The 57,124-nt window shown below is 74.7% G+C and carries 49 protein-coding genes and 1 tRNA gene (2 of these 50 only partly in view); 22 read left to right on the top strand and 28 right to left on the bottom strand.

The features are described from left to right. The 5 genes in view from ahcY to AOM07_RS06690 are tightly spaced (at most 57 nt apart) and all read right to left on the bottom strand, a layout consistent with a single transcriptional unit that may run on beyond the window. On the bottom strand, window positions 1-1,005 hold the 5' portion of the coding sequence (ahcY, locus tag AOM07_RS06710) for an adenosylhomocysteinase (RefSeq protein ID WP_062312036.1). It extends 435 nt beyond the left edge of the window; only the first 1,005 of its 1,440 coding nucleotides appear in the window; its start codon is at window positions 1,003-1,005; its stop codon lies off the left edge, out of view. Between the two features lie 10 nt (window positions 1,006-1,015). Beyond that, window positions 1,016-1,462, bottom strand: a complete 447-nt coding sequence (locus AOM07_RS06705) for a hypothetical protein (protein ID WP_062312035.1) — start codon at window positions 1,460-1,462, stop codon at window positions 1,016-1,018. A 14-nt stretch (window positions 1,463-1,476) separates the two neighbouring features. Then, on the bottom strand, window positions 1,477-2,421 hold the full coding sequence (locus AOM07_RS06700) for a cation diffusion facilitator family transporter (RefSeq protein WP_062312034.1): 945 nt from the start codon (window positions 2,419-2,421) through the stop codon (window positions 1,477-1,479). Then, complete coding sequence (locus AOM07_RS06695) at window positions 2,422-3,855, bottom strand: phosphomannomutase/phosphoglucomutase (protein WP_062312033.1); 1,434 nt, start codon at window positions 3,853-3,855, stop codon at window positions 2,422-2,424. 57 nt (window positions 3,856-3,912) lie between these two features. Next, window positions 3,913-4,272: a DUF3499 domain-containing protein gene (locus tag AOM07_RS06690; protein WP_062312032.1), complete on the bottom strand. Its 360-nt coding sequence runs from the start codon at window positions 4,270-4,272 to the stop codon at window positions 3,913-3,915. Between the two features lie 89 nt (window positions 4,273-4,361). Here AOM07_RS06690 and AOM07_RS06685 point away from each other — a divergent pair, with 89 nt between their 5' ends. Then, window positions 4,362-4,763, top strand: a complete 402-nt coding sequence (locus AOM07_RS06685) for a metallopeptidase family protein (RefSeq protein WP_062312031.1) — start codon at window positions 4,362-4,364, stop codon at window positions 4,761-4,763. Window positions 4,764-4,775: 12 nt separating this feature from the next. Here the strand turns inward: AOM07_RS06685 and AOM07_RS06680 are convergent, their stop codons facing one another. Genes AOM07_RS06680 through AOM07_RS06670 form a run of 3 tightly spaced genes read right to left on the bottom strand, consistent with a single transcriptional unit; the run spans window position 4,776 to window position 9,565 of the window. Continuing rightward, complete coding sequence (locus AOM07_RS06680; RefSeq protein WP_062312030.1) at window positions 4,776-6,098, bottom strand: DUF5719 family protein; 1,323 nt, start codon at window positions 6,096-6,098, stop codon at window positions 4,776-4,778. Continuing rightward, window positions 6,095-9,220: a glycosyltransferase family 2 protein gene (locus AOM07_RS15165; RefSeq protein WP_062312029.1), complete on the bottom strand. Its 3,126-nt coding sequence runs from the start codon at window positions 9,218-9,220 to the stop codon at window positions 6,095-6,097. Before AOM07_RS15165 ends, AOM07_RS06680 begins: the two co-directional genes overlap by 4 nt. 24 nt (window positions 9,221-9,244) lie before the next feature. Beyond that, window positions 9,245-9,565, bottom strand: a complete 321-nt coding sequence (locus tag AOM07_RS06670; RefSeq protein ID WP_062312028.1) for a WhiB family transcriptional regulator — start codon at window positions 9,563-9,565, stop codon at window positions 9,245-9,247. A gap of 252 nt (window positions 9,566-9,817) precedes the next feature. On the opposite strand from AOM07_RS06670, the gene AOM07_RS06665 reads away from it, so the two are divergent. Together AOM07_RS06665 and AOM07_RS06660 are read left to right on the top strand one after the other, a co-directional pair. Continuing rightward, window positions 9,818-11,032, top strand: a complete 1,215-nt coding sequence (locus AOM07_RS06665; protein ID WP_062312027.1) for an LCP family protein — start codon at window positions 9,818-9,820, stop codon at window positions 11,030-11,032. A gap of 91 nt (window positions 11,033-11,123) precedes the next feature. Beyond that, window positions 11,124-12,401 (top strand): LCP family protein, encoded by a 1,278-nt coding sequence (locus tag AOM07_RS06660; RefSeq protein ID WP_062312026.1) that lies wholly within the window; start codon window positions 11,124-11,126, stop codon window positions 12,399-12,401. A gap of 151 nt (window positions 12,402-12,552) precedes the next feature. Here AOM07_RS06660 and purE read toward each other — a convergent pair whose 3' ends face one another. Together purE and AOM07_RS06650 are read right to left on the bottom strand one after the other, a co-directional pair. Next, window positions 12,553-13,053, bottom strand: coding sequence for a 5-(carboxyamino)imidazole ribonucleotide mutase (purE, locus tag AOM07_RS06655; protein ID WP_062312025.1), 501 nt, complete (start codon window positions 13,051-13,053; stop codon window positions 12,553-12,555). Next, window positions 13,050-14,192 carry a 5-(carboxyamino)imidazole ribonucleotide synthase gene (locus tag AOM07_RS06650; protein ID WP_062312024.1) on the bottom strand — a complete coding sequence of 381 codons (1,143 nt, stop codon included), beginning with the start codon at window positions 14,190-14,192 and terminating at the stop codon, window positions 13,050-13,052. The genes purE and AOM07_RS06650 overlap by 4 nt, the downstream gene beginning before the upstream one ends. A 34-nt stretch (window positions 14,193-14,226) precedes the next feature. Between AOM07_RS06650 and AOM07_RS06645 the strand changes: the two genes are divergently transcribed. Further along, window positions 14,227-14,730, top strand: a complete 504-nt coding sequence (locus AOM07_RS06645; RefSeq protein WP_062312023.1) for a GtrA family protein — start codon at window positions 14,227-14,229, stop codon at window positions 14,728-14,730. Window position 14,731: 1 nt separating this feature from the next. Here the strand turns inward: AOM07_RS06645 and AOM07_RS06640 are convergent, their stop codons facing one another. Together AOM07_RS06640 and AOM07_RS06635 are read right to left on the bottom strand one after the other, a co-directional pair. Continuing rightward, window positions 14,732-16,045 (bottom strand): sensor histidine kinase, encoded by a 1,314-nt coding sequence (locus tag AOM07_RS06640; protein ID WP_062312022.1) that lies wholly within the window; start codon window positions 16,043-16,045, stop codon window positions 14,732-14,734. Window positions 16,046-16,053: 8 nt separating this feature from the next. Further along, window positions 16,054-16,731 carry a response regulator transcription factor gene (locus tag AOM07_RS06635; protein ID WP_062312021.1) on the bottom strand — a complete coding sequence of 226 codons (678 nt, stop codon included), beginning with the start codon at window positions 16,729-16,731 and terminating at the stop codon, window positions 16,054-16,056. 93 nt (window positions 16,732-16,824) lie between these two features. Between AOM07_RS06635 and AOM07_RS06630 the strand changes: the two genes are divergently transcribed. Next, window positions 16,825-18,942: a glycosyltransferase family 39 protein gene (locus AOM07_RS06630; protein ID WP_156171843.1), complete on the top strand. Its 2,118-nt coding sequence runs from the start codon at window positions 16,825-16,827 to the stop codon at window positions 18,940-18,942. Between the two features lie 72 nt (window positions 18,943-19,014). Next, on the top strand, window positions 19,015-21,891 hold the full coding sequence (locus tag AOM07_RS06625; RefSeq protein ID WP_062312019.1) for an FtsK/SpoIIIE domain-containing protein: 2,877 nt from the start codon (window positions 19,015-19,017) through the stop codon (window positions 21,889-21,891). Here the strand turns inward: AOM07_RS06625 and AOM07_RS06620 are convergent. Continuing rightward, window positions 21,880-22,233: a hypothetical protein gene (locus AOM07_RS06620; protein WP_062312018.1), complete on the bottom strand. Its 354-nt coding sequence runs from the start codon at window positions 22,231-22,233 to the stop codon at window positions 21,880-21,882. The genes AOM07_RS06625 and AOM07_RS06620 overlap by 12 nt on opposite strands. 224 nt (window positions 22,234-22,457) lie before the next feature. On the opposite strand from AOM07_RS06620, the gene AOM07_RS06615 reads away from it, so the two are divergent. Further along, entirely contained in the window at window positions 22,458-22,712 is a 255-nt protein-coding gene (locus tag AOM07_RS06615; RefSeq protein ID WP_062312017.1) for a WhiB family transcriptional regulator, read from the top strand. An 82-nt stretch (window positions 22,713-22,794) separates the two neighbouring features. Here AOM07_RS06615 and AOM07_RS06610 read toward each other — a convergent pair whose 3' ends face one another. Beyond that, window positions 22,795-24,258, bottom strand: coding sequence for a sensor histidine kinase (locus AOM07_RS06610; RefSeq protein ID WP_062524709.1), 1,464 nt, complete (start codon window positions 24,256-24,258; stop codon window positions 22,795-22,797). 59 nt (window positions 24,259-24,317) lie between these two features. On the opposite strand from AOM07_RS06610, the gene AOM07_RS14940 reads away from it, so the two are divergent. From AOM07_RS14940 to AOM07_RS06595, 3 genes are read left to right on the top strand one after another with little or no spacing between them, the layout of a single operon-like run. Continuing rightward, window positions 24,318-24,812, top strand: coding sequence for a DUF2505 domain-containing protein (locus tag AOM07_RS14940; protein ID WP_062312016.1), 495 nt, complete (start codon window positions 24,318-24,320; stop codon window positions 24,810-24,812). Next, window positions 24,809-25,222, top strand: coding sequence for a FluC/FEX family fluoride channel (locus tag AOM07_RS14935; RefSeq protein WP_062312015.1), 414 nt, complete (start codon window positions 24,809-24,811; stop codon window positions 25,220-25,222). Before AOM07_RS14940 ends, AOM07_RS14935 begins: the two co-directional genes overlap by 4 nt. Beyond that, window positions 25,219-25,590 carry a FluC/FEX family fluoride channel gene (locus tag AOM07_RS06595; protein WP_062312014.1) on the top strand — a complete coding sequence of 124 codons (372 nt, stop codon included), beginning with the start codon at window positions 25,219-25,221 and terminating at the stop codon, window positions 25,588-25,590. The genes AOM07_RS14935 and AOM07_RS06595 overlap by 4 nt, the downstream gene beginning before the upstream one ends. A gap of 7 nt (window positions 25,591-25,597) precedes the next feature. Here AOM07_RS06595 and AOM07_RS06590 read toward each other — a convergent pair whose 3' ends face one another. The 3 genes from AOM07_RS06590 to AOM07_RS06580 all read right to left on the bottom strand — a co-directional run bounded on the left by AOM07_RS06590 (window position 25,598) and on the right by AOM07_RS06580 (window position 29,356). Further along, on the bottom strand, window positions 25,598-26,809 hold the full coding sequence (locus AOM07_RS06590; RefSeq protein ID WP_228374398.1) for an APC family permease: 1,212 nt from the start codon (window positions 26,807-26,809) through the stop codon (window positions 25,598-25,600). A 1-nt stretch (window position 26,810) separates the two neighbouring features. Next, window positions 26,811-28,274 (bottom strand): amino acid permease, encoded by a 1,464-nt coding sequence (locus tag AOM07_RS06585; protein ID WP_228374397.1) that lies wholly within the window; start codon window positions 28,272-28,274, stop codon window positions 26,811-26,813. A 95-nt stretch (window positions 28,275-28,369) separates the two neighbouring features. Continuing rightward, complete coding sequence (locus AOM07_RS06580; protein WP_062312013.1) at window positions 28,370-29,356, bottom strand: patatin-like phospholipase family protein; 987 nt, start codon at window positions 29,354-29,356, stop codon at window positions 28,370-28,372. A 231-nt stretch (window positions 29,357-29,587) separates the two neighbouring features. Between AOM07_RS06580 and AOM07_RS06575 the strand changes: the two genes are divergently transcribed. Then, entirely contained in the window at window positions 29,588-31,192 is a 1,605-nt protein-coding gene (locus tag AOM07_RS06575; protein WP_062312594.1) for a xylulokinase, read from the top strand. 343 nt (window positions 31,193-31,535) lie between these two features. Here the strand turns inward: AOM07_RS06575 and AOM07_RS06570 are convergent. After that, window positions 31,536-31,609: transfer RNA gene (locus AOM07_RS06570), tRNA-Met, on the bottom strand. A 68-nt stretch (window positions 31,610-31,677) separates the two neighbouring features. Between AOM07_RS06570 and AOM07_RS06565 the strand changes: the two genes are divergently transcribed. Continuing rightward, complete coding sequence (locus AOM07_RS06565; RefSeq protein ID WP_062312012.1) at window positions 31,678-32,457, top strand: hypothetical protein; 780 nt, start codon at window positions 31,678-31,680, stop codon at window positions 32,455-32,457. A gap of 72 nt (window positions 32,458-32,529) precedes the next feature. Here AOM07_RS06565 and AOM07_RS06560 read toward each other — a convergent pair whose 3' ends face one another. Together AOM07_RS06560 and AOM07_RS06555 are read right to left on the bottom strand one after the other, a co-directional pair. Further along, on the bottom strand, window positions 32,530-35,565 hold the full coding sequence (locus tag AOM07_RS06560; protein WP_062312011.1) for a UPF0182 family membrane protein: 3,036 nt from the start codon (window positions 35,563-35,565) through the stop codon (window positions 32,530-32,532). Between the two features lie 41 nt (window positions 35,566-35,606). Beyond that, on the bottom strand, window positions 35,607-36,695 hold the full coding sequence (locus tag AOM07_RS06555) for a YlbL family protein (protein WP_228374396.1): 1,089 nt from the start codon (window positions 36,693-36,695) through the stop codon (window positions 35,607-35,609). Between the two features lie 129 nt (window positions 36,696-36,824). Between AOM07_RS06555 and AOM07_RS06550 the strand changes: the two genes are divergently transcribed. The 3 genes from AOM07_RS06550 to AOM07_RS06545 all read left to right on the top strand — a co-directional run bounded on the left by AOM07_RS06550 (window position 36,825) and on the right by AOM07_RS06545 (window position 39,235). Further along, window positions 36,825-38,159 carry a zinc-dependent metalloprotease gene (locus AOM07_RS06550; RefSeq protein ID WP_228374395.1) on the top strand — a complete coding sequence of 445 codons (1,335 nt, stop codon included), beginning with the start codon at window positions 36,825-36,827 and terminating at the stop codon, window positions 38,157-38,159. A gap of 143 nt (window positions 38,160-38,302) precedes the next feature. Continuing rightward, window positions 38,303-38,461 (top strand): DUF5679 domain-containing protein, encoded by a 159-nt coding sequence (locus AOM07_RS14930; RefSeq protein WP_169746536.1) that lies wholly within the window; start codon window positions 38,303-38,305, stop codon window positions 38,459-38,461. A 111-nt stretch (window positions 38,462-38,572) separates the two neighbouring features. Then, window positions 38,573-39,235: a hypothetical protein gene (locus AOM07_RS06545; protein ID WP_156171840.1), complete on the top strand. Its 663-nt coding sequence runs from the start codon at window positions 38,573-38,575 to the stop codon at window positions 39,233-39,235. Window position 39,236: 1 nt separating this feature from the next. On the opposite strand, the gene AOM07_RS06540 is transcribed toward AOM07_RS06545, so the two are convergent. The 3 genes from AOM07_RS06540 to nudC all read right to left on the bottom strand — a co-directional run bounded on the left by AOM07_RS06540 (window position 39,237) and on the right by nudC (window position 42,710). Then, window positions 39,237-41,219 (bottom strand): ATP-dependent DNA helicase UvrD2, encoded by a 1,983-nt coding sequence (locus AOM07_RS06540; protein WP_062312590.1) that lies wholly within the window; start codon window positions 41,217-41,219, stop codon window positions 39,237-39,239. Between the two features lie 72 nt (window positions 41,220-41,291). Continuing rightward, window positions 41,292-41,690, bottom strand: coding sequence for a hypothetical protein (locus tag AOM07_RS06535; protein ID WP_062312008.1), 399 nt, complete (start codon window positions 41,688-41,690; stop codon window positions 41,292-41,294). A gap of 93 nt (window positions 41,691-41,783) precedes the next feature. After that, a complete protein-coding gene (nudC, locus tag AOM07_RS06530) occupies window positions 41,784-42,710 on the bottom strand; it encodes an NAD(+) diphosphatase (RefSeq protein WP_062312007.1) in 927 nt (308 codons plus the stop codon). A gap of 219 nt (window positions 42,711-42,929) precedes the next feature. Between nudC and AOM07_RS06525 the strand changes: the two genes are divergently transcribed. Further along, window positions 42,930-43,850 carry a phosphotransferase gene (locus AOM07_RS06525; protein WP_062312006.1) on the top strand — a complete coding sequence of 307 codons (921 nt, stop codon included), beginning with the start codon at window positions 42,930-42,932 and terminating at the stop codon, window positions 43,848-43,850. Window positions 43,851-43,866: 16 nt separating this feature from the next. On the opposite strand, the gene AOM07_RS06520 is transcribed toward AOM07_RS06525, so the two are convergent. From AOM07_RS06520 to AOM07_RS06510, 3 genes are read right to left on the bottom strand one after another with little or no spacing between them, the layout of a single operon-like run. Beyond that, entirely contained in the window at window positions 43,867-47,130 is a 3,264-nt protein-coding gene (locus AOM07_RS06520) for an ATP-dependent helicase (RefSeq protein WP_062312005.1), read from the bottom strand. Then, entirely contained in the window at window positions 47,127-50,294 is a 3,168-nt protein-coding gene (locus AOM07_RS06515) for a UrvD/REP family ATP-dependent DNA helicase (RefSeq protein WP_062312004.1), read from the bottom strand. The genes AOM07_RS06520 and AOM07_RS06515 overlap by 4 nt, the downstream gene beginning before the upstream one ends. 49 nt (window positions 50,295-50,343) lie before the next feature. Then, on the bottom strand, window positions 50,344-51,210 hold the full coding sequence (locus tag AOM07_RS06510) for a DUF3152 domain-containing protein (protein ID WP_169748134.1): 867 nt from the start codon (window positions 51,208-51,210) through the stop codon (window positions 50,344-50,346). A gap of 50 nt (window positions 51,211-51,260) precedes the next feature. Between AOM07_RS06510 and AOM07_RS06505 the strand changes: the two genes are divergently transcribed. Together AOM07_RS06505 and AOM07_RS06500 are read left to right on the top strand one after the other, a co-directional pair. After that, window positions 51,261-51,479: a DUF3107 domain-containing protein gene (locus tag AOM07_RS06505; RefSeq protein ID WP_062298558.1), complete on the top strand. Its 219-nt coding sequence runs from the start codon at window positions 51,261-51,263 to the stop codon at window positions 51,477-51,479. Between the two features lie 249 nt (window positions 51,480-51,728). Next, window positions 51,729-53,387, top strand: coding sequence for a DEAD/DEAH box helicase (locus tag AOM07_RS06500; RefSeq protein ID WP_084830153.1), 1,659 nt, complete (start codon window positions 51,729-51,731; stop codon window positions 53,385-53,387). 80 nt (window positions 53,388-53,467) lie between these two features. Here the strand turns inward: AOM07_RS06500 and AOM07_RS06495 are convergent, their stop codons facing one another. Together AOM07_RS06495 and AOM07_RS06490 are read right to left on the bottom strand one after the other, a co-directional pair. Further along, on the bottom strand, window positions 53,468-53,695 hold the full coding sequence (locus AOM07_RS06495; RefSeq protein ID WP_062312001.1) for an RNA-binding S4 domain-containing protein: 228 nt from the start codon (window positions 53,693-53,695) through the stop codon (window positions 53,468-53,470). A 42-nt stretch (window positions 53,696-53,737) separates the two neighbouring features. Next, window positions 53,738-54,562 carry a PHP domain-containing protein gene (locus AOM07_RS06490; protein ID WP_062312000.1) on the bottom strand — a complete coding sequence of 275 codons (825 nt, stop codon included), beginning with the start codon at window positions 54,560-54,562 and terminating at the stop codon, window positions 53,738-53,740. A gap of 103 nt (window positions 54,563-54,665) precedes the next feature. Here AOM07_RS06490 and AOM07_RS06485 point away from each other — a divergent pair, with 103 nt between their 5' ends. The 4 genes from AOM07_RS06485 to AOM07_RS06475 all read left to right on the top strand — a co-directional run. After that, window positions 54,666-55,055 (top strand): hypothetical protein, encoded by a 390-nt coding sequence (locus AOM07_RS06485; RefSeq protein WP_156171836.1) that lies wholly within the window; start codon window positions 54,666-54,668, stop codon window positions 55,053-55,055. Between the two features lie 110 nt (window positions 55,056-55,165). After that, a complete protein-coding gene (locus AOM07_RS06480; protein WP_062311999.1) occupies window positions 55,166-56,536 on the top strand; it encodes an aminopeptidase P family protein in 1,371 nt (456 codons plus the stop codon). 91 nt (window positions 56,537-56,627) lie between these two features. Then, on the top strand, window positions 56,628-56,822 hold the full coding sequence (locus tag AOM07_RS14670; protein ID WP_156165483.1) for a hypothetical protein: 195 nt from the start codon (window positions 56,628-56,630) through the stop codon (window positions 56,820-56,822). A gap of 73 nt (window positions 56,823-56,895) precedes the next feature. After that, window positions 56,896-57,124 carry the 5' end (the start) of an LLM class flavin-dependent oxidoreductase gene (locus AOM07_RS06475; protein WP_062311998.1) on the top strand. 749 nt of this gene lie beyond the right edge of the window, so the window shows 229 of its 978 coding nt (coding positions 1-229); its start codon is at window positions 56,896-56,898; its stop codon lies beyond the right edge, outside the window.

Genomic DNA, 57,124 nt, shown 5'->3' with positions numbered 1-57,124 from the left:
GGCCATGTGCTCGACGCGGAGGATGTCCTTGTTGCCGGTCGTCGTGATGAAGAAGTCGGCCCGGTCGACGTAGTCCTCGACCCGCGCGACCTCGTAGCCGTCCATCGCCGCCTGCAGCGCGCAGATGGGGTCGACCTCGGACACCACGACGCGCGCGCCCTGGCCGCGCAGCGCCTCGGCCGCGCCCTTGCCGACGTCGCCGTAGCCGCACACGAACGCGACCTTGCCGCCCATGAGGACGTCGGTGGCGCGGTTGATGCCGTCCGGCAGCGAGTGACGGATGCCGTACTTGTTGTCGAACTTCGACTTGGTGACGGAGTCGTTGACGTTGATCGCGGGGAACAGCAGCTCGCCGCGGCGGTGCATCGCCTCGAGGCGGTGGACGCCCGTGGTGGTCTCCTCGGACACGCCGACGATCACCTCGGCCATGCGCGTGAAGCGCGTGGGGTCGGCGGCCATCGAGCGGCGGATGACCGCGCGCATGCCCTCGACCTCGGCGTTGTAGTCCGGGTCCTCCTCCTCGAGCGGCGCGGGCACCTCGCCGAGCGCCTCGAAGCGCGCGCCCTCGTGCACGAGCAGGGTCGCGTCGCCGCCGTCGTCGAGGATGATCGTGGGGCCGTCGTGGCCCTCCCAGCGCAGGATGCTGTCCGTGTACTGCCAGTACTCGGGGATGGTCTCGCCCTTGATCGCGAATACCGGCACGCCCGCGGGCGCCGAGTACGTGCCCGCGCCCACGACGATCGCGGCCGCCGCCTCGTCCTGCGTGGAGAAGATGTTGCACGACGCCCAGCGCACGTCGGCGCCCAGCGCGGTGAGGGTCTCGATGAGGACGGCCGTCTGCACGGTCATGTGGAGCGAGCCGGCGATGCGGGCGCCCGCGAGCGGCTGCGCCTCGCCGAACTCCTCGCGGAGGGCCATGAGGCCCGGCATCTCCTGCTCGGCCAGCCGGATCTGGTTGCGGCCGGCCTCGGCCAGCGCCAGGTCCGCGACGACGTGGTCGATCATGAGGGCTCTCCTAGGCTCGGGACGCCCGCCTCCGCAGCTCCTCGGCCGCCCTGCGCTCGAGCGCGAGGACGGCGACGGGGCCCTGGGCGGGCACGATCGTCATTTCTACCATCCCCGGGTCGCCCGCGCCCGACGCCGTCGCGACGGGCTCGTGCCCCAGGCCCGCGACGGGCACCCGCACCAGGTTGCGGCCGTCCTCGATGCCGACCGCCAGGTTGCCGTCGGTGGTCACGGTGGCCCAGGCCGCGGTGCCGGAGGACGATGCGCGCCACACGTCGGTGGGCCGCTCCCCGGGCGCCAGGGCGAAGGCGCTCATCACCCACGACCCCATGACCGGGGACGGCGCCCGCGACGCCCGCGCCGCACGCCGCCGGGCGACGAGGGCCCGCACGAGCACCCCGCGGAACATCCAGGCCGCCACCAGGGGCAGCCCGACGAGCAGCGCGAACCAGTCCATCGCGGCCCCTCGGCTCAGAGCGCGGGCCCCTCGCCCTCGCTGCTGGCAGCATCGTGCCTGATATCGGGCTCGATGAAGATGAGGCGCACCGCAGGGACGGCCTCGCGGATGAGCGCCTCCGCGGTGTTCGTGCGCGCCGCGATGGCCTCGAGCGTCTCGTGCGCGCCGGCGCCGACCTTGACGGCGACGAGGATGTCCTCGGGGCCCAGGTGCGAGGTGCGGAGGTGGATGACGTCGGGGTAGCCGCCCTCGGCGAGCGCCGCGCGGATCTTGGCGAGGTCCTCCTCGGTGGCGGACTCGCCCAGCAGCATCTCGCGCGTCTCGCGCGCGAGCACGAGCGCGATGCAGACCAGCAGCACGCCGATCATCGCGGTGCCGCCCGCGTCCCACCGCCCGTTGTCGGTGAGCAGCGTCATGACGACGCCGAAGAACGCGAACACCAGGCCGATGAGCGCGCCGAAGTCCTCGAGCAGGATCACGGGCAGCTCGGGCGAGCGCGAGCGCTGGATGAACCGGCCCCACCCCACGTTGCCGCGGATCTTGTTCGACTCGATGATCGCGGTGCGGAAGGACATCCCCTCGAGCGCCATCGCGATGAGCAGGACCACGACCGGGACCCACTGCCACGACTCGATCGGCTCCGGGTGCTGCCACTTGTGCCACGCCTCGTACAGCGCGAACAGGCCGCCGACGCTGAACAGCACGACCGCGACGATGAACGCGTAGAAGTAGCGGTAGCGCGCGTAGCCGAACGGGTGCTCGGGGGTGGCCTCCCGGCGCGCCTTGCGGGCGCCGAGGAGCAGCAGGAGCTGGTTGCCGGAGTCCGCGACCGAGTGGATCGCCTCCGCGAGCATGGACGAGGCGCCGGTGAGCGCCCACGCCCCGAACTTGGTGACGCCGATGCCGAGGTTGGCGCTGAGCGCCGCGATGACCGCCTTGGTGCCGCCCTCGGTCGACATTCAGCCCTCCCGGATGACGGCGAGGACCCGGTCCCGCATGCGCTCCATCAGCTCGGTGCCGTCGGCCTCCGAGTTGAGGCGCAGCAGGGGCTCGGTGTTCGACGGGCGCACGTTGAACCACCAGCGCTCGCCCTCGCCGGGCGCGGGCCAGTGCTCGACGGTGAGGCCGTCGAACTCGTCGGAGTAGACGTCGTCCGTGACGAAGGCCGCCTTGACGCGGGCCAGGGCGTCCGGGACGGAGTCGACCGTCGAGTTGATCTCGCCGGAGGCGACGTAGGGCTCGTGGGCCGCGATCATCCCGGACAGCGGGCCGTCCTGCGAGCCGAGCGCCGCGAGCACGTGCATCGCCGCGAGCATGCCCGAGTCCGCGTAGAAGAAGTCACGGAAGTAGAAGTGCGCGCTGTGCTCGCCGCCGAACACGGCGTTGAGGCGCGCCATCTCCGCCTTGATGAAGCTGTGGCCCACGCGCGAGCGCACGGGCGTGGCGCCCGCCTCCGCGAGCTGCTCGCGCACGGCGCGCGAGGAGATGAGGTTGTGGATGACGGTCGGCCGGGCGGACGGGTCCGCCGCGAGCTCGCGCGCGGTCTCGCGCAGTCCCACCAGGCACGTGATCGCCGAGGGGGTGACCACCTCGCCGCGCTCGTCGATGACGAAGCAGCGGTCCGCGTCGCCGTCGAAGGCGAGGCCGATGTCCGCGCCGTGCTCCCGCACCGCGGCCTGGAGGTCGCGCAGGTTCGCGGTCTCGAGCGGGTTGGCCTCGTGGTTGGGGAACGTGCCGTCGAGCTCGAAGTACAGCGGGATGATCTCGAGCGGCAGCTCGGGCAGGCCGGCCGCGGTGCCGAGCACCGCGGGGACGGTGTAGCCGGCCATCGCGTTCGCGGCGTCGACCACGACCTTGAGCGGGCGGATGCCGTCGAGCGGGACGAGCGAGCGCAGGAACGCGCCGTACTCGCCGACCATGTCGCGGGTCGTCTCGGTGCCGCGGGTCTCGGCCGCGGCGGGCGGCTCGACCAGGTAGCGGGACGCGAGCGACCGCACGTCGGCGAGGCCCGAGTTCTCGCCCACCGCGCGGGCGCGGCTGCGGCACAGCTTCATGCCGTTGTACGCGGCCGGGTTGTGGCTCGCGGTGATCATCACGCCGGGGATGTCGAGCGCGCCGGACGCGTGGTACAGCCCGTCCGTCGAGCACAGCCCGATCCGCACGACGTCGACGCCGCGCGACGTGAGGCCCTCGGCGACCGCGTCCGCGAGCCACGGCCCGCTGTCGCGCATGTCGTGGCCGATCGCGACGGTGGTCTCGCCGTCGGGGAGGACGATCGCGTCCGCGAAGGCGGCGCCGATGGCGGTCGCGACCTCGACGGTGAGCGTCTCGCCCACGATGCCGCGGACGTCGTAGGACTTGATGAGCTGGGACAGGTCAGGTGCGGTCGTCACGCGGTCAGACTAGCGGCCTGCGGCACCTGCGTCCTTAGCCGAAGGTTCATTTGTCCTTTAGGCGTCGTTGGAGATCACGCGCAGGTGCCCGCGGCGCGGCTCGGAGGCCACGGGCGCGGGCGGCACGAAGGCCGGCGCGGGGCGCGGACGCCCCGCCTCGCGGACCGCGCGCGCGAGCGCCTCGAGGTCGTCTGTCGACGGCTCGGGCTCCGCGAACTCGGTCTGGATGTGCACCACGTCCCACCCGCGGGGCGCCGTGAAGCGGTCCGCGTGGTGCGCGCAGAGGTCGTAGCTGTGCGGCTCGGCGGAGGCGGACAGCTGTCCGACGACCACGGTCGAGTCCGCGTACACATAGGTGAGCGTCGCCGCGGCGGGACGCGAGCACGACGAGCGCGAGCACTGACGGGTGGCGATCACGCAAGCGACGGTACCCCCGTGCGCCGGGCTCGCCGTGCTGCCACGCCGGGTCGCTGCCCGGGCGGCGCCGCGGGCGGTAGCCTCGCCGTATGTCCCGGCGCGATCGTCACGGCCGCGGCCTCCGCAGGCCCCTCCTCCCCTTCGGCGCACCCGGCTACCGCACGCGTGCCGAGCGCTTCGACGACCTCGTCGCGGACGCGGTCGAGCGCCTCGAGCCGCGCTGGGGCGACGAGTGGGGGCGGATCGAGTTCGGCACCGAGGACGTCCCGCCGTCGGATCCGACGCCGTGGGAGGAGGGCGTCCCGCTCGGCCGCCTGTTCCCGGCGGACCTGGGCCAGCCGACGCGCGTGGTGCTCTACCGGCGCCCCCTCGAGCAGCGCTCGGATCCGGCGGACCTGCCCGCGCTCGTGAGGGACGTCGTGGCGGAGCACGTCGCACACGTCGTCGGGCGCCCGCCCGAGGAGGTCGACCCGGAGTACGGCACGGGCTGAGCCCGCGCGACGTCAGGAGCCGGGGCCGAGGTAGGGCCGCAGCCCGACGGTGACGGGCGTCGACTCGACGTCGGTGCGCCGCGGCACGAGGGTCGCGACGAAGCCGGGCTCGTCCTCGAGCGCGAGGCTCCACGTGAACCGCGCCGGGCCGGTGAGGACGGTCCCGGCGGTCGCCTCGAGCGGGATCGTCGCGGTCGACCGCGCCGCCATCTGCTGGGACACGATCACCTCGCCGTCGGCGTCGGTGAGCGTGAACTCGCCCGCGACCGCGGCGTGGACGGTGACCGCTGAGACGTGGTCCGTGACCATGACGCTGCGCCGCTTGCGGTCCGTGGTGTCCTGCGCGGGCAGCCACGCGAGGTCGCGCTCGACCGCGTCCGCGGGCCCGTCGACCACCGGCCGGGTCACGCTGATCATCGCGCCCGCGACGACCGGGGCGTCGGCGCGGATCTCGACGGCGCCCGAGGCGAGCGCGGGCACCTCGACCTCCGTCACGACGCCGGGCTCGAGCGCGAGACCGGAGACGCCTCCCCACTCGACGAGCCCCTCGTCCCCGGCGAGCATGAGATCCGCGGTCGCGCCGTCGGGCGCCATCAGGCGGAGCGTCGTGGCGGCGTCCTCGGCCTCGGCGCCGACGCCGGGCACGACGAGGCGCGTGGACGGAGCCGAGCCGCGCCCGACCCAGTCCGTGCCGGCCGGCTGGAAGCCGTCGAGCCGCGAGTCCTGGAGGTGCGCGACCACTCCTGCGCCGGTCGCGACCACGCGGACCGCGAGCGCCGGCACCTCCGCCACCACGGACTCGAGCAGGAGGTCCTGCTGGCCGCCGGGGGCGATGGACACGACCGCGTGCTCCTCGAGCTCGCCGAGCCCGCCGTAGAGGGTAACGGTCGCCTCGGTGGACGCGTCGGAGGGGTTGGTGAGCACGAGCCGCGCGCTCGAGCCGAGCGCGGTCGACCCGCCCACGAGCCACTGGTCGCGCACGGGCGCGACGCACGACGCCGCGGACAGGCCGGCGACGTCGCCCCCGCCGATGCGCTCGACGGAGGCGGCGACGTCGCCCTCCGCGAGGAAGCCGGCGCCGGTGGGCTCGGTGCCGTCGCCGAGCGCCTGGTACGTGCGGTCGTCGCTGCCGGAACCGAGGTCGGGGTCGCCCGAGTCGATGTCGCCGACCGGGATCTCGACCGGGCCGGGGCACGCGACCGGCTGCGCCGCAGGCGTCACCTCGCCCTCGTACGGGGCCGCGACGACGGGCTCCTCGGGCGCGACGCGGCCCGCGACGACGACCGCGAGCACCGCGACGGTCGCCGCGCCGAGCACCACCAGCCGCCGGATCATGAGCGCACCGCCCGGTGGCGGCGGTCGTGCAGCGGGACCATGCCGATCATCGCCCAGACGACGAGCACGACGGAGGCCCACCACCACCAGCGGTACTCCTCGTCCTCGTAGCGGTACTCGACGACGTCCGCGCCGGCCGGGACCGTGAAGGCCGCCCGCCCCAGCGCATCGTCCGTCGCCGCGAGCGGCGCGCCGTCGGCCAGCGCGATCCATCCCTCGTCGGCCGCGGCGGCGACGACGAGCGTGCCGCCGCCGGCGCCGTCGACGGAGCCGGACCACGAGTCGGAGTCGAGCACGGTCACCTCGCCCTCGTCGCCCTCGATCCATGCGCGCGACACCGCGGCGTCGGAGCCGGGCCGTGCGACGCGGTAGCTGGTGCCGACGTCGCTCGCGCCGATGAGGCGGAGCTCGGCGAGCTGGCTCAGCGAGCTCGCGATCATGTCGGAGCCGGGCGTGGCGACGATGACGCCGATCCCCCAGGCCGCGAGCGTCTCGTCGGCGCCCGACGCGGCTCCCGCGAGGGTCGCGACGGTCGCGGCCAGCGAGGCCGGGGTGGCGGCCTCGGTGCCGGGACGGGCGAGCGGGGCGCCCGCGCCGGAGGACTGCGCGCGGCCGGTGAGGATCGTCGTGCCGTCGCCGTCGAGGACGGTGTAGTCGACACCGTCCTCCGCGTCGCTCAGCACGAGCACGCGCTGATGGGTCGCGAGGCGCTGCTCGAGCGTCGCCACCAACGGGAGCGCCTCGGTCGATGCCGGCTGGACGTCGCCGCGCTCGGCGCGGCCGGGCCACGCCTCGACCACGACGGAGGCGACGAGCACGCCGGCCATGAGGGTGACGGCGACGGAGGCGAGAAGGCGGATCGCGGCGCGCCCGCGCCCCTCGCCGGCGATCCAGAGGCGGGACGATGCGGCGGCCGCGGCGCCGATGAGGCCCGCCGCGACGAGGGTCGAGCCGGGACCGGCGAACCCGTTCGCGGCGGCCTCGCCGGAGCCGTCCGCGTGGACGACGACGGTGGCCTGCGCGGCGGCCGCGGTGCCGACGCCGAGCGCCGCGACGAGCAGCCCGCCCGCGACGCCCCAGGGGGCCCGGCCGGATGCGACGGCGAGGATGACGGCGCCGACGACGCCGAGCCCGATCGCGCCGACCACGAGGGTGCCGGGCAGGTCGGGCAGCCCCGGCGCGCCGCGCGAGTGGTCGGTGAGCCCCAGCACGAGGCGCCATGGCTCGACGACGCCGGACGTGAGCGCAGGGCCGTTCTCGCGGGCGAGGATCGCCCACCCGTCCCGGGTGAGCGGGCCGGCGGCCCAGGCGGCGACGAGGCCCGGCCCGGACACCACGAGCGCGGGGATCGCGGCGGTCCACACGCGCCAGCGGGCCCGGCCGGCGAACACGCCGGCGACGAGGACCACCGCGACGAGCGGCACGAGCAGGACCGGAGCGGCCGCGACGATGACGGCGAGGGAGAAGGCCGCGCCCATGGCGGCGCTCGGGGACGGGAGGCGACGCGCGGGGAACTCCTCGCCGCCGCCGACGGCCTCGCCGCGGTGCCAGCCGGCGGCGCGGGCGAGGCCCATCGCGAACCACGGCACCATGAGGTGGGCGATCACCGGACCGACGCGGCCGTCGGAGATCGCTTGGAGGTGCAGCGGCCACAGGCCGTACGCGAGGGCGCCGAGGCCGCGGGCCCAGACCGAGCGGGTCGCCGCGCCGAGCGCGAACCACGCGGACACGGCCGCGAGCGCGACGCCGAGCGCGAGGAGGAGGCCGATCCACACCCGCAGGCCGCCGGGCAGCGCCGCGGCCGGCAGCAGCAGCGCGCTGAACGCGCCGTCGAGCGCGGGCAGGCCGAAGCCCGTCGCGCTCCATCCGGACCACGTGCGCTCCCACATCTCGTCGAGGGGCACGTCCGTGACGCCGAGCGCGGTGCCGGTGAGCATGCGTCCCGACACGAGCGCGGTGAGCCACGTCCCGTGCAGCGCGATCGACGCCGCGACCGCGAGCACCGTCACGAGGACCGCGGCGCCGCGCCTCCGCACGGCGGCGTCGGCGAGCTCGCCCCGGACGACGTCCGAGGGTGCAGCCTGGGCGCGCCAGCGGTCGTAGGCCCGCATCTCGCGCGAGCGGATGGTCGAGAGGACCGCGCGGGTGCCGACGAGGAAGGGGGCGACCGCGGAGGCGGGCCGCGTGGAGCCGCGCCGGATGCGCGCCCTCACGCCCGGCACGCGCGGCAGCCGCGCGAGCAGGCGCCACGGCACCGCGAGGTCGGCACCCACCATGCGGGACTCGTTCTGCGCGATCCGCAGCACGGCGCGCGTGGCGGCGGACAGGAAGGCCCACACCAGCAGCAGGGGCGTGGCCAGCACGGGCGACCAGGCGAGGGCGTGGACCCACTCGCCGGTGCGCCGCAGGCCGTACGTGGAGTTGCGTCCGCGGGAGGACCCCGCGCGCACGCCGGTGAGCCCGTCCTGCGCGTGGCGCACCTTCGCGACCGGCACGATGACGACGTCGTGGCCCGCGCGCCACGCGCGACGGCAGAAGTGGAGGCTGTCGCCGTAGCCGCGGTACGCGGGCTCGAGCCCTCCGAGCTCCTCCCACACGTCGCGACGCACGAGGGCGCCGGCGAGCGAGGCGGCGAGCACGTCCTCGCGCTCGTCGTACTGGCCCTGGTTGATGTCGTCCTCGTCGACCAGGTCGATGCGCCGCGCTCCCACGCGGGTGGTGGTGACGCCGAGGCTCACGAGCCGCGACACGTCGTCCCAGCGCACGTGGGCGGGGGCGACGACCGCGGCGGCGGTGCGCTTCTTCGCGGTCGCGACGAGCTGCGCGAGCACGGTGGGCAGCGGCGCGGTGTCGTCGTGGAGGAGCCACAGCAGCTCGGCGGGATGGGCCGGGTGCGAGGCGAGGACCGCGTCCACGCCCTGGCTGTACGTGCGGGAGCCGTCGCTCCACTCGACGGCCAGGCCGTCAGGGACCTCCGGGCGCTCCGCGCCCTCGGGGAGCACCACGTGGAGGACGTCGGGACGGAGGCTCTGCTCGGCGACCGCCGCGAGCACGTCCGGAAGGCGCGCCGAGCGGCCGTCCGAGACGACGATCGCGCGCACCAGCAGGCGCGCAGGGCTCATCGTGCTCCCACGCAGGCTGACCGACTAGACCGCGCGCCGCTTGAGCTTGCGACGCTCTCGCTCCGAGAGCCCACCCCAGATGCCGAAACGCTCGTCGTTCTCCAGCGCGTAGTCGAGGCACTCGGAGCGCACGTCGCAGGACGCGCACACCTTCTTCGCCTCACGCGTGGAGCCGCCCTTCTCAGGGAAGAACGCCTCGGGATCCGTCTGGGCGCACAGAGCGCGCTCCTGCCAAGACAGCGGCCCGTCATCCTCGGTTCCGTCGAAGATGTCCACCACCGACGCCAGCGTCGATGCGGGCCTACCTGCGTCCGAGGGAACTGAGCCGTCGTAGATATTCCACACGGGCCCCACCTCCGTTCGCGACGGGGATCCATCGCGCCCCCGTCCCATGAATTACAGCCGTGTAATCACCCCTGAGTCAAGTCGAATGCTCCATTTCGCACGAAGCAATTTCCGCGGGCCGTCCGCGACGATGTCGCTGGTCGGCGCGCACGCGCCCGGGCGTGTCGCGATCGCGCCGCCGCCGCGGTCCTCCGCGGGGGCCGCGACCTCGCCTGCCTACAATGCGGCCCATCACGACGAGCAGGGAGCCGGATGGTCGACACGGGGGTGGTGCAGCCGCGTCACGCGCACGCCCGCCGGTGGCGACGGCCGCTCCGCTACGCGGTGCTCGTGCTGTGCGCGGCCGTCGGCTTCGTGCTCGTCTTCGCGGCCACCGTGGTCGGCGAGGTCGACCGCACGCTCGGGTCGAACGCCCGGGACGTCGACGACCTCATCGGCGACCGCCCCGACCAGCCCACCGACGAGGACGCGGGCGAGGCGCTCACCATCCTCCTCATGGGATCCGACGTGCGGACCGGCACGAACGGCACCGTCGGCGGTGGCGCGGACATCGGCGGCATGCGCAACGACACGACGATGCTCATGCACATCTCCGCCGACCGCACCCGCATCGAGGTGGTGTCGATCCCGCGGGACGCCCAGGTGGAGATCCCCGAGTGCACCTACTCGGACGGCTCGACGATCGCGGGCGGCTACGGCGACTTCAACGTCGCGTTCTCCAACGGCGGCGCCCGCGGCGACGCCGGCGAGGCGGCCGCGTGCACCATCAAGACCGTCGAGCAGATGTCGGACGTCCGCATCGACCACTACGCCGTCGTCGACTTCCAGGGCTTCATCGACATGGTCGACGCGCTGGGCGGCGTCCCCATGTGCATCCCCGAGCGCATCGTCTCCGACAAGGCCCACCTCGAGCTCGACGCCGGGCCCCAGGTCCTCGACGGCGAGACGGCGCTCGCGTACGCGCGCCTGCGCACCGCCGAGGAGGGCGACGTGTCGGGCTCGGACCTCCAGCGCATCACGCGCCAGCAGCAGCTGCTCGAGCAGGTCGCGGCGACCGTGTTCTCGAAGAACCTCCTGACCGACACCGACGAGCTCACGCGCTTCCTGCGGGCCGCCGCCGAGTCCCTCACGATGGACCCCGGGCTCGCGGACACGTCCTACCTCGTCGGTCTCGCCTACAGTGTGCGCAATCTCACGACGGACGACATCCAGTTCGTGACGGTGCCCTGGGCGTACACCGACGACCTTCTCAACGTCGAGATTCAGCCCGAGGCCGACGACTTGTGGGACGATATTCGGAACGACCGAGCAATCTCCGTGACCACGACCGGTGACGCGAGCTCCGCCTGGGATGACGGCAAGAAGAAGGACACGGACTCGTCCTCCCCTGTTCCCTCGTCCTCGGCGAAGTCCAGCGACTCCACCTCCGACACCACGACCGAGGATCTTCTGCAGGAATGCAGGTGACCAGGGGTGCCGGAACCCGTGGCTCGGGGCGCGCGTTGAGTCGCCAGCAGAACCGTCCACGCGTGCGCGCACGCCGAGCCCAGGAGCATGAATGACCGTCGAGGTCTCGGACCATCGCCGTCGTCGGCGCCTTCGCCATGCGACGCGCCTGCCCCAGCACCGCATCCTCGCGGCCGTGCTGGGAGTGTTCGCTGCCGTCTTCGGCTTCGGCCTGGTCTTCGTCGAGACGAGCCTCAACCTCGCGGACGACGGGTTCACGACCCAGGACATCTCGGCGCTGCTGCCCTCGGTGACGCCGTCCGCGGAGCCCTCCGCGACAGCCGACGCCGACCCCGAGGACCTGTCCGCCGGCAAGGCGCTCAACATCCTGCTCATGGGCTCGGACACGCGCGACGGCGAGGACAACCAGGAGCTCGGCAAGGGCGACGTCGGCGGCATGCGCAACGACACGACGATGATCATGCACATCTCCGCGGACCGCGAGCGCGTCGAGCTGCTGTCGATCCCCCGCGACTCCCGCGTCGCGATCTCCGACTGCAAGATGCTCGACGGCAGCACCGTCTACGGCTGGACCGGCAAGTTCAACATCGCGTTCTCCAACGGCGGCCAGAACGGCAACATCGCGGAGGCCGCGGCGTGCGTCGCGACCACGATCTACGACCTCACGGGCCTGCTCGTCGACCACTACGCGGTGGTCGACTTCTCCGGCTTCGTCGACATGGTCGACGCCCTCGACGGCGTGCCGATGTGCATCACCGAGGACGTCTACTCCCCCAAGGCGCACCTCGAGCTCGAGGCCGGCGCGCAGGTCCTCGACGGCACCACCGCGCTCGCGTGGGCCCGCGCCCGCACCGGCACCGGCCTCGGCGACGGCACGGACCTCATGCGCATCGAGCGTCAGCAGGAGCTGCTCACCAACATGGCGCGCAAGGCGCTCGGCCTCAACGTCCTCACCGACGCCAAGAAGGGCACGAAGTTCATCAACGCGCTCGCGAAGTCCATGACGATGGACCCCGAGCTGGGCGACTCGCGCTACCTGCTGGGCCTCGCGTGGAGCCTGCGCAACTTCGACACGAGCAACCTCTACATGGCGACCGTGCCGTGGCAGTACGCGGGCGACTCGAGCGGCGACGTGCTGTGGACGCAGCCCGACGCGCAGGCGGCCTTCGACGCGCTCATCGCGGACGAGTCGCTCGAGAGCCTGCTCGAGCCCGAGACCGAGACGACCACGGACGACACCACCACGGACGGCTCGACCAAGAAGAACAACGACAAGAAGAGCTCCTCCGCGAGCGCCTCGCCGAGCGCGTCGCCGTCGCCGCTGCGCGAGACCGAGGACGAGATCCTCGCGGACTGCGTGATCGACTGATCCGGCCTTCTCGCGCCTCCCACGGCCCGATGCGCCTCGGGAGGTGCTCAGTGCCCGAATACGCGGATCCTGGGCACCCGGCACCTCATGGGGCGCGGGCGAGCGGCGCGGGACGCGCTGAGCGCGGGAACCGCCGGCCGGACGATGCGCGTCAGGCGTTGCGGAGCGCCTCGCCCTTCGCGTAGGCGAGGTCGCGCAGCTCCTCCTGGAACACGCGCATGCGCTCGCGCAGGCGCGCCGCCTCCTCGCCCTCGCCCGAGCCGAGGATGCGCGCCGCGAGCAGGCCCGCGTTGCGCGCGCCGCCGATCGACACCGTCGCGACCGGCACGCCGGCCGGCATCTGCACGATGGACAGCAGCGAGTCCATGCCGTCGAGGTGCTTGAGCGGCACGGGCACCCCGATGACCGGCAGCGTCGTCACCGACGCGAGCATGCCGGGCAGGTGCGCGGCGCCGCCTGCGCCCGCGATGATGACCGACAGGCCGCGCGACTCGGCCTCGCGGCCGTACGCGATCATCTGCTCGGGCATGCGGTGCGCGGACACGACGTCCTTCTCGTACGCGATGCCGAACTCGTCGAGCGCCTCGCCCGCGGCCTTCATCGTCGGCCAGTCGGAGTCGGACCCCATGACGATGCCCACCCGGATGCTCATGCCTGTCCCCCGTCCCTGACGATGGCCGCCGCCTTGACGGCCCTCGAGTACGCCTCGTCGCGGCTGCCCGCGGACACGTTGACGTGGCCGACCTTGCGGCCCGCGCGCACGCCCTTGCCGTACAGCTGGATCCTGGCCCCCGCATCGTCCACCTCGGCGAGCGCGTCGGTGAGGCGTGTGCGGGCGCCGCCCAGCACGTTGGCCATCACGGTCCACGGCGCGGTGGGCTCGGTCGCCCCGAGCGGCAGGTCGAGGACCGCGCGCAGGTGCTGCTCGAACTGGCTGGTGACGGCGCCGTCGATGGTCCAGTGGCCCGAGTTGTGCGGGCGCATCGCGAGCTCGTTGACGAGGATCCGGTCGCCCGCGAGGAACAGCTCCACGGCGAGCACGCCGGTGACGTCGAGCCCCTGCGCGACGGCCTCCGCGATCTCCGCGGCCTCGTCGTCGAGCGCCTCGGACAGTCCGGGTGCGGGCGCGATCACCTCGGAGCACACGCCGGCCCGCTGGATCGACTCGACCGTGGGCCAGGCCCGCATCTCGCCGGACGGGCGACGCGCCACGAGCACCGCGAGCTCGCGGTCGAACGGCACCTTCTCCTCGAGCAGGACCCGCGGGCCGCCGTCGGCGGCGGCGCGCAGCCAGTCGGCGGCCTCGTGCGGCGCGGAGATCACCCGGACGCCCTTGCCGTCGTAGCCGCCGCGCGCGGTCTTGAGCACGCCCGCGCCGCCGTGGACCGCGAGGAAGTCCTCGACGTCGGCCTCGGTCTCGACGTGGCGCCACGCGGGGTTGGGCAGCCCGAGCGCGTCCATGCGGGTGCGCATCTCGATCTTGTCCTGCGCGAACAGGAGAGCGTGGAGACCGGGGCGGGCGGGCACGCCCGCCGTCTCGGCCGCCGCGAACACGTCCGCGGGGATGTGCTCGTGCTCCCAGGTGAGCGCGTCGGGCCGCGGGTGCGCGAGCAGCCGCGCGACGGCGTCGGGATCCGTGGGCAGCCCCACGACGGTCTGGTGGGCGGGCAGGGCGGCGGCGGCCTCGTGCGACTCGACGAGCACGCGCAGGGTGATGCCAAGAGCGGTGGCGGGCCCGGCCATCATGCGCGCGAGCTGGCCACCGCCGACGACGGCGACGATGGGGGTCATGGGACAAAACTACCGGGGGCTAGGCTCGTGCCTCGTGACCGTCCTCCTGCGCTGGGTGCGCGAGCGCGCCGGCGAGCTCGCGCGGTTCGGCCTCGTCGGGGTCGCGGGCATCGTCGTCAACCTCGGCGTGTTCAACCTCCTGCGCCTCGGACCGCTCGGCCCGGACGCCGAGTTCGCGGGCGACGACGACCGCGTGGTGACCGCGAAGGTCATCGCGACGCTGGTGTCGATCCTGTTCGCCTGGGTCGCGCATCGCGAGTGGACGTACCGCGGCCGCCGGCGGCATCGGCCCGCCCGCGAGCTCGTGCTGTTCGGCCTCGTCAACGCCGCGGCGCTGGCGGTCGAGGCCGCCACGCTGTTCGTGTCCCACCACTGGTGGGGGTTCACGAGCCTTCTCGCGGACAACTTCGCGTCGCTCGTCGGCATCGGCCTGGGCACCATCACCCGCTACATCGGGTACGCGCTGTTCGTCTTCGAGGCGCCCGCCGGGGACGATGCGGCGGTCACCCGGGCACCGGACGCGCGCGACGACCCCTGAGTCAGCGGCGGCGCCGACGGCGCCGGTCGATCTGGCGCGAGTGCGGCACGATCTCCTCGATGTCGACCATGTGCGGCACGCCCTGGAGGAAGACCGCGAAGGTCGCCGGCACGCGCTGGGCGAGCTCGAGGCGACCGCCGTCGGCGGTCACGAGGTCGCGCGCGAGCGCGAGGCCCAGGCCCGTGCCGCGGCCCGAGGTCACCTCGCGCTCGAAGATCCGCGGGGCAAGCTCCTCGGGCACGCCCGCGCCCTCGTCCGCGACCTCGATGACCACGGCGTGGTTCTGGCCGGACTGGCGCGCGGCGACGCGCGTGGTGCCGCCGCCGTGCTTGAGCGAGTTCTCGATGAGCGTCGCGAGCACCTGCGCGAGGCCGCCCGGGGTCGCGAACACCGTCGAGCGGGTGGGCGTGACGACGAGCCGCCGGCCGGCCTGCTCGAAGGCCGCCGCCCACTCCTCGCGCTGCTGGTCGAACACCTCGTCGAGCTGCACGAGCTCCGTGCCCGAGCCCAGCGCGCGCCGCGACCGGCCCAGAAGCTCGTCGACGACGCCGACGAGCCGCTCGACCTGCTCGAGCGAGCGCTCGGCCTCCTCGCGCACCTCCTCCTGCTCGGTCAGCACCGCGATCTCCTCGAGCCGCATCGTCAGCGCGGTGAGCGGGGTGCGGAGCTGGTGCGACGCGTCGGCGGCGAACTGGCGCTCGGTGGCCAGGCGCGCGGCCATCCGGTCGGACGAGCGCGACAGCTCGTCCGCGACGAGGTCGATCTCCTCGATGCCGGTCTTCTCGAGCCGGGGCCGGACCTGGCCCGAGCCCAGCTGCTCCGCCGAGGCGGCGAGGTAGACGAGCGGCGCGGACAGGCGGTTCGCCTGCCAGATCGCCATCGCCGCGCCCGCGACGATCGCGACCGTGCCGCTCGCCAGGACCAGGCCGACGATGCGCGCGGCCTGCCAGAACACGTCCCACTTCGACAGGTACGCGAGGACCACGAGCCCCGAGTCCGTCGTGTGGCCCTCGGAGTACGCGGGCTTGGGCTCCTCGCCGGCCGACAGCGTGGTGCCGTCGGGCAGCCGCACGTACATGTACTCGGGCGCGCCGGGGCTGGTCGACACGAACGAGGCGACGTTGTTCTCGGTGATGGACTCGCCCGAGAGGTAGCGCACCTCGAGCGCGCGCGCCGCGACCGTCGCGCGCTGGTCGAGGGTGCGCAGCGCATCGTCGCGCATGATCTGCGCGGCCGCCACGGCGAGCGGGATGCCCAGCATGATGACCGCGACCGCGAGCGCGGAGAAGGTCGCGGCGAGGACGCGCCGGCGCACGGCTCCCCTCAGGCGCTGTTCTCGAAGCGGAAGCCCATGCCCCGCACCGTCGTGATGAAGTGCGGCTGCGAGGCGTCGTCGCCGAGCTTGCGGCGGAGCCAGGACACGTGCATGTCGAGCGTCTTGGACGGCGCGCCCGGGTCCGCGGACCACACCTCGCGCATGAGGGTGTCGCGCGACACGACCGAGCCCGCGTTCGAGACGAGCACCTGGAGCAGGTCGAACTCCTTGCCGCTCAGCTGCAGTTCGGCGCCGTCGAGGTACGCGCGGTGGCCGGCCACGTCGATGCGGACGCCGCCGGCCTCGATGTCGACGCCCGACTCGGTGCCGGTGCGGCGGCGCAGCAGCGCGCGCACGCGGGCGAGCAGCTCGGCGAGGCGGAACGGCTTGGTGACGTAGTCGTCGGCGCCGGCGTCGAGCCCGACCACGAGGTCGACCTCGTCGGCGCGCGCCGTGAGCATGAGGATCGGCACCTGGAGACCCTTGTCGCGGATGCGTCGCGCGACGTCCACCCCGTCGATGTCGGGCAGGCCCAGGTCAAGGATCACCAGGTCCGCGTCATCGGATGCCCCGACCCCTCCCGCGCCGGTGCCATGCCACTCGACGTCGTACCCCTCCCTGCCCAAAGCACGGGTCAAGGGTTCTGAAATGGTCGGGTCATCTTCGACCAAAACAATTCGAGTCATGCAGTTACAGTACCCGTGCGGGCGGAGTTTGCAACGACCGCCTCCGGCCGCGCCCGCGGGCGGCGCCCGGCGGCACGGATACGCTGGGTGGCCGTGACGCGACCCGCCCTCCGCCATGCCTCGGCCGAGACCTCGACGCGCGCGGCGGCGGCGCTCGTGGCCGCTCCCGAGCGCATCGTCCTCGCGCTCGTGGTGCTCGCGCTCGCCGCCGGCCTGTGGGCGGCGGCGGGGCTGCACGAGCCCTGGACGGTGCTGCCCACCGCCGCCGTCGGGCTCGCGCTGGCCTGGCGCATCGTCCCCGCTCCCGCGCGGATCGCCGCCGCGGACCGGCGCGGCGCCCTCCTCGCCCTCGCGGGCACGGGCGGATGGGCCGTGGTCAACGCGGTCATGCACGCCGAGTACCTCATCGTGGTCCGCGACCCGGGCTTCCTCTCCCTCGCCGGCCTGTGGCTCGTCGACCACCCCGACTCCGACATCCCGACGCTCGGCGCGATCGAGGCCGCCGACGTCGACGGCACGGTGCTGGCCGACGCGTCGCAGGCGTGGAACCTGCGCGGCGACGCCGTGCAGCCGCAGGGCGCGCGCATGCTCTCCGCGCTCATCGCGGTCGGCGGGTGGGTCGGTGGCGACCGCGGCGTGCTCGTCGCGAACACGCTCGTCGGCGCCGTCGGCATCCTCGCGGTCTACGTGCTGGCCCGGCGGATGCTCGGGCCGGTCGCGTCGCTCGCGCCCGCCGCGGCGGTGGCGCTGTCGGTCTCGCACATCGGCCTGTCGCGCGCCGCGTACACCGAGCCGCTCACGCTCGTGCTCGTGATCGCGGCGGCGTTGTGGCTGTGGCGCGGCGTGGAGGACCGCCGCATCGGCGCACTGCTCCTGGGCGCGGCGGCGTCGGGCGCGACCACGTTCATCCGCATCGACGGGGCGGCCTTCGCCGCCGGCCTCATCGCCGCCACGGTGCTCGCGCTGGCCCTCGTGGAGGGGCCGCGGCCGCGTCGCGCCGGGGCCGCGCTGGCCGCCCTCGGGCTCCAGGCCGTCGCGGTCTACGCCGGCTACGCCGCGCTGTGGCGGTGGAGCGAGGGCTACGCCGACCGGCTCGCCGACCAGGCCGTCACGCTCATGGTCGGGTACGGCGCGCTCGTCGTCGTGCTCGCGCTGTGGGCGCTCGCGTGGCTGGGCGGCGCGGACCGCGTCGCCACGGGCGCGCGCGACCGGCTCGGCGCGCGCGGCGCGCGGGTCGCGGGCGCGGCCGTGTCAGGGCTGCTGCTCGTCCTGGCGTCGCGGCCGCTGTGGATGACCGCGCATCGCGGCACCGAGACCAGCGTCGACCGCTTCACCAACTCCGTCGTGGAGTCGTTCCAGGCCTCCCAGGGGCTCGAGAGCGACCCGACGCGCACGTACGCGGAGCACACGGTCGCGTGGGTGAGCTACTACCTCACGTGGCCGCTGGTCCTGCTGGGGATCGTCGGGTTCGGGCTGGCCACCACGTGGATGATCCGCCGCCGCCCCGGCTGGGCGCTGCTGCTCGGCGCGACGCTGCCGACATCGCTGCTGTACTTCTGGAACCCCGAGGTCGTGCCGGACCAGCTGTGGGCCTTCCGCCGCTTCGAGCCGGCGACGCTGCCCGGCTTCGCGATCGCCGCGGCCGTCGCCTCCTGGTGGATCGTCGACCGGCTGCGGCCCGCGTGGCGCCTCGCCGGCAGGCGCGTCGCCGCGGGCGCCTTCGTGGTGCTGCCACTCTCCACCTGGGTGTCCCTCGCGCCCGGCTCCGACCTCCCCGTATCCGCCGCGACGCCCGTGTTCGTGCGCGAGATGGGCGGCGCGTACGCGCAGCTCGAGGGGCTGTGCGCGGTCGCGCCCGACCGCCCGATCATCCTCGCGGGCACGTCCTCGCATTTCGGCTCGCTGCGCGTGATGTGCGACGAGCCGACCGTGCTGGTGCTCGCCGAGACCGAGCCGGAGCAGGTGGCGGCGATGGCGGAGGCGTGGGACACCGCGCCCGTCGTGCTCACCCGCAACCCCGAGTGGTTCGAGTGGGCCGAGGAGCCCGCGGTCGTGCTCCAGTCGACGGTGCGCCAGGCGAGCTACGAGCTCCAGGGCATCCCGCGCACCTACTTCGACCGCCGCTACTCCTGGTACGCGGGCCTCGTGGCCGAGGACGGCACGCTCGAGCCCGTCTCACCCACCGCGCGAGCCGAGGTCACCAACCCCTGACGGACCTCCATCCGTCCACCGCCGCGCCGCCGGCGCTGGCGGCCGCGCCCGGCTCCGCGATGCGATGGCCGGGTGATCGTGACGATCGAGGGGGCGGGCGACGTCGAGGTGGACCCGGGCGTGCCGCTCGAGGCGATGCTCGCCGCGGCGCGCGCCCCGGCCGCGGTGTGGTGCGGGGGCACGCGGCTCGACGGCGCGCACCGCGCCGGCCGTCCCCCGCTCGTCGAGGGCGCGGTGCTCGGCTCCGCGCCCGGCCCGCCGTCGCTGCCGCCCGCGGGGCCGCACCTGCGGATCGTCGCGGGCCCCGACGCGGGCGCGGTCGTCGAGGCCACCGGCGCCGAGATCGTCATCGGGCGCGCGGGCGGCGCGCCGATCGCCGACCCCGCCCTCAGCCGCCGACACCTCGGGCTCGACCCGGCGGGGCGGGTTCGCGACCTCGGCTCGCGCAACGGCACCGCCCGGCTGCGCGACGGCCGGGCCCGCCGCGTGGGGCGCCTCCGACGGCGCCTTCGCCCGGACGACCTGCTCATGGCGGGAGGCACCGCGCTGCGGTGGGTGGATCCCGCGGGCAGGGACGATGCGGCGGCCGCCCCCGCGCCGCCGTCGCCCCGTCCCGTCGCACTGCTCGCGGGTCTCGCGGGCGCCGCTGCCGGCGCCGTCGCGATCGGGGCCGCGACCGGGCGGTGGGCGATCGCGGCGGCGATGGCGGCCGCGCCGCTCGCCGTCGCGGCGGCCTCGCTCGTGCGCCGCCGGCGCGCCCGGCACGGAACCTCGCCGGTCGGGCTCGAGGCGCTCGGCGCGCTGCCCCTGCCGATCGCGGTCGTGGGTCCGCCCGCGCGTGCGCGGGGCGTGGTCCGGGCGGTCGCGCTGGCCCGCGGCGCGGCGGTGCCGGGCCCGCTGCGGGAGGACTGGATGCGCTGGCTCGACGGCGCCCTGCAGGACGGCGACGTCCGGCTGGTGCCGCCCGGAGACCCGCCGCCCTCGGAGGCGGCGACGGTCCTCGACGCGGACGCCGGCGCCGTGGGGCGCGACGGCCGCACCGTGCCGTGGCGGGTCGCCGCGATCGCGGAGCCCACGGCGGACCGCCTGGCGCGGGCGCTCGCCTCGCGCCGGCCCGCGCAGCTCCCGACGGCGCTGCGGTGGGCCGACCTGCCACCTCCCGTGCCTGCGCCCCGCCGCACGCGCCGGCTCGTCGCATGCGTGGGCCTCGACGCCGACGGCCCGGTCGAGCTCGACCTCGACGGGGACGGCCCTCACCTGCTCGTGGCCGGCACGACGGGCTCCGGCAAGTCCGCGTTGCTCGAGACTCTCGTCGCGGGGCTCGCGCACGCGCACGATCCCGCCGACCTGGGCGTCGCGCTCGTCGACCTCAAGGGCGGCGCCGGGCTGGGCGGCTGCGCCTCCCTCCCGCACGTGCGCGGGCTGCTCACCGACCTGGACCCGTCGTCCGCGCGGCGGGCGCTGCTGGGCCTCGCCCACGAGCTGCGCGAGCGCAAGCGCGCGCTGGCCGCCGCGGGCGTGCCGTCGTGGGGCGCGTGGGAGGCAGGCGCCCCCGACGCGGCTCCCGCGCGGCTCCTCGTGGTGGTCGACGAGTTCCAGGAGCTCGGGGCGCTCGATCCGGGGTTCCTGCCGGAGCTCGCGCGCCTCGCCGCGCAGGGCCGCGCCCTCGGGATGCACCTCGTGCTCGCGACGCAGCGCCCGGCCGGCGCCGTGAGCCCCGCGATCCGGGCCAACGTGTCCACGGTGATCGCGCTGCGCGCGGCCACGCCCGCCGAGTCCCACGACCTGCTCGGGGACGCGGCGGCCGCGGCCCTGCCCGCCACGGCGCCGGGACGCGCGGTCGTGGTCTCTCCCCACGGTCGGACGACGATGCAGGCGGCGCTGCCGCTCGCGGACCCGCGCCCGCCGGTGCGGCTCCTCGGGTCGCCCCTGCCGCCGTCGCGTCCGCTCGCGCGCGCGGCGGCCGCGCGGTGGGGACGGTCCGACGCGGCGCCGCCGCTGTGGCTCGCGCCCGACCCTCCCGCGGGCGCGGTCCCCGCGGGCGCGCTCGGCTGGGTCGACCTGCCGGAGCGGCGCTCCCGCGTCCCGCTCGCGTGGGAGCCGCGCGCGGGTCCGCTCGTCGTCGTGGGGCCGCGCGGGTCGGGCCGGTCGGCGACGCTCGACGCGGTCGCGGCGGCGATGCCGGGCGTCGTGCGGCTGCCGGCCGACCCGCGGGAGGCGGCACGCACGCTCGCACTGGTGCCGGCGGCGCGGCCGTCGGCGCTGCTCGTCGACGACGCGGAGGTCGCGTGCGCGGCCCTCGAGCCGCTCGTGCGCGGCGCCGCGCAGGCACTCGAGGAGGTCGCGCGGCTCGTGCCCGTCGCGCTCGCGTGCGGGCCCGGCTGGGGGACGCGCTGGGCCACGCGCGCGGGCATGACGATCGTGCTGGGCGGTCTCGATCGCGTCGAGCAGGCGCTGTGGGGCGTGCCGCCGCCGCTCGCGGGGCTCGAGCCGGAGCCCGGACGCGGGGTCGCGGTGCGGCCCGGCGGGGCGGGCGAGTGCCGCATCGTGCCGGTCGGACGCGTCGAGGGCCGCGTGCTCGTGCGCGCGCTCGCCTGCCCCGCGGACCTCCCCGCCGGCGCGGTCGGCGTGGCGGGCGACGAGGCGCGGCCGCTCGTGCTGCCGCCCACCGGGGTCGTCGTGGTGGGGTCCCCGGGACCCGCGCGGGACCGCGCGCTGCGGGCGGCCGCGGCCGCGGGGGTCGCGGCGCAGGCGACGGAGCGGCTGCCGCCCGCACCCGGCATCGTGCTCGTCGTCGATCCCACGCCGGCGCGGCTGCGCGAGCTCGGGATCGTCGCCCCTCCGGGGCTCGCGGAGCAGGCTCCCCCGCCGGGACGGGTGCTCGTCGGACGCGACGGCGCCTACGAGGCCGCGCAGCTGCGCGGGCCGGCGGGCCCGTCAGTCCTCTGAGGGGCGCAGCGCGGGACGTCCCGCGACGAGCACGGCGACGCCGACCACGACGCCGAGGATCGCGACCGGGACGCCGAGCGCGGGGCGGATGCCGGTGAGGTTGATGCCGGCGAGCGTCTGGAGCGCCTGCCAGGTGAGCGCGGCGGACACGGCCCAGCGCGCGCCGCGGTCGAGCGCGCGCGCGACCATGATCAGGCCCGCGGCGGTGAGGCCGAAGAAGGCCGCGAGCCCCACGGCGAAGGCCGGCTCCGGCAGCGCGGTCGCGTGGATCGCGTAGGCGACGGCGGCGACCGCCATGCCGAGCGCCTCGAGCCCGACGCCGATCGCGGCGAGGCGGGTCATCCTGCCGTGCGGACTCGCATCCGACCGGGACCTCCGTCGCTTGCGGTCCTCCTCCACGGGGCCCCCTCCCGACCTTGTGAGAGAACCCACAGGAAACAACTCTTGAAACATGTTCGTTACTTGTGCGAACCTTAACGAAGTCGAAACGTAACGGTGCGACGAACCCCCTTGAGATCCATGGGCTCCGTCGCGCCATGCTACCCCCCGAGCACCAAGGAGATCCCATGGATTGGCGCACCAACGCTGCCTGCCTCGAAGTCGATGACCCGGAGCTGTTCTTCCCCGTCGGCAACACGGGCCCGGCCCTCGTCCAGATCGAGAAGGCCAAGTCCGTGTGCCAGCGCTGCGATGTGCGCGACACGTGCCTGCAGTGGGCGATGGAGCACAACCAGGACTCCGGCGTGTGGGGCGGCCTGTCCGAGGACGAGCGCCGCTCGCTCAAGCGTCGCGCGGCCCGCGCCCGTCGCGCCGCCAAGTAGCCCTCCGGCGGCACCGCCGCCACGCACGAGGCCCCGTCCGGCGATGCCGGACGGGGCCTCGTGCTGTACCCGGGCGGTGCGCCTACAGGCGCGGATCCGACACGCGCTCCTCGACGCTCGCGCGCAGGTCGACCACCGAGCCGTGCTCGACGTTGGTCCACTCGATCGAGCCGGACAGCTCGTTCTGGACGAGCGTGCGGACGATCTGGGAGCCCAGGCCCGACGGCTCGGCCGCGATGCCGACGCCGTCGTCCGAGACCGTGGCGTGGAGGCGACGGCCGTCGCGGTCCGCGGCGACCGTGATGGTGCCCTGCGCGCGCCCCGCGAAACCGTGCTCGACCGCGTTGGTGACGAGCTCGGTGATGACGAGCGCGAGCGACGACGCGTACTGCGCGGGGATGAGCCCGAACTCGCCCGTGTTGACGATGCGCACCTGGGTGTCCGGCGACGCGACCTCCGCGGCCATCCGGATCGACCGCGACACCAGCTCGTCGAAGTTGACGAGCTCGTCGAGCGTGCCCGACAGCGTCTCGTGCACGAGCGCGATCGTCGCGACGCGGCGCATCGCCTCGGCTAGCGCCTCCTTGGCCTCGGGCGCCTCGACACGGCGCGACTGCAGGCGCAGCAGCGCCGCGACCGTCTGGAGGTTGTTCTTCACGCGGTGGTGGATCTCGCGGATCGTCGCGTCCTTGGTGACGAGCTCGCGCTCGCGACGGCGCAGGTCCGACACGTCGCGGCACAGCAGCACCGCGCCCACGCGCGCGCCGTGCTCCGCCACGGGGATGGCGCGCAGCGAAAGCGCGGCGCCGTTGGCCTCGAGGTCCGTGCGCCACGCGGCGCGGCCGGCGACCACCATCGCGAGCGTCTCGTCGACGACGCCCTGGTCCTCGAGCAGCTCGCTCGTCACGCGCGGCAGCGACTTGTTCATGAGCGAGCCGTGCACGCCGAGGCGATGGAAGCAGGACAGCGCGTTCGGCGACGCGTAGGTGACGTGACCCACCGCGTCGAGCCGCAGCACGCCGTCGCCCACGCGCGGCGCCCCGCGGCGCGGGCCGGTGATCGAGGTGTGCACCGGGAACTCGCCGCGGGTGACCATGCGCAGCAAGTCGTCGGCGGCGCCCTTGTAGTTGAGCTCGAGGCGGCTCGACGAGCGCGACACGGCCTGCGACACCTCGCGCGTCATCACGGCGATCGCGCGGCCGTTCAGCACCACGGGCAGCGCGTCCTCGCGCACCGCGTACGTCTCGTCCCAGCGCGGCTCGCGCGAGCCGACGATCGCGCCCTCCTCGAGCGCGCGGCTCAGGTGCGCGACGCGGCCCTCCGGCGCGCGGGTGCCGACGACGTCGTCGAGGTGGACGGTGGGGCCGGTCGAGGGGCGGCACTGGGCCACCGCCACGAACCCCTCGCCCTCCTGCCGCCACAGGACCAGGTCCGCGAACGAGAGGTCCGCGATGATCTGCCAGTCGGAGACGAGCAGGCCGAGCCACTCGGCCTCCGCATCCGTGATGGGGCCGTGCTCCTCGATGGTGTCGCGCAGTGTTGCCACGAGGACAAGCCTAGAGCCGTCTCGCGGGCACGATAGCCTGAGCCCAGGGGGTTCCACCGGTGAAGATCACGCATGCGCATCGCTTCGACGCCCCGCTCGCGGACGTGTGGGCGATGCTGACCGACGTCGGCTTCGGCCATGCCCGCGCGGCGGCGATGGGCACCGAGGCGCAGGACGTCGACGTCGACGAGCGCGAGGACGGCTCGTACGCGGTCATGCTGCGCGCCGACGTGCCGACCACCTCGATCCCGTCCGAGATGCGCGCCTTCCTCGGCCGCGAGCTCTCCGTCACCTACACCGAGGTGTGGGAGCCGCCCGAGGGCGCCGACGACCGGGTCGGCACGTTCGCCGTCGAGATCGCCGGCGCGCCGGGCCACGTGGCAGGGGCGATCGGCCTCACCCCCGACGGCGACGCGACCGACTTCCTCGCCGCGGGCGACGTCACGGCCCACGTGCCCGTCGTCGGCGCGATGATCGAGAGGGCCGTCGCGGACGCCGTGCAGCGGGCCCTCACCGCGCAGCTCGAGGCCGCGGACGCCTGGCTGGCCCGGTGACGCGGGCCGCGCAGCTCGGCCTCGTCCTGGTCGGCGGCTCGCTCGGCGGCGCGCTGCGCATCGTCCTCGGGGAGGCGCTCCCCGACACCTCCGGCCCCGTGCCGTGGGACCTGCTCCTCATCAACGTCGTCGGCTCGCTCGCGCTGGGGTGGGCCGTCGCGCGCACCCAGGCGCACGGGCCGTGGCACCTGTTCCCCGCGGTCGGCCCCGGCCTCCTCGGCGGCTTCACCACGTTCTCCTCGATCGCGGTCCTCGAGTGGTCGGCGGGCACCTCCACCGCGGAGAGCGCCGCGGTGCTGCTCGCGACGATCGCGGGCGCGGTCGCGGGCGCCGCGCTGGGCTGGTGGCTCGGCGACCGGCCCCCGACCCCGCTGGACGAGCAGGCGGTCTTCGAGGAGGAGAACGAGTGACGGGCTGGGCCTACGCGGCCGCGATCCTCGGCTGCGGCGTCGGGGCGTGCGTGCGCTTCTCGCTGGGCTGGCTCGACCGCCGCAAGACGTTCCCGTGGCCGACGATCCTCGCGAACGTCCTCGGCGCGGCCCTGCTGGGCGCCGTGGTCGCCGCGGGGGACGATGCGCTGCTGTCGCCCGGCTGGGCGTTCGCCCTGGGCACGGGGGTCGCGGGCGGGCTGTCGACGTTCTCGTCGCTCGCGGTCGACATCGTCGTGATGCTCAAGGACCGCCGCCACCACGCGACGGCGCAGTACGTCCTCGCGACGTGCGTGCTGGGCATGGGCGCGGCCGGCGCCGGCTTCGCGCTCGTGACCGCGCTGTCCTGAGCGGCGGTCAACGGCGCCGCGCCAGCCCCCTGACGAGGCCCGCGCCGGCGAGGATCGCCGCCGCCGCGGCCGTCGCGGCGAGCGGCAGCGACGCCATCAGCGCGACGCAGAGGACCATGCCGGCGGCGCTCAGCGGCCGCGGCATGCGCCAGCCCGCGACGCGGCCCGCGGCCCGGAACGCCGAGGCCCCGGCCACCGCGTAGTACAGCAGCACCGCGAACGACGACATGCCGATCGCGAGGGTGAGGTCGCCGGCCCACGCGAGCACGATCGCGACGGCGGCGGCTACCCCCTCGGCGAGCGCGGGGACGCCGCGGCCGTTGGTGCGGGCCAGCGGGCGCGGCAGGTCGGACTCGCGGGCCATCGCCATCGCGGTGCGGCCCAGGCCGGCCGTGAGCGCGAGCAGCGAGCCGAAGGCGGCCGCGACGGCGGCGGCCGTCACGACCGCCGAGGGCAGCCACGTGCCGGCGACGGCGTCCGCGACGGGCGCGTCGGACAGCGCGAGCCCCTCGGTCCCCAGCGCGCCGGGCAGCACCGCCGCGAGCGCGAGGTACAGGGCCAGCACGATGCCGAGCGCGAGGCCGATCGCGCGGGGGATCACCCGCGCGGGCTCGCGCACCTCCTCGCCGAGCGTCGCGATGCGCGCGTAGCCCGCGAACGCGAAGAACACGAGCGCGGCCGCGGCGAGCACGCCGCCCCGATCCGCGGACACCCCGAGCACGCCCTGCTCGGCGGGCTCCGCGCCCGCGATCGCCACCGCCGCGGCCACGACGACCGCGATCACGGCGGAGGCGATGACGACCGAGGCGCCGCTGGTGCGCGTGATGCCGCGGGAGTTGAGCGCCCAGGACGCCGCGATCGCGACGGTCGCGACGGCGGCGGGCTGCTCGGGCCACAGGTACGCGCCGATCGCGAGCCCGATGGCCGCGACGGACGCCGTCTTGCCGAGCACGAAGCCGATGCCGGCGGTGAAGCCGGGCCACGGGCCGAGCTCGGCGCGGCCGTACGCGTACGCGCCGCCCGCCACCGGATGCACGGCCGCGAGCTGCGCGGTCGACCCGGCGTTCAGCGCCGCGACCACGCCGGCGAGCAGGACCGCCCACACGAGCAGGTCGCCCGCCGCCGCGGCGGCGGGGCCCCACACGACGAACACGCCCGCGCCCAGCATCGAGCCCGCGCCGATGGCGGTGGCCCCGATCGTGCCGACGCGGCGCTCCACGTCAGCGCCGTCCGCGGTGCGCGCGGGCCGCGACCGGCTCCGCGTCCTGCTCCGGTTCGGGCGCGGGGAGAGGCTCCGCCGCATCGTCCTGCTGCGCCTCACCCGCCTCCGCCTCGGCGACCGCGAGCGCGGCGCCGCGCGGGTGCCCGGCGCGCACCCACGCCCAGTAGAGGCCCCCCGCGACCACGGCGGTCGCGGCGAGCGAGCCGAGCGCGGCCGGGCGCATGAGGTTCGACACGAGGGTGAACGCGACCGCGACGGCCGCGACGAGGTTGAGCGCGACCCACCCGGGGCGCCCGTCGAGATGCGAGAACCTCGCCATCGCGAGCAGGCCCATGAGGAAGCTCACGAACACGGAGACGGCGTAGAAGAGCACGAGGCTCTGGTCGCGGGCGCCGGCGAGCATCACGACCACGGCGGACGCGACGAGGAACACCCCCACGCCGACCATCGGCACGTGGTGCGCGTTGGTGCGGCCCAGCACCGCGGGAAGCACGCCGTGACGCGAGGCGCCGTGCTCGGACCGCGCGAGCGCCTTGAGGAGGCCGGGGCCGGCCTGGAACGAGGACGATGCGGCGGACAGCAGCAGCAGCGCGGTGGTCGCCTGGAACGCGGCGAACAGCCCGTGGCCGTCCGCGGCGCGCGCGAGCTCGGCGACGAGCGTGGTGTCCTCGTGCGGCACCTGGATCCCGAGCCGCACCACGGCAGCGGTGAGCGCGAGCGTGAGCGTGCCGACGATGCCGAGCGTGAGCCACAGCGCCCAGCGGCCGAAGCTGCGGCGGCCGGCGTCGTCGAGCTGGGCGAGCTGCGCGATCGCCGACGACGGCGCCTCGATGCCGGTGGCGAGCGCCATCGCGACGGGGAAGGCGAGCGCCACCGCGAGGGGCGCGCCGTGCGTGAGGCCGACGACCGGCGCGGGGTCGACGGCGGGCATGCCGGGGACCGGCAGGAGCACCGCGACCGCGGTGCCGACGAAGACGATCGTGAGGAGCGCGAAGACCGCGCGCCCGAGGTGGCCGAACCACATGAGGCCCGCGACGATGAGCAGCAGGCCCAGCGCGAGGCCCAGGCGGTGGGGCGCGAGCGCGGGGAGGTAGCTGATGATCGCGGACGAGCCCGCCGACACCGAGATCGAGATCGTGAGGACGAAGTCGACCACCAGGGCGCCCATGGGGATGAACGAGAATCCCTCGCCGAACGCGCCGCCCGCGGCCGCTGCCGAGCCGCCGCCCTCCGGGAAGCGCGCGACGAGCTGGTGGTAGCTCGCGACGACGAGCCCGACCACCGCGACCACCGCCGCCATCGCGGGCAGCAGCAGCGCGAGGTTCCCGTCGAGCGCCCGCAGGGCCGCCTCGATCGCGTACGCCACGGAGGACACGGGGTCCGCCATGACGGAGAACGCGAAGGCGATGAGGAGCGCGGTGCGGCCATGCAGCCAGGCGGCGCGGGAGGTGGGCTGGGTCACGGTGTCCCCTCGACAGGTCGAAACGTTGCGGGAGCCCGCCCGGGTGCGGTCACAGCAGGCCACGCTAGCGCCCGGCGGCCCCGGTACCTCGGGCTTCAGCCCGGCGCGCCCTCCCATTCGTCGAAGGCCTGCCGGGCGAGGTCGCGACCGAGCTCGATCATCTCGGTCGCGCGGTGGAAGTCGAGCGCGCCGCACGAGTCCGCGGGCACGTTCACCATGACGTCCGGCGGGTAGCCGGCCAGGCGGTAGCGCTGGACGGTGTTCTGGAGGGTCTGCAGCGACCGGTCGATGACGTCGAGGGTGCTCACCTCGACCGCCTCGTCGCCCTCGACGGGCTCCGGCGCGAGCGTGTCGACCAGCGCATCGTCCTCCTGCTCGCCGCGCGCCCGCATGCGCTGCGCGATCATGCTGACGAGCCGCGGCTCGGCGACGTGGATCGACGGCAGGCGCAGGCGGGGCAGCCGCACGAGCGGGCCCGCGGAGTCCACCGGCGGCTCGGCGGGGTTGCCGCCGCGCGACGTGCCGGACAGGTTGACCGCGACGATGCCGTCGGAGCGCACCGAAGTGAGCGGGATGACCGGCACGGGGTTGAGGATGCCGCCGTCGGCGAGCAGGCGGCCGTCGCGGCGCACGGGGGTGATGACGGTCGGGATCGCGATCGACGCGCGGATCGCGTCGACGAGGGATCCCTCGGTGAACCACACCTCCGACTGGGAGATGAGGTCGGTCGCGACGGCCGTGTACGGGATGGGCAGGTCCTCGATGACGCGGCCGTCGAGGATCTCGTCGATGCGCCGCATCACGCGGTCGGCGCGGATCGCACCGGCGCCCTTGAAGGCCGGGTCGAGCATGCGCAGCACGTCGCGGCGGGTGAGCGACTCGGCCCACTCGCGGTAGGCCGCGAGCCCGCCGGCAGCGTGGAGGCCGCCGACGAGCGCGCCCATCGACGTCCCGGCGATGCCGACGACCTCCCAGCCGCGGGCCTCGATCTCGTCGAGGACGCCGATGTGGGCGTAGCCGCGGGCTCCCCCGCTGCCGAGGCTCAGCGCGATGCGCGGTCGCGCGGGCGAGGTGTCGGTCACAGTCGTCAGGCTAACCCCGCTGGTTCGCGGGCGGCGACAGCATTCGCGGGACCGGGGACGGCGGATGCGTCGCCTCGCCCGCGGACCCGCGACGGCCGCCCGGACGGCCCCGCCGCGCGCGCGGGCGGGACCTATGGTTCCATCGAAGGCGCGGGTTGGCCTTAGGGTTTTGTCGAACGTTCACATCGCATGTCCGCCGCGCGCGGGCGCTTGACGAAGGAGTGGGTGCCGATGGTGCAGACACAGCAGATCGACGTGGCCGCCGCGATCGCGGCGGGCGAGACGTCCCTGGGCATCGAGCTGGGCTCGACCCGCATCAAGGCGTGCCTCATCGGCCCCGATCACGAGGTGATCGCGACCGGCAGCCACGCGTGGGAGAACCAGTTCGTCGACCGCCTCTGGACCTACTCGGTCGAGGCGATCTGGGAGGGCGTGCAGGCGTCCGTCGCGGACCTGCTCGACGCGGTCGAGAAGGCGCACGGCGTGCGCCCCACCGCCTTCGGCGCGCTCGGCGTGTCCGCGATGATGCACGGCTACCTCGCGTTCGACGCGGAGGGCGAGCTGCTCGTGCCGTTCCGCACGTGGCGCAACACCAACACCGAGCGCGCGGCCTCCGAGCTCACCGAGGTGCTCGGCTTCAACTTCCCGCTGCGGTGGTCGGCGTCGCACCTCTACCAGGCGATCCTGGACGAGGAGGCGCACGTCCCGCAGCTCGGCTTCTTCACGACCCTCGCGGGGTACGTGCACTGGAGGCTCACGGGCCGCAAGGTGCTCGGCGTCGGCGACGCCTCGGGCATGTTCCCGATCGACCCGACCACGCGCGACTACGACGCGGACATGCTCGCGCGCTTCCAGGGCCTCGTCGCCGCGCGCCAGCCCGGCCTCGACGTCGCCGCGCTCCTGCCCGAGGTGCTCGTCGCCGGCGAGGACGCCGGGACGCTCACCGCCGAGGGCGCCGCGCTGCTCGACCCGACCGGCACGGTCCGGCCCGGCGCCGTCGTCGCGCCGCCGGAGGGCGACGCGGGCACCGGCATGATCGCGACGAACGCGGTCGCGCCGCGCACCGGCAACATCTCCGCGGGCACCTCGATCTTCGCGATGGTCGTGCTTGAGAAGGCGCTCGAGAGCGTCCACGAGGAGCTCGACATCGTCACCACGCCCGCGGGCGACCTGGTCGCGATGGTGCACTGCAACAACGGCGCCTCGGAGCTGGGCACCTGGGCGGGCGTCTTCACGGAGTTCGCCGCGGCCATGGGCATCGAGGGCGGCTCGGACGCCGTCTTCGCCGCGCTGTTCTCCGCCGCGCTCGAGGGCGAGGCGGACGGCGGCGGCCTGCTCGCCTACAACTACCTCTCGGGCGAGCCCATCACGGGCCTGGCCGAGGGCCGCCCGCTCTTCGTCCGCACCCCGGGCTCGCGGCTCACGCTCGCGAACTTCATGCGCACGCAGCTCTACGGCGCGTTCGGCACCCTGAGCCTCGGCATGCGGGTGCTCCACGACGAGGGCGTCCAGCTCGACTCGATGTTCGCGCACGGCGGCATGTTCCGCACCGCGGGCGTCGCGCAGCGCCTCCTCGCCGCCGCGATCGAGGCGCCCGTCACCGTGGGCGACACCGCCTCCGAGGGCGGCGCGTGGGGCATCGCGGTGCTCGCGGAGTTCCTCCGCAAGGGCGCCACGGTGCCGCTCGACGCGTACCTCAACGAGTCCGTGTTCGCCGGGGCCGCGCTCGACGTGGCCGAGCCCGACGCGGGCGACGTCGCCGGCTACCACGCGTGGCTCGAGCAGTACGAGGCGGGCCTCGCGATCGAGCGCGCCGCCACGGAGGCGATCCACTAGGCGCCCTCCGCTCCCCCGACCACGAGGGCCCGGCTCCCGCTCCCGCGGGGCCGGGCCCTCGTGCGTCCTGGGTCGGCGCCCTCGAACCCGCGCCCTCGAGCGCGCGCCCTCCCGAGCCCCGGCCCGCGCCAACCGGCGCACAGCAACGGGCGCGGCGCGCATCGTCCCTGCTAACACCGGGCAAGCGCGGGTACATACGCCGGTTGCGTCACGGGCGCGCGGGCGGGAGGCCGATGCGCGGGCGGGGGGCCGATGCGCGGGCGGGGGGCCGATGCGCGCCTCGCGAGCGCCGCTGGGGAACGACGAAGGCCCGGACCAGATGGTCCGGGCCTTCGTTCTCTCGTAGCGGGGACAGGATTTGAACCTGCGACCTCCGGGTTATGAGCCCGGCGAGCTACCGAACTGCTCCACCCCGCGTCGGCCTGACTACTCTAGCGGACGCGCGCCGCCAGACCAAATCGGCCCTCCGTGGCTAGGGTCGAGGCATGACCGACGACGATCCCTTCGCCTCCCGCCCGGGCAACCAGACGCCTCCTCCGCCCGCATCGTCCCCGCCGCCGCCCCCGTCGGTCCCGGGCACGCCGGGCATCATCCCGGGCGCTGCGCCGCCGCCTGCTCCCGCGTACGGCACCGGCCCGGAGATCCGCTTCGACCGCACCGGCGCACCGCTCGAGAAGCCCGAGGGCCTCGCCAAGGGCCTCATCGGCGTGACGGCCGGCTTCACGGTCCTCACCGTGTTCCTCGCGGTGATGGCCCGCAGCGAGGCCGACAGCATCCGCGAGGCCGCAGAGACCGGCGACTTCGCGATCTCGGTCGCGTCGCTGCTGGGGCTCTTCTCGACCCCGCTCATGGTCGTGTCCTACATCCTCTACGGCATGTGGATGTCGCGCATGCGACGCAACCGCGAGGCGATGGGCACGCGCCCGGGCCTGCCCGCCGTCGAGTGGTGGGGCTGGTTCGTGCCGATCGCGTCGGCGGTGCTCGTGCCGCTGGGCGCGCGCAAGGTCACGGGCCGCGCGGTGCCGCTGTCGCTCGTGCTGGGCTGGTGGATCATGTGGGTCCTCGCCCAGGCGGCCACCGCGTACGCCTCCGTCGCGGCGAACTTCTCGCTCGACTTCACGACCGGGGAGCTCACCAACCCCGAGCTGCTCGACAGCTACCCGATGTGGATGTGGATCTCCGCGGCGTTCACCGTCGTGTCCTGGTGGTTCCTCTTCCGCTTCATCCGCGCGGCGACGGACCGCCACCTCGACGCCGAGGCCTGAACCGCCTCCGCACCCGCGCACGACGAAGGGGGCCGGTCCACCGCGTGGACCGGCCCCCTTCCGCGTGTCCCGCTACGGGGCGCTGAGGTCGCCCTCGAGCGTCTCGGCCGGCTCCGCGCTCGGCTCCGCGCTCGCGGTGGCGCTGGGCTCGGTCGTCGACTCCGTCGTGGCGTCCGCCGCGGCGCCGGTGAGCTCCGCCTCCGCGACGATCGCGTCCTCGATGGCCGCGGCGAGGGCGTCCTGCGCCTCGCCGTACGCCGTGAAGTCGCCGTCGGCGAGCGCCGCCTGGCTGTCCTGCAGCGCCTGGTTCGCGCGGTCGAGCGCGTCCTGGAGCGCGGCCTCGGCGGTCGGGTCGACGGCGTCGCCGGTCCCGCCGTCGGTGGTGCCCGAGTCGCCGGTCCCGGTGTCGGTGCCCGTGTCGGTCCCGGTGTCGGTGCCGGTGTCGCCGGCCGCGCCCTCGCCCGCGCCCTCGCCGAAGACCTGGTCGAGCGCCTCGGGCAGGGTGTCGGCGAAGCCGACGGAGTCGCCGAAGGCCACGAACACCTTGCGGAGCAGCGGCACCTGGGTGCCCTGGCTCGACTGGACGTAGACGGGCTGGACGTAGAGCAGGCCGCCGCCCACGGGCAGCGTGAGCAGGTTGCCGTTGACCACGTCGGTCTCGCCCTGGCGCAGCAGGTTCAGCGTCTCCTGCGCGTCCGGGTCGGAGTTGAAGTTGTTCTGGACCTGGCCCGGGCCGGGGATCGTGGTGTCGCGCGGCAGCTCGAGCAGGCGCAGCGTGCCGTAGTCCTCCGCGACCTCGCCCGCCGTCGAGCCCGTCTCCGAGTTCACGGCGAGGTAGCCCGTGAGGATGTTGCGCGGGTTGTCACCGCCCTGGATGTAGTTGCTCGTGAGCGAGAACGTGGGCTCGGTCTGGTCCGGCATCTGCAGCGTGAGGTAGTACGGCGGCTGCAGGCGCGTGTCGTCCGTCGGGTCGGCCGGGTTGCGCCAGAAGTCCTGGCCCGAGTAGAACGACGCCGCGTCCGTGACGTGGTACTGCGTGAGCTGGTAGCGCTGGATCGCGAAGAGGTCCTCGGGGTAGCGCAGGTGGCTCATGAGCTCGCCGCTGATCTCGCTGATCGGCTCGATCGAGGTCGGGAACACGTGCTGCCAGGTCTGGAGGATCGGGTCCTCGGCGTCCCACGCGTAAAGGGTGACCGAGCCGTCGTACGCGTCGACGGTCGCCTTGACCGAGTTGCGGACGTAGTTGAGGACCGTCGTCGCGGTCGTCGCGCCGGACTGCTGCGCGAACAGCGAGTCGGAGGCCACGGGCGCCGAGTACGGGTACTGGTCGGTCGTGGTGTAGCCGTCGACCACCCACACGACCCGCCCGTCGACGACCGCCGGGTAGGCGCTCTGGTCGAGCTCGAGGTACGGCGCGACGCGCGCGACGCGCTCGAGCGGGTCGCGGTAGTAGAGGATCTGCGACTCCTCGGTGACGCGGTCGGAGAACAGGATCTGCTCCTCGCCCATCCGGATCGCGAACATCAGCTTCTCGAAGAGGTTGCCGATCGCGGGGCCGCCGTCACCGGTGTAGGTGGTGTTGACCTGGCCGGTCTCCGAGTTGTCGTCCGGGTAGTCGAGCTCCCACGGGGTGGTGCCCTCGGGGGCGCCCACGATCGAGTAGTCGGGGACGGTCGAGCCGAAGTAGATGCGCGGCTCGTAGTCGCCGAGCAGGCCCACCGAGGGGATGCCGCGCTCGAAGAAGCTGGGCTGGCCATCGGACTGCGTCTTGTTGCCGTACGCCGCGACCACGCCGAAGCCGTGGGTGTAGACGGTGTGGTCGTTGACCCAGTTGCGGCTCTCCTGGCCGAGGCCGTCGAGGTTGAGCTCGCGCACCGCGATCACGGTGTCCTGGAGCTCGCCGTCGAGCGCGTAGCGGTCGACGTGAAGCAGGTCCGCGAAGTTGTAGTACTGCTTGTTCTGCTGGAGCTGCTGGAAGGCCGGCGACACGATGTTGGGGTCGAGCAGGCGGATCTGCGCCGTGGTCTCGGCGTCCGCGCGCAGCGCGTCGGCCTCCGCCTCGGTGCTGGCCCGGTACTGGGTCTCCTCGACGTCGGCGATGCCGTACGCGTAGCGGGTCGCGTCGATGTTGTTCTGGATGAACGGCGTCTCGAGCTCCTGCTCGTTCGGCGACACCTGGAAGCGCTGGACGATGGACGGGTAGATGCCGCCGATGACGACCGCGGACAGCAGCATGAGGCCGATGCCGACGGCGGGGATACGCCAGTCGCCGCGCCAGATCACCACGAGGAACACGATCGCCACGACGATCGCGATGCCCGCGAGGATCGACCGCGACGGCAGGATCGCGTTGACGTCCGTGTACGAGGCGCCGTAGAACTTCTCGCCCGACTTGGTGAGCAGCCCGTAGCGGTCGAGCCAGTAGTTCGCGGCGATCGCGAGCATCACGGTGGCGCCGAGCAGCGCGAGCTGGATGCGCGCGCCCTTCGAGGCGACGAACGAGCGGCCGGTGCCGGCGATGCCGCCGTAGAGCAGGTGGACGAACGCCGCGATGAGGGTCGACAGCACGCCGAGCGCGAGGATGAGCGTGACGACGAGGTTGAGCATCGGCAGCGTGAAGACGTAGAACGACGCGTCGAGCCCGAACTGCGGGTCCTGGGTGCCGAAGGTCTCGTGGTTGAGCCACGCGACCACGGTCTCCCACTGCGAGGACACCGCGAGGCCCACGACGAGGCCGATGACCGAGGGCAGCACGATCATCGCGAGGCGCTCGATCGGCTCGATCTGCTCGCGCACCTGGTCGAGCTGGCTGCGGCCGCCCGTGCGGGCCGGCCGGACGCGCTTGGCGATCCAGAGGTTGAGCCAGATGACGAACGCCGCGATGCCGCCGGCGATCACGAAGAGGATGATGCGCGCGAGCCATTGCGTGCGCCACACCTCGGAGTAGCCCAGCTGGTCGTACCAGACCACCTCGGTCCAGATGTTGGCCGTCGCGATCGCCGCCAGGACCAGCGCACCCAGCACCACGGCGGTGATCGCGAGGGGCGATCGGCGCTGGGGCACGGGCGCGGGCCGGACCGGGCGGGCGGGGCGGTCGTCGAAACTCACGTCGTTGTCCTTCGGTTCGGGATGGCTCTAGCCTGCCACGCTCAGCAGCCCGGCAGGTCGGCCGTGTCCCCCTGGCCGATGTGGGTGATGGCGTCGTACGCGTCGTCGAGCGTGTCTACCGCGACAACGCGGAGACCATCAGGGATGTTGCCGCGGACGTCGGCGCAGTTCTCGACCGGTGCGAGGAACCACGCCGAGCCCGCGTCCTGGGCGCCGTACATCTTCATGCGGATGCCGCCGATGGGGCCCACGTCGCCGGTCGCGTCGATGGTCCCGGTGCCGGCCACGCGCGCGCCGTCGAGCTCGTCGAGCTCGGTGAGGCGGTCCATGATGCCGAGCGAGAACATCAGCCCCGCGGACGGGCCGCCCACCGAGTCGATCTGGACCTCGACGTCGATGGGGAGGACGAAGTCGGGGTTGATCCACACGCCGATGACCGCGTCGCCGGCGCCGTCGTCGAGCGTCGCGAAGGTCTCCGTCAGCTCCTCGCCGTCGCGCGTGAACGTGACGGCGATGTCGTCGCCGGGCTCGCGCGCGCCCACCGCGTCGGCGAGCTCCGAGAACGTCTCCACGTCCTGGCCGTCGACCGCGACGATGACGTCGCCCTGCGCGAGCACGCCCTCCGCGTGCGAGCCGGGGGACGTGCCCTCGACCGTCAGCGTCGCGGGCACGGGGTGGCCGAGCGCCTCGAGCGCGGAGACGGTGGCGCTCTCCTGCGAGCTGATCCACTCGTCCTGCGCCTGCTGCTCGGCCTCCTCCTCCTCGTCGGCGGTGCCGAACACGTCCTCCTGCGGCACCACGTACTGGCGCGGCGACGCCCAGCCGGCGAGCACGCGGCCGAGCGTGAACGGCTGCGAGCCCGCGCGGGACACCGAGACGGTGGTGAGACGCAGCTCGCCCGAGGACATGTAGGTGGGGGCGCCGGAGATCTCGACGAGCGGGACGTCGTCGACCTCGCCGAGCGTGTCGAACGTGGGCCCCGCGGACCCGACCGCGTACGGCGACGGCACGACGGTGAGCAGCGCGATGAGCGCGCTCGTCGCGAGGCCCGTCACGGACATCACGGTGCTGCGGCGGGTGGACGTCGCGCGCTCCGCGGGCGCGGGGGTGCTGGCCTCGGTGGTCGTCACGCCCCCATTGTTGCCGATGCGCGCGGCGGCGAGGCACGGCATTGCTGGTAGCGAACGCCGCCGCGCATCCGGGCGGTCCTTCGTTACCGTGGTGGAGGCACGCATGCGGCGTGCGCGGACGGAGTGAGCGTGAGCGACGAGTCGACGCCGTGGATGCGGCTGCTGCGAGAGCTGTTCGGGGACGATGCGGAGGCCGCCCTCGAGGAGTTGCAGCGCATGGGCATGGACCCGGAGGCGCTCGCCGCGCAGTCCGGTCTGGCCGCCAGCCCCGCGATGATGGAGCATGTGCTGGGCCAGATCCGGGCCCTCGTGTCGCAGTCCGCGGGCGAGGATGTGAACTGGAAGCTCGCGCACGACGTGGCGCGGGGCGTGGCCGCGCAGGGCGGGGACCCGAGCGTGTCCTCCGCGACGGCGTCGCTGCACCGCCAGGCGATCTCCGAGGCCGAGCTGTGGCTCGACGCCGTCACCGACTTCGACCCGACGCGGCTCGAGCCGCGCGTGTGGAGCCGCGCCGAGTGGGTCGAGGCGACCCTGCCGACGTGGCGGACGCTCGCCGGCCCCGTCGCCGTGAGCGTCTCGCACGCGCTCGGCGGGCTGCTCGAGGGCGCCGCCGACATCGAGGATGCCGGCGGCATGGACCCGAGCGCGCTGCTGCGCTCGGTCGCCCCGACCGTGTGCGGCATGCACATGGGACAGGCCGCGGGCGAGATGGCCCGCGAGGCGTTCGGCGCCACCGACCTGGGCATCCCCCTGCTCGCCGAGCCCCGTGTGGTGCTCGTGCCCAAGGCGATCACCGAGTTCGCGGAGGGCCTCGACATCGACGAGGACGCCGTGCGGACGTTCCTCGCGCTGCGCGAGGCGGCCCACATCCGCCTGTTCGCGGCCGCGCCGTGGCTCCCCGGCCAGCTCCACACCCTCGTCGAGCGCTACTCGCAGGGCATCACCATCGACCTCGACGCGCTCGAGGAGGCCGTCCGGGACGCCGGCATGGGCGACCCGGCGCGCCTGCAGAAGGCGCTCAACCGCGGGATCTTCGCGTCGCAGCACACCGACGAGCAGAACGCGACGCTCGAGTCGGTCGAGACGCTCCTCGCCCTGATCGAGGGCTGGGTCGACGACGTGACGATGCGCGCCGCCGCCCCCCACCTGCCGGACGTCGGCGCGCTGCGCGAGATGATGCGCCGCCGCCGCGCCGCCGGCGGGCCCGCCGAGGACACGTTCGCCAACCTGCTCGACCTCGAGCTGCGCCCGCGCCGCATGCGCGACGCGTCCGCGATGTGGGCCTCGCTGCACGCGCGCCTGGGCCCGGAGGGACGCGACGGCGTGTGGTCGCACCCCGACCTGCTGCCCGACTCGGAGGAGCTCGGACGCTGGCAGGCATGGGTCGACGCGTACGTGTCGAGGGGCGAGGGCGACGAGGTCGACCGCGAGCTCGAGCGCCTCCTGGGCGGCGAGGACGAGTAGGGTGCTCTCGGGCCGCGAGGCGACACCCGCCCGCCGATGGGGGGATTTCGCTCTCGCGCGTCTACGCTGGGGGACCAAGGGCCCCCGTAGGCCTGCACACGTGCGGCGCGTACCGCCGCGCCACAGAGAAGAAGGAGAGCCGAATGGCTGACAAGTACTCGGGCGAGTTCTACTGCGTGAAGTGCAAGGAGAAGCGCGAGACCGAGGGCGACGTCGTCGTCTCGGAGAACGGCCGCCGCATGGCGAAGGCCACCTGCCCGGTGTGCGGCACGAAGCTGAACCGCATCCTCGGCAAGGCGTAAAGCCAGCAGAGCTCCAGCGAAGGGCCGGTCCCCCACGGGGACCGGCCCTTCGTGCGTCCGCGGCCTGTGGACAGCGCGATCGGGCACGGCGGGGCGTGCGACCGTGAGCGCATGGACGATGCGACCGCCCCGCCCCGCCTGTGGCGCGGCGACGGCACGGAGCAGGCGGGCCTCGCCCGGCCCGCGCGCGTGCCCGCCCTCGCCGGCCGGCACGTGCGGGTGTGCGGGCTGGGCCCGGTCGGGACCGCGGCGGCCGCGGGCGTCGCGCGCGCCGGCGCGGCCACGCTCGGTCTCGTGGGCGCGCCCGAGGCGCCCGCGGCGCCGGTCGCGCGCCTCGTGACCGCGATGGCGCCCGCGCTGCGGGTGCACCTCGACGCGGAGCGGTCCGTCGACGGCGAGATCGCCGCCGCCTACGGGACGGTGGCGGCGACGGCGCACCATCGGCTGCTGCTGTCCGGACCGCACGTGGCGGCCCTCGTGGACGAGGCGGGGGTCACGGTCGTGCCGGTGCGCCCCGGGACGACGGCGTGCCTGCGCTGCGTGGGCCTCGCCCGCGCCGACCGCGATCCCGCCTGGCCGGTGCTGGCCCTGCAGTGCGAGGCGGTGCCCGAGCGCGCCGACCCGCTGTCCGCCGCGGTCGCCGGCGCGCTCGCCGTGAGCGTGCTCGCGGCGCTGCTGGCGGGCGCCGAGCCCGCCCCGTGGCGGGTCGAGCGCGGGCTGCCGCGCCGTCGCCGCATCGTCCCCCACCCCGACTGCGGGTGCGGCGCGGCCTGAGCTAGTGCTCGGCCACGATCTCGAGGATCGCGAGGCCGTACCGGTCGAGCTTCGACGCGCCGACGCCGCTCACGCGCGCCAGCTCGCCCAGGTTCGCCGGGCGGTCGCGCGCGATCTCGACGAGCGAGGCGTCGACGAGCACGGTGAACGCGGGCTTCGAGGACTCCTGGGCGATCGCGAGCCGCCACTGCTTGAGCGTGTCGAACAGGCGCAGCTGCTCCGCGTCGAGGTCGGCGAGCTTCGCGGACGTCGACTGGCGGGCGACGCGCGCCGGGCGCGCATCGGGCCACTGCTGCTCGAGGAAGCGGGTGCGCTTGCGGGTGCCCTTGCCGCCGGACTTGCGCGAGCGCGCGAAGCTGAGCGCGAGGTGCTCGCGGGCGCGCGTGATCGACACGTAGAGGAGGCGGCGCTCCTCCTCGAGCTGCTCGTCGGTCTCGGCGTGCGTGATCGGCAGCAGCCCCTCCGAGCAGCCGATGATGAACACGGCGTCCCACTCGAGACCCTTCGCGGCGTGCATCGACGTGAGGGTGACGCCCTCGACGGCGGGCGCGTGCTGCGCCTGCGCGCGCTCGGCCAGGTGCTCGACGTAGTCGCGCATCGTCGCCGCGCCGCCGGTGTCGGCCGCCAGGTCGTCCGCGAGGTTGACGAGCGCCTGGAGTGCGTCCCAGCGCTCGCGCACGGCGCCGCGGGCCGCGGGCGGCTCCTCCGCCCAGCCGACGCCGCCCAGGGCGTCGCGCACGCGCTCGCCGAGGGGCCGGTCGTCGTCCGCGACCGCCGCGCCGCGCAGCAGCACGATCGCCTTGCGCACCTCCTCGCGGTCGAAGAAGCGCTGGCCGCCGCGCACGAGGTAGCCGATGCCGCGCTCCGCGAGCGCCTCCTCCATCGCCTCGGCCTGGCTGTTGATCCGGTACAGCACGGCGATCTCGGACGGCTTGACGCCCGTCGCGACGAGCCGCTCGATCTGCGCGGCGACGCCCTGCGCCTCGGACTCGTCGTCGTCGTACGCGCGGTAGTCGGGCGCGGGGCCCGACGGGCGCTGCGCGACGAGCTCGACGCCGGAGCCCGCCGAGCCGCGCTTGCGCATCAGCTCGTTGGCGAGGCGCACGACCTGGGGCGTCGAGCGGTAGTCCCGGACCAGCCGCACCTGGGTCGCGTCGGGGTACGTGCGGGTGAAGCCGAGCAGGTGCTGCGGGCTCGCCCCGGCGAACGAGTAGATGGTCTGCGCGGGGTCGCCCACGACGCACAGCTCGCGGCGGCCGCCGAGCCACTGCTCGAGCAGGAACTGCTGCAGGGGGGAGACGTCCTGGTACTCGTCGACGACGAAGTGGCGATACTGCCGGCGGATCTGGTCGCCCACCTCGGGGTGGCGGCCGATGATGTCCGCGAGCAGCAGCAGGATGTCCTCGAAGTCGAGCACCACCGCGTTCGTCTTCGCCTCCTCGTACGCGCGCATGACGTCCGCGACCTGGGACGCGGGGAGGTTCGCGGGCGAGGGGCGGCCCAGCCGGGCGATCTTGGCGGCGTACTCGTCGGCGCTCACGAGCGAGACCTTGGCCCACTCGATCTCGGAGGCGAGGTCGCGCACCGTGAGGCGGTCGGGGCTGAGGCCCGCGTCGCGCGCGGCGCGGCCGACCAGCGGCGCCTTGTGCTCGACGAGGCCCGGGATCTGCCCGCCCACCACCTCGGGCCAGAAGTAGCTGAGCTGACGCAGCGCCGCGGCGTGGAACGTGCGCGCCTGGACGCCGGTGACGCCGAGCCCGCGCAGGCGCTGGCGCATCTCCCCCGCGGCGCGCGCGGTGAACGTCACGGCGAGCACGGACTGCGGGTTGTACGCGTTGACGCGGACCCCGTAGGCGATGCGGTGGGTGATGGCGCGGGTCTTGCCCGTGCCGGCGCCGGCGAGCACCACGACGGGCCCGTGGAGCGCGGTGGCCACCTCCCGCTGCTCGGGGTCGAGGGCGTCGAGGATCTGGTCGGCTGACATCGCGGCCATTGTGTCAGGGACCGCCGACAGCGCGGTCCGTGGCGGGGGACGATGCGGCGACCGGGGGTCGCGTCATCGTGGCAGGCGGCCGCGGCGCACGTCCTGCCAGCGGCCGTGGTCGCGCGCGAGCGCCTCGAGCTCCCCGATGCGCGCGAGCAGCAGCCCCACCGCCTCCGCGGAGCCGTCCTCGAGCGGGACGGCCACGCCCCGCCAGCGGGCGAGGCACGTGGGCCCGATCGCCCACCGCCACCACTCGGCGCGCATCGGCGCCGGGTAGGCCACGCATCGTGCCTCCGACCAGTCCCACGTGACGCAGAAGCCGAGCACGTCGCTCTCGACGAAGACGTGGAGGATGTGGCTCGACGTGCCGTTGGCGACCGCTGCGACCCGGTAGTCCCGGCCCGCCAGGCCCTCCTGCAACGGACCCGTGACGAGGCCCATCGTCGTGGAGAACGAGTCGAGCTCGATCATCGGACCTCCCGGGCGGATGCGAGGGGCCGCGGTGCGTGCGCGCGGCCCTGGCGCGAGGGTAGACCCGCGGGGGCCGGCGGCGGTAGGGGGTTCCTAGACGTCGACGGGGCCGTCGCGGCGGGGCTCGGGCAGCGGCCCCCCGAACCACCGCTCGAGCATGCGGCGCGCGACCGATCCCTTGGGCGCGAGCACCACCTCGCCGGACCCGATGAGCTCGCCGATCTCGTCGCGCGCGACGAAGCGCGCCTCGGAGATCTCGTCCATGTCGAGGCGGAGCTCGTCGGGGCGGTCGGTGCGGGCCTGGAACGCGACCATGACGGAGGCGGGGAACGGCCACGGCTGCGAGCCCAGGTAGGCGAGCCCCGTGAGCGCGAGCCCGGACTCCTCCCACACCTCGCGGTGGACCGCCTGCTCGAAGGTCTCCCCCGGCTCGACGTAGCCCGCGAGGTGGGAGAAGCGGCGCGGCGACCAGTGGGACGCGTGCGCGAGGAGGAGGCGGTCCTCGGGGTCGGTGATCGCGACGATGATCGCCGGGTCCGTGCGCGGATAGTGGTCGCGCCCGTCCCGCTCGCAGCGGCGCACCCAGCCGCCGAGCGTGGGCACGGTCTCCTCGCCGCACAGCGCGCAGCGCGGGTGGGTCGCGTGCCAGTTCGCGATCGCGACCGCGGTGGTGGCGAGCTCGTGGTCGCGCTCGCCCTCGTCGCCGCGGTCCCAGAAGCCCGCGAGGAGGTCGCGCAGGCCGCGCATGCGGTCGCCGCCGATCCCGTCCTCGTCCGCGCCGAAGGCGGGGTCCTCGGGCACGAGCGCGACGAGGTCGCGGCCCGCGTCCCTCCCCAGGTAGATGCGCAGCGCGGCGGGAGGCTGGGCCGCGGGCGCGAGCTCGACGACGCGACCGTCGGCGGCGAGCACCCGCCCGTCGCGCACCACGATCGCGTCGCAGGTCTCGAGGTCGACGGCGTCGCGGCGCTCGGCCGCACGGTCGACACGGCTGGCAAGGTCGAGCGGCCAGGGGTTCCTCACCCGGCCAACCTACCCGCAGCGCCCCGGGCGGAATGGGTAGACGTCGGTCGGTTTCGGGAGATCCTCGCGCCGCATGGGTAGGTGAGTGTCGTGCGCGGGCGGGCAGGCGGGCGGGCGAGGGGGCAGCGGCTCGGCGGCGAGGCGCTCGGGCGCGCATCGTGCCTGGCCCGTGCGGCGTGGAGCGTGGCGCGTGCGCCGGGTTCGCTCTACGGTGAGCCTGTGCCTCGTTCACCGCTCGCGCTCGCCGCCCTGGCGACCGTCGCCGTGCCCGGGCTCGACGTCTACGACGTCCTGCGCAGCCCGCACACCGACGCCGACTTCGAGGTCGTCGTGGTCAAGGACTCGACCGGCCAGCGGTGGATCGTGCGCGCGCCGAAGCGTGCCGCCGCCGGTGCCGCGCTCGAGGCCGAGAAGGGCCTGCTGAACGCGCTCGCCCGCGCCAAGGAGGCGGGGCTCGTCTCGTTCGCCGTGCCGCACCCCGTGGGCGCGGCCGAGCTGAGCGACGACACGGGCCGCGCGGTCGTCTACACCGAGGTGCCCGGCGCGCAGCTCATGCTCGCCGCGCTCCAGCCCGGTCCGGGGCTCGCCGCGACCGTGGGACGCGCCCTCGCGGAGATCCACGAGCTGCCCATCACCGTGATCGAGGACCAGGGCCTGCCCGCGTACACCGCGGAGGAGTACCGCGAGCGCCGCCTCGCGGAGCTCGACGCCGGCATCCAGACCGGCAAGGTGCCGCCGCGCCTCGCGGACCGGTGGGAGCACCAGCTCGAGAACGTGTCGTGGTGGCGCTTCGACCCGACCGTGGTCCACGGCGACATGGGCGAGCACCAGGTCTACGTCGCGGACGGCTCGGTCTCGGGGATCGTCGACTGGATGGACGCGCGCGTCGCGGACCCCGCGGACGACCTCGCGTGGCTGGTCGCCGCCGCGCCCGACGACGTGCTCGACTCCGTGGTCGAGGCCTACCACGGGCGCCGTCGCGAGATGCGCGACCCGCACCTGCTCGACCGCGCGCGCCTCGCGTCCGAGATGGCCCTTATGCGCTGGCTCATGTACGGCGTCCGCACCGACAACCCGGACGTGATCGCCGACGGCGAGGGCATGCTGGCCGACCTCGAGGCGATGCTCTTCGAGGACTGACCCTCCTCCCCGCTTCTCAGCGGTGCGCCGGCGCGAGCAGCGCCTCGATCTCCTCCCGCGTGAGCAGCCGCTCCGGACGCACCGTCGCGTCGTCCCGCACGTAGTGGAAGGCCGCGTCGACGTCCGCGAGCGGCACCCCCGTCCACTCGGACCACGCGAGGCGGTAGACCGCGAGCTGCACCTCGCGGGCCGCGCGCTCCTCGGCATCGCGCGGCGCGGACCCCGACTTCCAGTCGACGACCGTCACCCGGTCGAGCCCCGCGCCCGCGGGGAACACCGCGTCGATGCGCGAGCGCACGGTGACGCCGCCGACGGGCAGCTCGACGTCGACCTCGATGTGGCTGGGCGTGCGGCCCGCCCACTCCGAACGGGCGAAGGCGTCCTTGAGCGCCTCGAGGTCGGCCTCATCCTCGCCGGGGCCCAGGTCGTCGAGCGACAGCAGCGGCACATGCCCGTACTGCGCCTCGATCCAGGCGTGCAGGAGGCTGCCGCGGCGCGCGGCCGGCGTCGGCTCCGCCGGGAGCGGCCGCCTCAGCTGCGCCGTGAACGCCTCGCGGTCCCGGCGCAGCGACACCAGGCCCGAGGTCGACAGGTGCGCGGGCAGCGCGACGTCGCCGACGCCCCGCTCGCGCTCGCGCCGCTCCTCGAGCATCGCCGCGATCTCCCGCCCGAGCGGCAGCCGCTCCCACGCGGCGTCCGCCGGGTCCTGACCCGCCTCGGCGCCACCCGCCATCGCGCCGCGCACGTCCTGCGCGAGCGCGCGCCGTCCCAGCTGGGCCTCGGTCGGCGGCGCGGGCCATGCCGCGGTGACGGGCTCGACGGCGACCGCCGCATCGTCCTCGGGTCGCGGCGCCCAGCCGGAGTCGGACAGCATGCCCAGGTCGACGAGCTCGCGCAGGTAGCACGACGGCGTGCGCACGGTCGCGCCGCCGACGCGCCACGAGGCGGACAGCAGCACGTGTGAGCGGGCGCGCGTGACCGCGACGTAGAAGAGCCGGCGCTCCTCCGCGACGCGGTGCTCGCCGCATGCCCGCTCGAAGTCCTCGAGGGAGTCCGCGAGCGTGCCGTGGTCGGCGGCCGAGCGCCAGTCCCAGTGCGGCAGGTCCTCGCGGTCGAGCCGTAGCTCGTACGGCAGCTCGACGCCGCGCCCGCGCCAGCCGGCATCCGTGTAGTACGGGCGGCGCGAGGATGGTTCACCGACGGACGGGAAGTGCCCGTCTACCAGGCCCGGCACGGCGACGACGTCCCACTCGAGGCCCTTCGCGGCATGCACGGTGAGCACCTGGACGGCGCCCGGCTCGGGCTCCTTGACGGGCAGCTCGAGCCCTCCCTCCTCGCTGCGCGCCGCCTCGAGCCACGCGAGGAACGCGCCGAGCGTCGCGCGTTCGGCTCCCGCGGCGAACTGCCGGGCGGCGTCGACGAACGCGTCCACGTTGCGCGCGGCGCGGCCGTCGGGACGCGCGACCGCCGCCTCGATGTCGAGGCCCCACGCCCGCTCGGCGGCGAGGATGAGCTCGGGCAACGACAGGTAGGTGCGGGTGCGGATCGCGTCGACCGCCCGCTGGAGCCGGACGATACGGCCGTGCGCGACGGCGCTGAGCGACCGGCCCTCGCGCGACACCCAGCCCGCGGGGGGCGGGGTCGCGAGCGCGTCGACGAGGCTGGACTCGCTGTCGCGCGCCTCGCGCGGCCCCGCGAGCTCGCGCGCCCAGTCCTGCAGCGAGGCGAGGTCGCGGATGCCGAGCGCGACCCGCTCGGACGTGAGCAGGCGCATCGCGGAGTCGCCGCGGGACGGGTCGTGCGCGATCTCGAGGAGCGCGACCAGGTCCGACACCTCGGGGGTGTCGACAAGACCGCCGAGCCCGACCACCTCGTAGTCGACGCCCGCCCGCACGAGCGCCTCGACCATGGCCGCGAACTGCGCGCGACGGCGGCACAGGATCGCGGCGTCGCGGGGCCGTCCCTGCTCGTCGGGCCCCAGCTCGGCGCGGCGCACCTGGAGGTAGGCGACCACCGCATCGGCCTCCTGGACGTGGTCCTCGGTGACGAGGCCGTCGACGCCCGGCGCGCGGCGCGTCGGCTCGTCATGGCCCAGGTAGGCGGCCCGGGAGCGGAGCGGGAGCACCTCGACGCGGGAGGCCTCGCGCAGCGGGCCCGCGGCGGCGTTCGCGACGTCCAGCACGGAGCCCTCGTTGCGCCACGAGACGGACAGGCTCGCCTGGCGGACCTCACGGCCGTGCGCGAACTCCTCGACGAACATCGGCAGCGCGCTCTCGGAGGCGCCGCGGAAGCCGTAGATGGCCTGGTTGGGGTCGCCGACGGCCATGACGTGGTGGTCCGCGCCGAACAGCCGCGCGAACAGCCGCAACTGGCCCGGCGACGTGTCCTGGAACTCGTCGAGCAGGATCGCGCGGTACCGCCCGCGCTCGACCGCCTGGACCGCGTCGAGCCGCGACAGCTCGGCCGCGAAGGCGACCTGATCCGCGAAGTCGAGCTGCGAGGCCTCGCGCTTGCGCCGCTGGAACTCCTCGACCAGCGCGGACACGGCCGCGAGGGTGCGCAGCTTCGCGATGCGCTTGGCATGGTCGTTCGGGCTGCCGGTGCGGGTGGTGAGCGGGCCGGGGGCGCGGTCGCCCGCGTTCTTGGGCAGCTCCTCGAGCGCGGCGAGGGCGCCGACGGCCCACTCGCGCAGCAACTCGGGTGCGACGTCGTGGTCGCGCAGCTGACCGGCCAGCCGCGAGATCGCCGCGGTGACGGTGCTGACGGCGGCGTCCGTGTCGAGCGGCGCGGTCCACGACGTCACCACGTCCGAGGCGAGCTGCCACAGCGCGGCCGCGGTGAGCGTCGTCGCGTCGGGGTCGATGCCCAGGCGCAGCCCGTGCTCGGCGACCAGCTGGGCCGAGTACGCGTTGTAGGTGGACACCGAGGCGGGCGGGCGCGACGGATCCTCGCCGAAGGCCGTCGCGATGCGGTGCTCGGCGCGCTCGGCGATCTCCGCGGCCGCCTTGCGCGTGAACGTGAGGCACAGGATCTCGTCGGGGCTGATGGCGGTGCCGAACAGCTCCTTCGCGTGGTCGAGCAGGTAGACGATGCGCAGCGACAGCGTCTCCGTCTTGCCCGAGCCCGCGCCCGCGACGACGAGCATGGGGTCGAGCCCCGCGCCGATCACGCCGGCCTGCTCGGGCGTGGGCGGGCGGCCCGTGACGAGCCGCGCGAGCGCATCGGCCGAGCGGCCCGCGCCCCGGACGAGGCCCTCGTCCGCGAGGTCCACCTCGGTCATCCGTCCGTCACCTGCCTTCCGCTCGGCCACGCCGGGCACGAGCGCCGCACCGGGCACGACGCGCAGCGGTCGTTCGTGATGGCGGTGAAGGTGCCCCGCGCCATCGTGTCGACCGCCGCGGTGAGGCGTGCCCGCTCCTTCTCCACGTCGATCGCGGGCTGCACCCGCTCGCTCGCGCCCTGCGTCGACCCGCCGACGAACACGAGCGCGGCACCGTCCGCCTCCACGACCCCGCCGAAGCCGCCGTGGTCCGCCGCCAGCTGGTACATCGCGAGTTGCGCGTGCTCCTCGGCGTCCTTCTTGGACACCGCCTGCCCGGTCTTGAGGTCGACGATGCGCGCCGTGCCGTCGGTGACCTCGACGCGGTCGGCGCTGCCGGCGACGACGGCGCGGCCGATCTGCACGCTGAACGGCTGCTCGACGCGCACCTCGCCCGCCTTGACGCCCGCGACGTAGCCCGCGAGCCGCCGGATCATCGCGTCGGCGCGGTCCTTGAGGACGCGGTCCGGCCAGGTGTCCGTGCCGGCGATCTCGGGCCAGCGCTCTTCGAGCGCGGCCGCGAGCTCGGCGTGCGTGCCGTGCGGCAGCTCCGCGGCGACCTCGTGCACGAGCGTGCCGAGGCTCTGCTTCTCCGACGCGGCCGCGCTGCCGCCGGCGGTCTCGAGCGCCCACCGCAGCGGGCACGTCTCGAGCGCCTCGAGGCGCGAGGGCGACACCCGCACCGGCTGGTCGTCGTCCCACATGCCGACCTCGGTCGAGAACGGGGGGACGCCGTGCCACTCGTCGGGATCGGCGCCCGCGACGCCCATCGCGGCCAGGCGTGCGAGGACCTCGACGTGGGCGTCCCGCGCGGGCCCCTCGGCGTCGGCGGCGCCGGCCCGCACCGACGCGACGGCCGAGCGCAGGTCCGTGACCCGGGGCGTCGCGTCCGCGCGCACCGGCTCGACTCCGGCCGCCGCGCCGGCCAAGGCGAGGTACCGCGAGGGACGCTCGTCCTCCCCGTCGACGCACGTGAGGACGAGGCGACGGCGTGCGCGCGAGACGGCGACCGCGAACGCGCGGGTCTCGTCGTCGACGACCGCGCGGCGGGCGGCACGCGCCCACGCGGCGCGGGCCTGCGGCTCGAGCGGCGCCGCCGCGGCACGACCCGCGAGGATCTCCGCGAGCTGGTGCGCGCCCAGCACCGCGTCGCGCAGGCGCGTGTCCGGCCAGGCGCCCTCCTCGAGGCCCGCCACGACGACGGTGTCCCACTCGCGGCCGGCGGCCGACGCGGGCGTGCAGAACGCGACGGCGTCCTCGACCCGCGCCCGCGCGCCGAGCGTGTCGGGGGCGAAGTCCTGCCCCTCGAGGTGGTCGACGAACGACTCGGCGGACGCCGACGGCATCCGCTCGACGTAGATGGCCGCGGCGCGCATGAGGGCGATGACGGCGTCGAGGTCGGCGTCGTCGCGCGCGGATCCCGCGAGCGCCGCCGTGCGCCAGTCGTCGGCGACGCCGAGCGCGTCCCAGACCGCCCACGCGACGGTGGCCGGCGTGCCGGCCTCGGCCGCCGCGGCGCCCGCGCGGAGCGCGCGCGAGGCCCGCTCCGCGAGCCGCGCCTCCGGGGTGCCGAGGCTCGCCCACCGCTCCGGGGCCGCGATCGCGTCGACGAGCAGCTCGGCTGACGTGCGGGTGCCGCCGCCGCGGCGCTCCTCCCGCACGAGCGCACGCCTCAGGCGGCGCATCGCGACCGGGTCGATGCCGACGATGCGGGAGCCGAGCAGCTCGACCGCCTCGGCCTCCTCCCACGCCGCGTCCTCGCCACGCGCGGCCTGCGCCGCGCGACGCATGAGGGTGAGGATCGGCGCGACGGCCGGCTCGGCGTGCAGCGCGGTGCCGTCGCCGAGCGTCTCGCACGGGATGTCGGCGGCGGCGAGGTCCGCGCGGATCTCGCGCAGCCGCGCGCTCGAGCGCGCGACGACGACCATCTCGCCCCACGGCGTCTCCGGCCCGTCGAGGCCGTGGCGCGCGCGCCGCAGCGCCTGCGCGATCGCACGGGAGTGCGCGTGACGATGCGCGGCGACCAGGATCTCGACGCCGTCGGAGGTCTCGGGGGCGGGCACGGCGACGCGCGCCGATCCGGCCCCGGCGGTGCCGATGCGGCTCACGGCGGCCGCGGTCACCGCGGCGAGCGCCCCCGCCTGGCGGTGCCCGGGCCCGAGGCGCAGCAGGGATGCCCCGAAGCCGCCGGGGCCGTCCGTGCCGGTCGCCGCGGCGAGCATCGCGGGGACCGCGCCGCGGTAGCCCTGCACCGCCTCGTCGGCGTTCCCGAGCAGCACGAGCCGGGCGCCTCCCGCGGCGAGCGCGCGCAGCAGCCGCACGCCGGCGCGGGTGAGGTCCTGCGCATCGTCCACCACGACGAGCTCCCACGCGGGGCGGTCGCCGGGCGCGTCCCACGTCTCCAGGACGTGCGCGGCCTGCGCGACCACGACGGCGGGGTCGAAGCGCGCGCCCTGGTCGGGCGTGAGCGACCGCCAGCCGAGGACGGCGTCGTACTCGTCCATGAGGTCCGCGGCGGCGCGCCATTCCGGCCGGCCGGTCGCGTCGCCGAGCCGCGCGAGGGCGTCGGGATCGAGCCCGGCCTCGCTCGCGCGCATGAGCAGGTCGCGCAGCTCCGCGCGGAAGCCCGCGAGCGCGGTGGCCTCGGGCGGCACGGCGCCGCCCCAGTCGGGCGCGCGCCCGAGCCCGGCGCGGTGCCCCTCGAGGAGCTCGCGGAGGATCTGGTCCTGCTCGGCGCCGGTGACGAGCACGGGCGGCGGGTCGCCGAGCGCGGTCGCCTGCGCCGTGAGGATCGCGTGCGCTGCGGAGGAGGCGGTGCGCACCACCGGCGCGCCGACGGGACGGTCGAGCGCGAGCGACACGTGGTCGCGCAGCCGCGCGGCGCCCGCGCGGGTCGCGGAGAGGACGAGCAGGCGTCCCGGGTCGACGCCCCGGCGCGCCGCCTCGAGCGCGAGCGCGCCGGCGAGGGTGGTCTTGCCGGCGCCGGGGGCGCCGACGACGACGAGGTGGCCGGGATCGCCGGGGCGGGACGGCGCGAGCGCGGCCTCGACCGCCGCCCGCTGCGCCTCGTCCAGCTCGGGCGCGGTCGGGGCCGGGGGCGCCGGCAGCAGGCGGAGCGCGGTCATGCGCCGATCCCACCAGAAGGGTCCGACACCGCGTGCGCCACCGCGCCGGTCAGCCGGACTTCGCGGCGCCGGGGAACGGCCATGCGCTCGTCTTGCAGGCCTTCGGCATGTCGGTCTGGTCGACCATCACCGAGGCGACGCCGGAGGTGCACGTGACCTCCTCCTCGCCGAGCACGAGCCCGACGCCGTGGTTGAGCAGGTAGGCGCGGGCGCCGTTGCGGTTCTTGCCGTAGCGGTCGAGGCCCGCCGTCCAGTCGTAGATGGACACCGGCACGATGCCCTGCTCGGCGCACGTCGGCTCGGGGGAGCCGTCCGCATCGTCCGCCGTCGCCTCGGCCCCATCGGGGCAGCGCGTGGCGATCGTGTACGGGGTCGCGAGCACCACCTGCACATCCGCCGCGCCGTCCGTGACGACGAACTGGAGGCGACCCGCGGAGCCCCAGCCGCGCTCGTCCTGCAGGGTGGCCATCACGTGGTCGACGAGCGCGTCCTCGTCGACCGTGACGCCGTCCTCGACGTCGATGCGCACGTAACGGGTGGGGCCGTCGGCGGCGTCGGGCGAGACCGACGGAGCGGCGGTGCGGCTCGCGGTCGAGGCCGTCGAGAAGGTGCCGGCGCCGCGCTCGGGCACGGTCGTCGTGACGACGCCCGCCGCCGCGTCGTCCTCGTCGAGCACGCGTGTGATCGGCTCCATCGCGGGGAGGCTCACCTCGGGCTCGGGGGTCTCGCTCACGCTCGGGGACGCGCTGGGCTCGGGGTCCGCGCTCCACGCCCGGTACCACCCCGGTACCTGGCCGGTCACCCAGCCCGCTCCGAGACCCACGGCGAAGCACAGGACCACGGCGATGAGGGTCACCCGCCAGCCGGGAAGGGCGATTCCCCTGCCCGCGAACAGGCCTCCGGACCGCCGAGTCATCGCCCTAGGATAAGGGCAGACCAAAGGCATCACGAGCATTGGAGACGGCTGTGGAGATCAGGATCGGCGTGCAGAACGTGTCGCGTGAGATCGCGATCGACACCGACATGTCGGCGGACGCGGTCGCCGCGGCGGTGGCGGCGGCGACCAAGGGAGGCACGCTCGACCTCACGGACGCCAAGGGGCGTCGCGTGGTGGTCCCCGGCGCCGCGCTCGGCTACGTGGACATCGGCGAGGAGACCAAGCGCCGCGTCGGCTTCGGCGCGTAGCCGCACCAAGACGACCACGAGGGCCCGGGGACGATGCTCCCCGGGCCTTCGTGCTGTCCGCGACGCGCGCATCGTCGGTCCCTACCGCCGGGTGAGGGGTGCCCGGTACACTGTGTCCTGACCCGGGGCTGACCGGTCGTCATGTGAAACGCGGTACCGCTGAAGACAGCGACGAGCCGCTCTGAGGATGATTCGCGATCGGCTGCCCGCCATCGGCGCCCCGCGCGCCCCCGAATTCATCGGAGCACCATGACAGAGACGCACGCCAGCGTGCAGACGCCCGACAAGACCTTCGCCGACTTCGACGTGGACCCCCGCATCGTCGAGGCGCTCGCCGACAAGGGCATCACCACCCCGTTCCCCATCCAGGCGATGACCCTCCCGGTCGCGCTGTCCGGCCACGACATCATCGGCCAGGCCAAGACCGGCACCGGCAAGACGCTGGGCTTCGGCATCCCCGCGCTGCAGCGCACCGCCGCCCCCGGCGAGCCGGCCTACGAGGGCCTCGGCGACTCGCAGGGCAAGCCGCAGGCGCTCATCGTCGCGCCGACCCGCGAGCTCGCCGTCCAGGTCGCGAACGACCTCGAGACCGCGTCGCGCAAGCGTGCCGTGCGCATCGTCCAGATCTACGGCGGCCGAGCGTACGAGCCGCAGATCGAGGCGCTGCAGAAGGGCGTCGACGTGGTCGTCGGCACCCCCGGCCGCATGATCGACCTGCTCAACCAGGGCCACCTCGACCTGCGCTTCATCAAGACCGTGGTGCTCGACGAGGCCGACGAGATGCTCGACCTCGGCTTCCTGCCCGACGTCGAGAAGCTGCTCGCCGCTACCCCCGCGTCGCGCCACACCATGCTGTTCTCCGCGACGATGCCGGGCGCCGTGGTCGCGCTCGCGCGCCGCTACATGACGCAGCCCACGCACATCCGCGCGGCCGACCCGGACGACGACGGCGCCACCGTCAAGGCGATCAAGCAGGTCGTCTACCGGGCGCACGCGCTCGACAAGGTCGAGGTGCTGGCGCGCATGCTGCAGGCCAACGGCCGCGGCCTCACCGTCGTGTTCGCGCGCACCAAGCGCACCGCCGCGAAGGTGTCCGACGAGCTCCGCGACCGCGGCTTCGCGGCAGGCGCGATCCACGGCGACCTGGGCCAGGGCGCCCGCGAGCAGGCGCTGCGCGCGTTCCGCACCGGCAAGATCGACATCCTCGTCGCGACGGACGTCGCGGCGCGCGGCATCGACGTCGACGACGTCACGCACGTGGTCAACTACCAGTGCCCCGAGGACGAGAAGACGTACCTGCACCGCATCGGCCGCACCGGCCGCGCGGGCAAGACCGGCACCGCGGTGACGTTCGTCGACTGGGACGACATCCCGCGCTGGTCGCTCATCGACAAGGCCCTCGACCTGGGCTACCCGGAGCCGCAGGAGACGTACTCGACGTCGCCGCACCTGTTCGACGACCTCGACATCCCCGAGGGCACCAAGGGCCGTCTGCCGAAGGAGGCGCGCACGCGTGCCGGCCTCGAGGCGGAGACGCTCGAGGACCTGGGAGAGACCGGCAAGCACGCCGGCGGCGCCGGTGCCGGCGGCCGTGGCCAGGGCGGCCGCGGTCAGGGCGGTCGTGGCCAGGGTGGTCGTGGCGGCTCGGGCTCGGGTGAGGGCTCCGGCGAGGGCCGCTCGGGCGGCGGCCGCAACCGCCGTCGCCGCGGCGGTTCGGGCTCCGGCCAGGGCGGATCGGGCGAGGGCGCGCCGCGCGAGCCCCGTGCCGAGGGCGGCTCGGGCTCCGGCCAGGGCGGCTCCGAGGGCGGCGAGTCCAAGCCGCGCCGCAGCCGCAACCGCCGTCGCCGCCGCTCGGGCGGCTCGGGCTCCGGCGAGGGCGCGCCGCAGGCGCAGCCGGCCGCCGAGTAGGCAGCTTCTTCACGAGGGGGCGGGATCCGCGAGGGTCCCGCCCCTTTCTCGTGCCCGGCCCTGTGCCCGGCGCGTCCTCGTCAGGGTCGGACGCGCGCGGAGCGTCCGTCGACCGTGACGACGTCGCCGTGCCTGAGCTGGCGTCCGCGGCGGCGATCGACCTCGCCGTTGACGGAGACGAAGCCGTCCACGATGGCGGCCTTGGCGTCGCCGCCGGAGTCGACGAGACCGGCGAGCTTGACGAACTGGCCCAGGCGGATCACCTCGTCGCCGACCGAGACGTCGTCCATGGGAGTCGGGTTGGTCATGTCGGCATCCTAGGCCCGGGTGCTGGGGGCAGCGCGGCTCCGCTACGACCGCTGCGCCTCGAGCGCCGCGAAGGCCTCCGGCGTCGTGAGGTTCTCGCCGAGCCGGTTGAGCTTGCCGGTGCCGTGGTAGTCCGACGAGCCGGTGCGGACGAGCCCGTGCTTCTCCGCCAGCCCCGCGAGCCGCTCGCGCGTCTCCTCGTCGTGGTCGCGGTGGTCGACCTCGAGCCCGGCCAGCCCGGCCCTGGCGAGCGACGCGATGACCCGGTCCGGCACCACGCGCCCGCGGGCGTGCGCGCCCGGATGAGCGAAGACCGGCACTCCCCCGGCGGAGCGGATCGCGCGCACCGCGTCGTGCACCTCGGGCGCGTAGTGGTGGACGTAGTAGCGGGAACGGTTGTGGAGCACCTCCGCGAACACCTCGTCGCGGTGCGCGAAGTGGCCGCGCGCGACGAGGGCGTCGGCGATGTGCGGGCGCCCGACGGTCGCGGCGTCGCCCGCCTGCGCGACCACGTCGTCCCAGTCGATGAGGTAGTCGACGGAGATCCGGTCGACGATCGTCTGCGCCCGGCCCACCCGGGCCTCCCGGGTGAACGCGAGGATGTCGGCGAGCGCCGCATCGTCCGGCCGCGGCCACAGCGCGAGCATGTGGATCGACACGCGTCCGTCGCGCGCGGAGACCTCGATGCCGGGCACGAAGCCGATGCCGAGCCGGGCGGCCTCCGCCTCGGCCTCCTCCCACCCGCCGACCGAGTCGTGGTCGGTGAGCGCCACCACGTCCAGGCCCGCCTCGGCGGCCTCGCGCATCACCTGCGCGGGCGTGCCCGTGCCGTCCGAGACGTTCGAGTGGGTGTGGAGGTCGATGCGCACAGGCCCAGTATCGCGCGGTCGCCCGACGCCGGCCCGCCGAGACGGGGCGGCTCACGTGCGTCAGGATGGGAGCAGGAGCAGGACATTCGTCTGAGGGGGCATGATGACGGCGGTCGAGATGGTCGGGTGGGCGACGGCGGCGATCTTCGCGCTGGTCGCGGCGTTCCAGGTCGCGCTCGCGGCGGGAGCGCCGTGGGGCCGGGCCGCGTGGGGAGGCGCCCACGAGGGCACGCTCCCGGGGCGGCTGCGCTTCGGCAGCGCGGTCTCGGCGCTGACGCTGCTCGGCATGGCGTTGATCGTGCTCGCGGGGGCCGGCGTGATCGGGTCGGGCGACAGCACCCTCGTCACGGTGCTGAAGTGGGTGGTGGTCGCGTTCGCCGCGTTCTCGACGCTCGCGAACCTCGCGTCGCGCAGCCCGCTCGAGCGTGCGGTCTTCGGCCCCACCAGCATCGCCCTGCTGGCCGGCTCCCTCGTCGTCGCGATCGCCGGCTGACGCATCGTCCCTGCGCACCCGCGGGACGATGCGCGGGCTCGGCCCGGGGCGATGCGCGGGCGGGACCAGCGGCGGCGCCCGGCCCCCGCGCACCGTGCGACCATTGCCGGGTGAACGACAAGGACGAGACCAACAAGGCACGCACCACCCGCCCGACCACCCAGGAGTTCAAGGACTTCATGGGCGAGCACTGGGCGCCGCACGAGGACGTCGAGGTGACGCGCATCGCGGCCGCCCCGTACGCCGCCGAGCGCCGCGCGCGCCTGAGCGACCTGTTCCCGGGCACCCGCTTCTCGGTCCCCGCGGGCGAGCTCAAGACCCGCGCGAACGACACCGACTACCGCTTCCGCCCGTCGAGCGACTTCACCTACCTCACGGGCCTCGGCATCGACCACGAGCCGGGCGCCGTGCTCGTCTTCGAGCCCCGCGAGGGCGCCGCGGGCCACGACATCGTCCTCTACCTCGTGCCGCCGGCCCAGCCCGGGGACGAGGGCTTCTACTCCGACCCCGCCGCGGGCGAGTTCTGGATCGGCCGCCGCCCCGGCCTCGCCGAGTTCGAGGCGATGACCGGCATCGCGACCAAGGCGCTGGCGGACCTTCCCGCGAGCATCGACGCGGCCGCCGAGCCGGGCGAGGACATCCGCGCCGCGCTCGCCGAGATGCGCTTCGTCAAGGACGAGTACGAGATCCAGCAGCTCCGCGACGCGGTCGACGCGACCATCGCGGGCTTCGAGCGGGTCGTGCCCGAGCTGCCGCGCGCGATCGCGCACAAGCGCGGCGAGCGCGTCATCGAGGCGACCTTCGACGGCCACGCCCGCGAGGAGGGCAACGCGGTCGGCTACGAGACCATCGCCGCCGCCGGCCCCCACGCCACCACGCTGCACTGGATCTCCAACACCGGTCAGGTGCGCGCGGGCGACCTGCTCCTCCTGGACGCCGGCGTCGAGGTCGAGAGCCTCTACACCGCCGACATCACCCGCACGCTGCCCGTCGACGGCACGTTCACGCCGCTCCAGCGCCGCGTGTACGAGATCGTGCTCGAGGCCGCCGACGCCGCCTTCGCGATCGTCAAGCCCGGCATCCGGTTCCTCGACGTCCACCTCGCCGCGATGGAGGTCATCGAGCAGCGCCTCACCGAGTGGGGCATCGCGCCGGCGCAGGAGGACCCGGAGTCCAAGCTCTACCGCCGCTGGATGGTCCACGGCACGTCGCACCACCTGGGCCTCGACGTCCATGACTGCGCGGAGGCCAAGCGCGAGCTCTACCTCGAGGGCGTCCTCGAGCCGGGCATGGTCTTCACCATCGAGCCGGGGCTGTACTTCCAGGAGGGCGACCTCGTGGCGCCCGAGGAGCTGCGCGGCATCGGCGTGCGCATCGAGGACGACATCGTCGTGACCGAGGACGGCGCCGAGAACCTCTCGGCCGCCCTCCCCCGCGACCCCGACGAGGTCGAGGCCTGGATGAAGCGCCTCGCGCGCTGATCGCGCCTTCCTGCTGACGCGAGCGGCGCATCGTCCCTGCCGGGGACGATGCGCCGCTTGCGTTCATCCAGGTACGTGGGACGATGCTCCCGTGAGCGAGCGAGGACGGCGGGCCGCGCGCTGGGCCCTGTGGGCGGTGGTGCTGGCGTTCGTGTTCGCACCGGTCGGCACGGTCGGGCGGTGCGTCGACTCGGACACGCCGGGCGCGAGCTACTGCGAGAGCGGCCTCGCGTCGCCTCTGATGATGCTCATGGGCATCACCTATCCGGGGACGAAGACGCCCTGAGGCGCAACCGGGCATAGGGTGCCGTTTCCCGGCGTTGACCCCCTGGACCCGCACGACCCCGAAAGAGACCCGCATGCCCCTCACGCTGTCCCTGCTCGACCTCGCCTTCATCCGCCCCGGCGGCAGCGCCGCCGAGAGCCTCGCCCACTCGGTCGAGCTCGCGCGCGCCGCGGAAAGGTCCGGCTACGCGCGCGTCTGGTACGCCGAGCACCACGGGATGGCAACCATCGCCTCGTCCGCGCCGGCGGTCGTGATCGCCCACGTCGCGGCCCACACGACGTCGATCCGCCTGGGCGCGGGCG

The sequence above is a fragment of the Demequina rhizosphaerae genome, assembly GCF_000971255.1.
Classification (GTDB): Bacteria; Actinomycetota; Actinomycetes; order Actinomycetales; family Demequinaceae; genus Demequina; species Demequina rhizosphaerae.
Note: the sequence above shows the minus strand (reverse complement) of the source record. Positions and strands in the feature narration are given on the sequence as shown.

Bases quoted from the DNA above. Each gene is read 5' to 3' on its own strand.
- AOM07_RS06705 (WP_062312035.1), bottom strand. From the start codon at position 1,462: ATGGACTGGTTCGCGCTGCTCGTCGGGCTGCCCCTGGTGGCGGCCTGG.
- AOM07_RS06700 (WP_062312034.1), bottom strand. From the start codon at position 2,421: ATGTCGACCGAGGGCGGCACCAAGGCGGTCATCGCGGCGCTCAGCGCC.
- AOM07_RS06685 (WP_062312031.1), top strand. From the start codon at position 4,362: ATGTCCCGGCGCGATCGTCACGGCCGCGGCCTCCGCAGGCCCCTCCTC.
- AOM07_RS06680 (WP_062312030.1), bottom strand. From the start codon at position 6,098: ATGATCCGGCGGCTGGTGGTGCTCGGCGCGGCGACCGTCGCGGTGCTC.
- AOM07_RS15165 (WP_062312029.1), bottom strand. From the start codon at position 9,220: ATGAGCCCTGCGCGCCTGCTGGTGCGCGCGATCGTCGTCTCGGACGGC.
- AOM07_RS06665 (WP_062312027.1), top strand. From the start codon at position 9,818: ATGGTCGACACGGGGGTGGTGCAGCCGCGTCACGCGCACGCCCGCCGG.
- AOM07_RS06660 (WP_062312026.1), top strand. From the start codon at position 11,124: ATGACCGTCGAGGTCTCGGACCATCGCCGTCGTCGGCGCCTTCGCCAT.
- purE (WP_062312025.1), bottom strand. From the start codon at position 13,053: ATGAGCATCCGGGTGGGCATCGTCATGGGGTCCGACTCCGACTGGCCG.
- AOM07_RS06650 (WP_062312024.1), bottom strand. From the start codon at position 14,192: ATGACCCCCATCGTCGCCGTCGTCGGCGGTGGCCAGCTCGCGCGCATG.
- AOM07_RS06635 (WP_062312021.1), bottom strand. From the start codon at position 16,731: ATGACTCGAATTGTTTTGGTCGAAGATGACCCGACCATTTCAGAACCC.
- AOM07_RS06620 (WP_062312018.1), bottom strand. From the start codon at position 22,233: ATGACCCGCCTCGCCGCGATCGGCGTCGGGCTCGAGGCGCTCGGCATG.
- AOM07_RS06615 (WP_062312017.1), top strand. From the start codon at position 22,458: ATGGATTGGCGCACCAACGCTGCCTGCCTCGAAGTCGATGACCCGGAG.
- AOM07_RS06575 (WP_062312594.1), top strand. From the start codon at position 29,588: ATGGTGCAGACACAGCAGATCGACGTGGCCGCCGCGATCGCGGCGGGC.
- AOM07_RS06565 (WP_062312012.1), top strand. From the start codon at position 31,678: ATGACCGACGACGATCCCTTCGCCTCCCGCCCGGGCAACCAGACGCCT.
- AOM07_RS14930 (WP_169746536.1), top strand. From the start codon at position 38,303: ATGGCTGACAAGTACTCGGGCGAGTTCTACTGCGTGAAGTGCAAGGAG.
- AOM07_RS06545 (WP_156171840.1), top strand. From the start codon at position 38,573: ATGGACGATGCGACCGCCCCGCCCCGCCTGTGGCGCGGCGACGGCACG.
- AOM07_RS06540 (WP_062312590.1), bottom strand. From the start codon at position 41,219: ATGTCAGCCGACCAGATCCTCGACGCCCTCGACCCCGAGCAGCGGGAG.
- AOM07_RS06535 (WP_062312008.1), bottom strand. From the start codon at position 41,690: ATGATCGAGCTCGACTCGTTCTCCACGACGATGGGCCTCGTCACGGGT.
- AOM07_RS06520 (WP_062312005.1), bottom strand. From the start codon at position 47,130: ATGACCGAGGTGGACCTCGCGGACGAGGGCCTCGTCCGGGGCGCGGGC.
- AOM07_RS06515 (WP_062312004.1), bottom strand. From the start codon at position 50,294: ATGACCGCGCTCCGCCTGCTGCCGGCGCCCCCGGCCCCGACCGCGCCC.
- AOM07_RS06510 (WP_169748134.1), bottom strand. From the start codon at position 51,210: ATGACTCGGCGGTCCGGAGGCCTGTTCGCGGGCAGGGGAATCGCCCTT.
- AOM07_RS06500 (WP_084830153.1), top strand. From the start codon at position 51,729: ATGACAGAGACGCACGCCAGCGTGCAGACGCCCGACAAGACCTTCGCC.
- AOM07_RS06495 (WP_062312001.1), bottom strand. From the start codon at position 53,695: ATGACCAACCCGACTCCCATGGACGACGTCTCGGTCGGCGACGAGGTG.
- AOM07_RS06485 (WP_156171836.1), top strand. From the start codon at position 54,666: ATGACGGCGGTCGAGATGGTCGGGTGGGCGACGGCGGCGATCTTCGCG.